46 protein-coding genes and 1 tRNA gene (1 of these 47 running past the window's edge) are annotated in these 57,671 nt (G+C 58.2%); 2 read left to right on the top strand and 45 right to left on the bottom strand.

The genetic code is table 11. The features are described from left to right. From plsX to I4W09_RS03290, 21 genes are all read right to left on the bottom strand, one after another. Nucleotides 1-353, bottom strand: partial view of a phosphate acyltransferase PlsX gene (gene plsX / locus I4W09_RS03390; RefSeq protein WP_196031857.1) — the 5' portion only. Its footprint begins 667 nt before the window's first position; the window shows 353 of its 1,020 coding nt (coding positions 1-353); its start codon is at nucleotides 351-353; its stop codon lies off the left edge, out of view. An 87-nt stretch (nucleotides 354-440) separates the two neighbouring features. Continuing rightward, on the bottom strand, nucleotides 441-620 hold the full coding sequence (gene rpmF / locus I4W09_RS03385) for a 50S ribosomal protein L32 (RefSeq protein ID WP_022094017.1): 180 nt from the start codon (nucleotides 618-620) through the stop codon (nucleotides 441-443). 64 nt (nucleotides 621-684) lie between these two features. Beyond that, the gene (locus I4W09_RS03380; RefSeq protein ID WP_161145464.1) at nucleotides 685-1,239 is read right to left on the bottom strand and encodes a YceD family protein; all 555 of its coding nucleotides are present in this window, start codon (nucleotides 1,237-1,239) and stop codon (nucleotides 685-687) included. Further along, entirely contained in the window at nucleotides 1,239-1,736 is a 498-nt protein-coding gene (locus I4W09_RS03375) for an ATP synthase subunit B family protein (protein WP_040358176.1), read from the bottom strand. Before I4W09_RS03375 ends, I4W09_RS03380 begins: the two co-directional genes overlap by 1 nt. A 68-nt stretch (nucleotides 1,737-1,804) precedes the next feature. After that, the gene (coaD, locus tag I4W09_RS03370) at nucleotides 1,805-2,302 is read right to left on the bottom strand and encodes a pantetheine-phosphate adenylyltransferase (RefSeq protein WP_195503188.1); all 498 of its coding nucleotides are present in this window, start codon (nucleotides 2,300-2,302) and stop codon (nucleotides 1,805-1,807) included. Next, nucleotides 2,295-2,939 (bottom strand): 16S rRNA (guanine(966)-N(2))-methyltransferase RsmD, encoded by a 645-nt coding sequence (gene rsmD, locus I4W09_RS03365; protein WP_196031853.1) that lies wholly within the window; start codon nucleotides 2,937-2,939, stop codon nucleotides 2,295-2,297. Before rsmD ends, coaD begins: the two co-directional genes overlap by 8 nt. Next, a complete protein-coding gene (recG, locus tag I4W09_RS03360; protein WP_196031850.1) occupies nucleotides 2,936-5,113 on the bottom strand; it encodes an ATP-dependent DNA helicase RecG in 2,178 nt (725 codons plus the stop codon). Before recG ends, rsmD begins: the two co-directional genes overlap by 4 nt. Before the next feature lie 10 nt (nucleotides 5,114-5,123). Beyond that, nucleotides 5,124-6,785, bottom strand: a complete 1,662-nt coding sequence (locus tag I4W09_RS03355) for a DAK2 domain-containing protein (RefSeq protein ID WP_055309525.1) — start codon at nucleotides 6,783-6,785, stop codon at nucleotides 5,124-5,126. A gap of 27 nt (nucleotides 6,786-6,812) precedes the next feature. Then, the gene (locus tag I4W09_RS03350) at nucleotides 6,813-7,169 is read right to left on the bottom strand and encodes an Asp23/Gls24 family envelope stress response protein (RefSeq protein ID WP_022093773.1); all 357 of its coding nucleotides are present in this window, start codon (nucleotides 7,167-7,169) and stop codon (nucleotides 6,813-6,815) included. A gap of 195 nt (nucleotides 7,170-7,364) precedes the next feature. Then, nucleotides 7,365-7,439, bottom strand: a tRNA-Asn gene (locus I4W09_RS03345). Nucleotides 7,440-7,627: 188 nt separating this feature from the next. Continuing rightward, a complete protein-coding gene (gene rpoD, locus I4W09_RS03340; RefSeq protein WP_196031847.1) occupies nucleotides 7,628-8,959 on the bottom strand; it encodes an RNA polymerase sigma factor RpoD in 1,332 nt (443 codons plus the stop codon). A gap of 110 nt (nucleotides 8,960-9,069) precedes the next feature. Beyond that, the gene (gene dnaG / locus I4W09_RS03335) at nucleotides 9,070-11,178 is read right to left on the bottom strand and encodes a DNA primase (protein ID WP_148332830.1); all 2,109 of its coding nucleotides are present in this window, start codon (nucleotides 11,176-11,178) and stop codon (nucleotides 9,070-9,072) included. Then, entirely contained in the window at nucleotides 11,171-12,178 is a 1,008-nt protein-coding gene (gene ribF, locus I4W09_RS03330; protein ID WP_230318654.1) for a riboflavin biosynthesis protein RibF, read from the bottom strand. The genes dnaG and ribF overlap by 8 nt, the downstream gene beginning before the upstream one ends. Next, nucleotides 12,175-13,107, bottom strand: a complete 933-nt coding sequence (gene truB / locus I4W09_RS03325; protein ID WP_196031844.1) for a tRNA pseudouridine(55) synthase TruB — start codon at nucleotides 13,105-13,107, stop codon at nucleotides 12,175-12,177. Before truB ends, ribF begins: the two co-directional genes overlap by 4 nt. 15 nt (nucleotides 13,108-13,122) lie before the next feature. Next, a complete protein-coding gene (locus tag I4W09_RS03320) occupies nucleotides 13,123-14,166 on the bottom strand; it encodes a DHH family phosphoesterase (protein ID WP_196031841.1) in 1,044 nt (347 codons plus the stop codon). Continuing rightward, nucleotides 14,159-14,569: a 30S ribosome-binding factor RbfA gene (gene rbfA, locus I4W09_RS03315; RefSeq protein WP_006234038.1), complete on the bottom strand. Its 411-nt coding sequence runs from the start codon at nucleotides 14,567-14,569 to the stop codon at nucleotides 14,159-14,161. Before rbfA ends, I4W09_RS03320 begins: the two co-directional genes overlap by 8 nt. An 11-nt stretch (nucleotides 14,570-14,580) precedes the next feature. Beyond that, the gene (gene infB, locus I4W09_RS03310; protein WP_196031838.1) at nucleotides 14,581-17,292 is read right to left on the bottom strand and encodes a translation initiation factor IF-2; all 2,712 of its coding nucleotides are present in this window, start codon (nucleotides 17,290-17,292) and stop codon (nucleotides 14,581-14,583) included. Nucleotides 17,293-17,382: 90 nt separating this feature from the next. Next, nucleotides 17,383-18,627, bottom strand: a complete 1,245-nt coding sequence (nusA, locus tag I4W09_RS03305; RefSeq protein ID WP_196031835.1) for a transcription termination factor NusA — start codon at nucleotides 18,625-18,627, stop codon at nucleotides 17,383-17,385. 1 nt (nucleotide 18,628) lies between these two features. Further along, a complete protein-coding gene (gene rimP, locus I4W09_RS03300; RefSeq protein ID WP_152068090.1) occupies nucleotides 18,629-19,123 on the bottom strand; it encodes a ribosome maturation factor RimP in 495 nt (164 codons plus the stop codon). A 259-nt stretch (nucleotides 19,124-19,382) separates the two neighbouring features. Then, the gene (gene leuS, locus I4W09_RS03295) at nucleotides 19,383-21,959 is read right to left on the bottom strand and encodes a leucine--tRNA ligase (protein ID WP_196031832.1); all 2,577 of its coding nucleotides are present in this window, start codon (nucleotides 21,957-21,959) and stop codon (nucleotides 19,383-19,385) included. 259 nt (nucleotides 21,960-22,218) lie between these two features. After that, on the bottom strand, nucleotides 22,219-23,730 hold the full coding sequence (locus I4W09_RS03290) for an IMP dehydrogenase (protein ID WP_055251158.1): 1,512 nt from the start codon (nucleotides 23,728-23,730) through the stop codon (nucleotides 22,219-22,221). Between the two features lie 193 nt (nucleotides 23,731-23,923). Here I4W09_RS03290 and I4W09_RS03285 point away from each other — a divergent pair, with 193 nt between their 5' ends. Further along, entirely contained in the window at nucleotides 23,924-24,271 is a 348-nt protein-coding gene (locus I4W09_RS03285; RefSeq protein WP_196031829.1) for a winged helix-turn-helix domain-containing protein, read from the top strand. Here I4W09_RS03285 and I4W09_RS03280 read toward each other — a convergent pair whose 3' ends face one another. From I4W09_RS03280 to I4W09_RS03205, 16 genes are all read right to left on the bottom strand, one after another. Beyond that, on the bottom strand, nucleotides 24,272-25,264 hold the full coding sequence (locus I4W09_RS03280; protein WP_196031826.1) for a PLP-dependent transferase: 993 nt from the start codon (nucleotides 25,262-25,264) through the stop codon (nucleotides 24,272-24,274). It lies immediately after the preceding gene. Nucleotides 25,265-25,360: 96 nt separating this feature from the next. Continuing rightward, nucleotides 25,361-26,902, bottom strand: coding sequence for a glycoside hydrolase family 32 protein (locus tag I4W09_RS03275; RefSeq protein ID WP_196031823.1), 1,542 nt, complete (start codon nucleotides 26,900-26,902; stop codon nucleotides 25,361-25,363). A 106-nt stretch (nucleotides 26,903-27,008) separates the two neighbouring features. Further along, nucleotides 27,009-28,409, bottom strand: a complete 1,401-nt coding sequence (locus tag I4W09_RS03270) for a PTS transporter subunit EIIC (protein ID WP_196031820.1) — start codon at nucleotides 28,407-28,409, stop codon at nucleotides 27,009-27,011. A gap of 184 nt (nucleotides 28,410-28,593) precedes the next feature. Next, nucleotides 28,594-29,565: a LacI family DNA-binding transcriptional regulator gene (locus I4W09_RS03265; protein ID WP_230318657.1), complete on the bottom strand. Its 972-nt coding sequence runs from the start codon at nucleotides 29,563-29,565 to the stop codon at nucleotides 28,594-28,596. A gap of 251 nt (nucleotides 29,566-29,816) precedes the next feature. Then, on the bottom strand, nucleotides 29,817-30,482 hold the full coding sequence (locus I4W09_RS03260) for a DUF4956 domain-containing protein (RefSeq protein ID WP_196031815.1): 666 nt from the start codon (nucleotides 30,480-30,482) through the stop codon (nucleotides 29,817-29,819). 3 nt (nucleotides 30,483-30,485) lie between these two features. Further along, entirely contained in the window at nucleotides 30,486-31,277 is a 792-nt protein-coding gene (locus I4W09_RS03255; protein WP_196031812.1) for a polyphosphate polymerase domain-containing protein, read from the bottom strand. Next, the gene (locus tag I4W09_RS03250; RefSeq protein ID WP_196031809.1) at nucleotides 31,264-33,033 is read right to left on the bottom strand and encodes a CotH kinase family protein; all 1,770 of its coding nucleotides are present in this window, start codon (nucleotides 33,031-33,033) and stop codon (nucleotides 31,264-31,266) included. The genes I4W09_RS03255 and I4W09_RS03250 overlap by 14 nt, the downstream gene beginning before the upstream one ends. Next, complete coding sequence (gene pelG, locus I4W09_RS03245; RefSeq protein WP_196031806.1) at nucleotides 33,023-34,567, bottom strand: exopolysaccharide Pel transporter PelG; 1,545 nt, start codon at nucleotides 34,565-34,567, stop codon at nucleotides 33,023-33,025. The genes I4W09_RS03250 and pelG overlap by 11 nt, the downstream gene beginning before the upstream one ends. Before the next feature lie 3 nt (nucleotides 34,568-34,570). Further along, on the bottom strand, nucleotides 34,571-35,998 hold the full coding sequence (gene pelF, locus I4W09_RS03240) for a GT4 family glycosyltransferase PelF (protein ID WP_196031803.1): 1,428 nt from the start codon (nucleotides 35,996-35,998) through the stop codon (nucleotides 34,571-34,573). Continuing rightward, on the bottom strand, nucleotides 35,995-37,875 hold the full coding sequence (locus I4W09_RS03235) for a DUF2194 domain-containing protein (protein ID WP_196031801.1): 1,881 nt from the start codon (nucleotides 37,873-37,875) through the stop codon (nucleotides 35,995-35,997). The genes pelF and I4W09_RS03235 overlap by 4 nt, the downstream gene beginning before the upstream one ends. After that, entirely contained in the window at nucleotides 37,872-38,777 is a 906-nt protein-coding gene (locus I4W09_RS03230) for a tetratricopeptide repeat protein (protein ID WP_148332849.1), read from the bottom strand. Before I4W09_RS03230 ends, I4W09_RS03235 begins: the two co-directional genes overlap by 4 nt. After that, entirely contained in the window at nucleotides 38,774-40,912 is a 2,139-nt protein-coding gene (locus tag I4W09_RS03225; RefSeq protein ID WP_148332850.1) for a DUF4118 domain-containing protein, read from the bottom strand. Before I4W09_RS03225 ends, I4W09_RS03230 begins: the two co-directional genes overlap by 4 nt. A gap of 344 nt (nucleotides 40,913-41,256) precedes the next feature. Then, nucleotides 41,257-41,925 carry an RloB family protein gene (locus I4W09_RS03220; RefSeq protein WP_148332099.1) on the bottom strand — a complete coding sequence of 223 codons (669 nt, stop codon included), beginning with the start codon at nucleotides 41,923-41,925 and terminating at the stop codon, nucleotides 41,257-41,259. Between the two features lies 1 nt (nucleotide 41,926). Continuing rightward, the gene (locus tag I4W09_RS03215; protein ID WP_196031798.1) at nucleotides 41,927-43,150 is read right to left on the bottom strand and encodes an AAA family ATPase; all 1,224 of its coding nucleotides are present in this window, start codon (nucleotides 43,148-43,150) and stop codon (nucleotides 41,927-41,929) included. 348 nt (nucleotides 43,151-43,498) lie between these two features. After that, nucleotides 43,499-44,398 carry a ComEC/Rec2 family competence protein gene (locus tag I4W09_RS03210; protein WP_196031795.1) on the bottom strand — a complete coding sequence of 300 codons (900 nt, stop codon included), beginning with the start codon at nucleotides 44,396-44,398 and terminating at the stop codon, nucleotides 43,499-43,501. Then, on the bottom strand, nucleotides 44,385-44,897 hold the full coding sequence (locus I4W09_RS03205; RefSeq protein ID WP_117776309.1) for a hypothetical protein: 513 nt from the start codon (nucleotides 44,895-44,897) through the stop codon (nucleotides 44,385-44,387). The genes I4W09_RS03210 and I4W09_RS03205 overlap by 14 nt, the downstream gene beginning before the upstream one ends. A gap of 861 nt (nucleotides 44,898-45,758) precedes the next feature. Between I4W09_RS03205 and I4W09_RS03200 the strand changes: the two genes are divergently transcribed. Continuing rightward, nucleotides 45,759-48,125, top strand: coding sequence for an RICIN domain-containing protein (locus I4W09_RS03200; protein ID WP_230318653.1), 2,367 nt, complete (start codon nucleotides 45,759-45,761; stop codon nucleotides 48,123-48,125). Nucleotides 48,126-48,201: 76 nt separating this feature from the next. Here I4W09_RS03200 and I4W09_RS03195 read toward each other — a convergent pair whose 3' ends face one another. The 8 genes from I4W09_RS03195 to I4W09_RS03160 all read right to left on the bottom strand — a co-directional run. After that, nucleotides 48,202-49,320 carry an IS1249 family transposase gene (locus I4W09_RS03195; RefSeq protein WP_196031789.1) on the bottom strand — a complete coding sequence of 373 codons (1,119 nt, stop codon included), beginning with the start codon at nucleotides 49,318-49,320 and terminating at the stop codon, nucleotides 48,202-48,204. Between the two features lie 365 nt (nucleotides 49,321-49,685). Further along, the gene (locus tag I4W09_RS03190) at nucleotides 49,686-50,927 is read right to left on the bottom strand and encodes a Coenzyme F420 hydrogenase/dehydrogenase, beta subunit C-terminal domain (protein WP_196031786.1); all 1,242 of its coding nucleotides are present in this window, start codon (nucleotides 50,925-50,927) and stop codon (nucleotides 49,686-49,688) included. A 12-nt stretch (nucleotides 50,928-50,939) separates the two neighbouring features. Beyond that, complete coding sequence (locus I4W09_RS03185) at nucleotides 50,940-52,343, bottom strand: lipopolysaccharide biosynthesis protein (RefSeq protein ID WP_195445232.1); 1,404 nt, start codon at nucleotides 52,341-52,343, stop codon at nucleotides 50,940-50,942. Then, a complete protein-coding gene (locus I4W09_RS03180) occupies nucleotides 52,343-53,416 on the bottom strand; it encodes a polysaccharide pyruvyl transferase family protein (protein ID WP_196031773.1) in 1,074 nt (357 codons plus the stop codon). Before I4W09_RS03180 ends, I4W09_RS03185 begins: the two co-directional genes overlap by 1 nt. After that, complete coding sequence (locus tag I4W09_RS03175) at nucleotides 53,413-54,588, bottom strand: glycosyltransferase family 2 protein (RefSeq protein ID WP_196031769.1); 1,176 nt, start codon at nucleotides 54,586-54,588, stop codon at nucleotides 53,413-53,415. Before I4W09_RS03175 ends, I4W09_RS03180 begins: the two co-directional genes overlap by 4 nt. A gap of 14 nt (nucleotides 54,589-54,602) precedes the next feature. Then, nucleotides 54,603-55,664: a glycosyltransferase family 4 protein gene (locus tag I4W09_RS03170; RefSeq protein WP_196031765.1), complete on the bottom strand. Its 1,062-nt coding sequence runs from the start codon at nucleotides 55,662-55,664 to the stop codon at nucleotides 54,603-54,605. A 12-nt stretch (nucleotides 55,665-55,676) separates the two neighbouring features. Next, nucleotides 55,677-56,882, bottom strand: coding sequence for a hypothetical protein (locus I4W09_RS03165; protein ID WP_230318651.1), 1,206 nt, complete (start codon nucleotides 56,880-56,882; stop codon nucleotides 55,677-55,679). Between the two features lie 33 nt (nucleotides 56,883-56,915). Further along, the coding region (locus tag I4W09_RS03160; RefSeq protein WP_196031758.1) for an SDR family oxidoreductase at nucleotides 56,916-57,671 on the bottom strand (756 nt) is incomplete at its 5' end.

Here is a 57,671-nt window from a genome sequence, read left to right as displayed (position 1 = left end):
CTAAACGGCGTGACGTAGGCGGTCGCAGCGGCGGTCATGGCGCCGGTGGAGCCGGCGGAGAAGAACGCATCCGCGTTGCCCTTCTTAATGGCGCGGCACGACAGCACGATCGACGACTTGCGCTTGGTCATCACGGCGCGAATGGGATCGTCATCCATGGCGATAACGTCGGGTGCCTCAAGGGCCTCAACACGTGCGTGGGAAGCGGCAAAGGGGTTGACGATTTCGGCGGGGCCAGCTGCCAAGACATCGATATCGGGATCGGCAGCAAGTGCAGCCTCGATACCATCGAGAACAACCTGAGGTTTCTCGTCTCCGCCCACAACGTCTACACAAACGCGAACGTTACTCATATACATGCTCCTTATACAAAAATGGCCGACTCATTGAGCCGGCCATTGTGGTTCCATTTGGAACGGCATCGCATCCAGAGTATACCGTTACTCGGTAACGATAACCTCGCGGTCCTTGTAGAAACCGCAGCTGGGGCACACGTGGTGCGGAAGCTTGACAGCGCCGCAACGGGGGCACGTGGACTGAGCCGCAGCCGAGATCTTCATGTTGGCGGAACGACGGGTGTGAGTGCGGATACGACCCTGCTTTTGTTTAGGTACGGGCATAGTGACCTTCCTTATGAACTATCCAGTGTGGCGATTACGCGCAAGTAGCGATACTACCACAGTTTTACTCATCGAGCTTGAGATTCTTCAATGCTGCAAATGGATTTTCCGTGGCAGCGGCCCATTCTGCCTCTGCCTGGGCGGCGCAATCGCATTGCTCGACGTTGAGATTGCAACCGCAGGTGGGGCACAGACCACGGCAATCGGGCTTGCAGAGCACCACAAACGGCGTGTCCATAACGACCGCGTCATTGATGGGCTCACCCAGATCGACGATGCGGTCCTCACCCAGGAGCTCGTAGCCGTCCTCGTAGGCCTCGGGATCCTCGGGCTCCTCAAAGAGGTAGAACTCCTCGATCTCTCCGGCGATATCAAACGAGGCGGGCTCCAGGCAACGGTCGCACTCACCGGTGGCGTGCGCGCGGACCATGCCCGTGAGCAAGACACCGGTACCGGCATTGGTAAAGACAACGTCGTAGTCGATGCCGTCCTGTAGCTGGTACTCCTTCTCGCCCACCGTGTAGGTGGCGACATCGACCTTACCGGTCAGCGGAAACGAATCTCCAGGAAACTCGAGCTGCTCGGAAAGATCGACGGTAACGCTCGGGAACTCAGCCATTACCACTGACCATTCTGCTGGGCGGCACCCTCGTTGAGCTGCTGACGGCAACGGGTAACGGTGCCGGTCAGGCTCTTGAGGTTCTCCTCCAGGTGCGTAAAGACCTGCTCTGCGTAGTCCTCGGCAGCATAACGCGTCTCGCGCTCGTACTGCTGGGCACGATCGCGGATGTCGTCGGCCTGCTGCTGCGCAAGGCGGACGATCTCCTGCTCACCGGCAATGGTGAGGGCCTGCTGCTGAGCGTCGGCGATGATGGAATCGGCCTGAGCGGCGGCGGAAGCCATAAGCTCCTCGCGCTCCTTAAGGATACGGCGGGACTTCTGCCACTCCTCGGGATAGCTCATGCGGATCTCGTCGAGGATGTTGAAGAACACGTCGGCGTCGATGACCTTGAACTGAGCGTTCTTGCCGAAAGGCGGCTTGGCTTCCTCGATCAGCCCTTCGAGCTCATCGACCAAGCTGACGATCCTATCGCCAGGAAAATTCTCGCCCGGCATCCGGTCTCCTTTCATAGGTAACATATCATCGTGCTAGTTTACCACATGCCACCAGGCAATAAGAAACGTCACGAAAAGCGATGTTTGAGCGCTTCGACCACGTTGGACGGGACAAACGTCGATACGTCACTGCCGAGCGAGGCGATCTGGCGAACGACCGAGCTCGAGATATAGCCGTACTGCGGCGCACTCATGACAAAGATGGACTCCAGCTCGCTATCCAGGCGATAGTTAAGGTCGGCCTGCTGCAGCTCATACTCAAAGTCGGTCATGGCGCGCAGACCCTTGACCACGGCCCCCGCCCCCTGCTCACGAGCGAAGTCGACCAAGAGGCCGGTAAAGGGCAGGACCTCGACGCCGTCGATATCACCGAGCGCCTCGCGGGCCAGCGCCACGCGCTCATCGAGCATAAACGTGGTGCCCACACCGTTTTTACCCTGCGACTCGGCCACGGCGACGATCACGCTGGGAAAGATGCGGCGGGCGCGGCGGATCACATCGATATGGCCAAACGTGATGGGATCGAAGGTGCCCGGGACGATCACGCGATTAATAGTGTCACTCATGGGCGTCCTCCGGGGATACTGCCTCGTCATTTTCGTTAGCATCAGTGCCGCCGTCCTTGCTATCGCCGACCCAACGGAGCAGGTCGACCGAGGTAATGCCGTAGCGCTTCTCACGTACAGTCTCAAAGCCTGCCGGATGCGCGCCCGCATCGGCGGCGGCATGCTCAAACAGGGCGTAAGCGCCAGACGCAAGCATACCCTGCTGAGCCAGGTCCTGCAGCAGCTCCTCGACCGGCTCGGCACCAAAAGCATAGGGCGGGTCGAGCAGGACCAGATCAAAGGGGCCGCCTGGTACACGACCGCGCGAGGCACTCACCAGCATGTCGCCCGTGACCACGCGCCAACGCGCACGGTCACGGCAGAGCGACTCGATATTCTTGCTAATGAGCCGCGCGGCGTTGCGATCGATCTCAAACGTCGTGAGCGAGCGGGCCCCACGAGAGAGCATCTCTAACCCTAAGGCGCCGGAGCCGCCAAAGGCGTCCAGCACGCGGACCTCGTCCAGATCGAAGTCGAATGCCGACATGACCATAGATGCGCACGCCTCACGCACGCGATCAGTCGTGGGGCGGGTGACATCGCGACCACGGGGCTCCTCGATCTTACGACCGCGCCATTCGCCGCCGATGATTCTCATCCTCCGCTGACCTCCTTAAAAATATGTCGATATCGCATGGCGACCGCATCGCGCAGGGGGCGCGTCGCCACGGAGTCAAGGGTGCAAGCATACCGCAAGAGCTCGACCGCGTCCAAATGGGCCCACTCGATTAGTTCCTCGTCGGCATCCAGGTCGACAAAGCGCAGAGTCACACCGCCATGCTGGCGATAACCCAGGATTTCGCCCTCGTGACGCAGACGCAGGTCCATCTGGGCGAGCGTAAAGCCATCCGCGGTTTTTTCGAGCGATTGCAGGCGATCTTGTGCTGCGGACGCGCCGCCGTTGCCCTTGGAGTGCGTCATGACCAGGCACGTGCCCGACACACTGCCACGGCCCACGCGGCCGCGCAGCTGGTGCAGGGCAGCCAATCCAAAGCGCTCGCCGTTCTCGATGACCATGACGGTGGCGTTAGGCACATCGACGCCCACCTCGACCACCGTAGTCGAGACGAGCACGTCAATCTCGGCACGCTTGAAGGCATCGATAACCTGGTCCTTCTCCCCCGCCGGCATGCGGCCGTGAAGGCGCTCGACGGTAAGCCCCGGCAACGCCAGACGCAGGCGATCGAGCTCGGTCGCCGTATCGTGCAGCGGCACGGGTACGGTTACGCGGCCCTCATCGTCGCGGGCAATACCGGGCACGTCTTCCAGCTCATCGGCCGAGTCACTCGGCTCCACGAGTGGGCAAATCACGTAGGCCTGCTGACCCTTTTCATGCGCCTCGCGGATGACGCCATAGGCGAGGTCACGGCTCGACTCGGTGAGCACGCGTGTCGTCACGCCAGCGCCGGGGACAGGCCGATGACGGATGATACTCGTGTCCAGATCGCCGTAGACCGAAAGCGCCAGCGTACGCGGGATGGGCGTTGCCGTCATAACGAGCAGATCGGCACCGGGGCCCTTCGCGCGCAGGGCGTTGCGTTGGCCGACGCCAAACCGGTGCTGCTCATCGATGACCACGAGCGACAGATGCTTGAACGCAACGTTATCCGAAAGGACCGCGTGGGTTCCAAAGAGGACGTCGAGCTCGCCTGATTCCAGCTGTGCATGGATGCGCTCGCGCTCTGCGGCCGGCGTGGCACCCGTCAGAAGCGCCCAGGACATGCCGGCCTGCGAGAGCAGAGGGCCGGTCTTATCGGCATATTGGCGCGCCAGCACGCCCGTGGGCGCCATAACGCAGGCCTGCGTGCCGCTATCGGCAGCCACAGCTAGCGCGCAGGCGGCAACGGCGGTCTTACCGGTACCGACATCGCCCAGCAGCAGACGGTTCATCACGCGCCCGCCATCGCACATGTCATGCAGGATGTCTTGGAATGCGGCCTCCTGCTCGTCGCTCAGCGAAAACGGAAGGGCCTGTTTAAGCGCGCCCAGATGCTCGCCCGCGGTGTGGGCATAGGGCACCACATCGACCAGGCCACCGTCGTTGCGCAGACGCAGCGCCAGCTGCAGGTAGAGGCACTCCTCGTAGGCAAGACGCCGGCGTGCGATGTCGCGCTCAGCCATGCTCGAGGGAAAGTGGATCGAACGCAACGCGCGGGCATTGCTCATGAGCTTCCGCTTTGCGCGCAGCGGCGCGGGAATCGGATCGAACGGATTGCCGACGACCTCGAGCGCGCCGCTTACGATGCGGCGCATCCACGCCTGGCTCACGCCATCGCTCACGTAATGGACCGGCAGAATGGTGCCTGCGGCGCGCCTGTCCTCGAGCTTTTCAAAGTGGGGCGAGGCCATCTGTTTAAAGCCGTAGGCAAACTCGACCTTGCCCATCACGGCCAGGCGGTCGCCCTGCTTAAGCTGCTGAGCAATCCAGGGCTGGCGGAAAAAGGCGACCTGCAGCACGCCCGTCTCGTCAACAAGTGAGACCTCAGTCACCTGCATGCGCGGACGCGGCTGCTTTTTGACGATACGGTCGACCGTGGCGACGATGGTGCACACGGTACCGATGGGCGCCATCTCGATAGACCAAGAACGGGTAAAGTCGAGGTATCGATGAGGGATATGGAGAAGGAGGTCCCCCACCGTCCGAATTCCCAGACGGCGAAGGGCCTCCTCACGTTTACCCGAAACACATTTGAGTCGCGCGATATCCTCGTCGAGCGCATTGCTCTGGGCAAAGCGCTCCGAGACGCGCGGCACGGAGCACAGCTCGGACATGGGCAGTTGCCTACTCGATCGAGAAGATCACGGGATAGAGCGGCTGCTCGCCACGATGGGCGTCGATCTCCAGATCGGGCTGAGCCTCCTCGATGGCGTCGACGATCTCCTGGAAGGCCTCATCGGACAGCTCCTCGCCGGCCAGAATCGTCAGCGCGTCGCCCTCCTCTTCCTCCTGCATGCGGTTGATGCAGTCGAGCGTGACCTGTTTCACGTCGGAGCCGACCACGTCGATGGAGCCGGCGATGATACCCATGACGTCACCGGAGTGAATCGGCGAGCCATCAGATGCGCTGGAGTCGCGCACGGCGCGGGTGACCTCGCCATCGCGAACCTCGCTGATGGCGTCGACCATGGCGGCGACGGCGTCCTCGAGCTCGGAATCGGGCAGGACCGCGAACAGCGCGGAGAACGCCTGCGGAACGGTCTTGGTGGGAACAACGGCAACCTTCTTGTCCGTGCAGGCAGAAGCGGCAGCCTCGGCAGCCATGCGGATGTTGCCGTTATTGGGCAGGATGATGACCGAGGTCGCGTTGACCTGGTCCACCGCGCCCAGCAGGTCGGCGGTCGAGGGATTCATAGTCTGGCCACCGGAGACGACCACGTCGACGCCAAGGGACTTGAGGATGTCAGCCTCGCCGGAACCGGCGGCAACGGCGACAAAGCCCAGCGCCTTGGCGGGCTCGGCGGCCTTTTCCTGATCCTCGTGGATCTTGGCGGTACGGTCGTGGGCCTCCATCTCCATGTTGTGGATAAAGACCTCATAGATCTGACCGAGCTGCAGCATGTGCTCGAGCACCAGGTTGGGGGTGTTGGAGTGCACATGGATCTTGTAGTCGGGATAGGCGCCCACGAGCAGCTCACAGTCGCCCATGGAGCCTAGGAACTTAAGGCACTCGTCCTCGTCAAACGGGGCGTCGGCCTTAAAGAGGAACTCGTTGCAGTAGCGGAACTCCGAGCCCTCCCAGTCGTCGTTAGCCTCGATCTCAACACGGCCAAGAGCGGCATCGCGGGCAGAGCCGGCGGAGTCAAACGTGGCGGAGAAATCCTCGACAACGGTGCTGCGGCCGAGCGCAGCGGCAACAAAGTTCTCCAGGAAGATGGCAAAGCCAAAGGCGCCGGAGTCGACCACGCCGTTCTCCTTCAGAACGGGCAACAGGTCGGGTGTGCGGGCGACGGACTGGTACGCCTCAACGACGATGGCATCGAGCGCATCCTCAGCCGAGAACTTCTTCTTCTCGCACTCATCGGCCTTGGTCGAGACATCGCGCAGGACCGTGAGGATCGTGCCCTCGATGGGCTTGCGGACAGCCTGGAAGGCAACCTTGACGGCACGACGGAAGGCGAAGGCAATGTTGGCGGACGTAATAGGCTCGTCGGCAGAGACAAGGCCCTCGGCCACGCCGCGCAGAATCTGCGACGTGATAACGCCAGAGTTACCGCGGGCACCCATCAGGGAGCCGTGGGTGATGGCGCCGGCGATGGCCTCCATATCGGCATCGGCAGGAAGGGCGGAGAGCTCCTTGGTCACCGAGGCAAGCGTGAGCGACATGTTGGTACCGGTGTCGCCGTCGGGTACGGGGAAGACGTTGAGCTTGTTGATCTCCTCGGCCTTGTCGGAAACGGCAGCCGCAGCGATCGGAAAACAGGTGCGAATGGTCTTTGCAATCATGGGTATTTGAATCTCCGTTTTCGGATGCTAGTTCAGACGGCTCTTGAGCGCGTCGATATGGATGCCGATCTTAAGGCTGGCGGGATCGATCTGGGCGATCTCCTGCAGGGTGAAGGCAACGGAGCTCGAAAGATTGTGGCAGACGGACTTCATGTTGACGCCGTTCTCGAGCACGACGTGAAGATCGACCGTAAGGCCGTTCTCGTCGGCGGAGACAAGCACGCCCTTGCGGAGGCGCTGACCGGCAAGCAGGCGCACGCTCTCGGCGCCCTGGAGCTGCTCAGCCATACCGACAACGCCATAGCACGTCATCGCGGCATAACCGGCAATATCGGCAATAACGTCGTTCGAGACGCTCAGGCTGCCGTTAATGGTCTCAGACACAAGAATCTCCTTTTCTTGGTGCTCGCGGCACCATGTCGTGGGAGCAATCATTGCATTATTCTACAACGACCGCGCCATGTTGAGGTGGCGGGCCTCGGGATTACATCCTCGACACGAAATGTTGATACGGTAACGTTCGCGAACGGCGATCGCGGCATGAAAAAACCCGCCGCATATGCGACGGGTTTTGTAACCTGGCTCCCCGGGTAGGACTCGAACCTACAACAGCGCGGTTAACAGCCGCGTGCTCTACCATTGAGCTACCGAGGAATAGGTGCGTGCTCTCAAGCAACGAAGTTTATTATACGGACGAATCAGCTTAGGGCAAGAACTTTTTTAAGAAATTTTCCGACCTAGTCGTTGGGGACGTTCTTAAACGACTAGTCATTCAAGAACGTCCCCAACGACTACATGAAAGCGCCCCCAAGCGAATGTGCTTGAGGGCGCCTCTTGCTTGACTAGCTCTCGATATAGTCCTTCAGCTTGCTGCTACGGCTGGGATGGCGGAGCTTGGCCAGGGTCTTGGACTCGATCTGGCGGATGCGCTCGCGCGTGACGCCAAACTCACGACCGACTTCCTCGAGCGTGCGGGGATGTCCGTCGACAAGGCCAAAGCGCAGTTCGATAACCTTGCGCTCACGATCGGCAAGCGAATCGAGCACCTGGGTGAGCTGCTCCTGCAGCATAGAGAAGCTGGCCGCATCGGGCGGAACGATAGCCTGGGAGTCCTCGATGAAGTCGCCCAGCTGGGAATCCTCTTCCTCGCCGATGGGGGTCTCGAGCGACACGGGCTCCTGCGAGATCTTCTGGATCTCGCGGACGCGGTCGGCGCTCATGTCCATCTCGGCACCGATCTCTTCGGGGGTCGGGTCGCGGCCCAGGTCCTGAAGGAGCTGACGCTGCACGCGGACGAGTTTGTTGATAGTCTCGACCATGTGCACGGGAATACGGATGGTACGGGCCTGGTCGGCGATAGCGCGCGTAATGGCCTGACGGATCCACCACGTGGCGTACGTGGAGAACTTAAAGCCCTTCTGGTAGTCGAACTTCTCGACGGCGCGGATCAGACCGAGGTTGCCCTCCTGAATCAGGTCGAGGAACAGCATGCCGCGACCGACATAGCGCTTGGCGATGGAGACGACCAGACGAAGGTTTGCGCTGATGAGCGCCTGCTTGGCTTCGAGGCCCACGTTCTCAATGCGCGTAAGACGACGCATCTCGGCACGCGTGAGTTCGAGCTCACCAGCATCGGCAGCCTCGAGCTTCTCGGTAGCCTCGAGACCGGCCTCGATCTTCATAGCCAGATCGACCTCTTCGGAGGCGGTCAACAGGTCGACCTTGCCGATCTCCTTGAGGTACATACGGACCGGGTCGCCGGTCAGCATCACCGTGGAGGCATCGATGCCACGCACGCGGGAGCGTGAACGGGACGTGCGCACGGTGCGCTTCTTCTTGTTCTTGGAAGAACCCATCTCAGCGTCGGCCTGACGGGCCATCTTGAGCTCGTGCTCGTCGTCGTCATCGAAATCGTCGGTATCGGTATCGGTATCGGTATCGTCATCGTCGACACCCATGGGGGCGTCGTCGTTACCGCTCGCGGAGATAATCTGGATGCCGCTGTTGCGCAGCGCGGAATACACCGCGGTGAGCTGCTCGTCAGAAACATCGATATCCTTCAGGGCGACCTGAATCTCGTCCTCGGTTACCGAAGTCCTGTTTGAGCCGTTGCCCATGAGCTTTGCAACGTAGGATTCCAGCCCAGTACCCGTGCTCTCAGTCTTTTTTGGCACAGATTCTCCCTTCATAGTCCACAGGACTCAATACTTTAGCACACACATTGACGTCTATACCCAAAAAGAAGACTGGATATAGGCGAGAATACGCTGGTTGACCACAACATCTAGGCTTGTTCGGTGCCCGCGGCCTCCAGGCCGATCAAACGGAACGGGTCCGCCACGCCGCCGATCGACTTTTGCAGTTCGCGTTGACGTTGCGAATCCTGCGCGGCCTGCACGGTCAGCGCGCGACGGGCCTCATCATCGAGTGAACGGTCCTGGCGCAGCTTGGCCTGTGCGGCACGCATGCGACGCTTGATGGTGTAGAGCTCAAGCGTATCAAGCATAAACACGATGTTCGTCTCGGTGGGGTGCTTGCTCGTCGCGGAGATGCGCCCGGCACTCACAAGCGTTGCCGCATCGGGACACACTGAGCGCGCCGCATCCATGCAGGCTGCAGGATCGGTTCCCGGCGGCGTTGCCAGAACGGCCCATGCAATGGACTCGTGACGCGGGTCAACCCACTCGATGGAGCAGATGCGGTCGGCATACGTGCGGAACAGGTCGGGGTAGCTCGTGAGCATCGTCAACAGCTCGCGCTCCCCTGCCAAGGACTTGCGTTCAAGATCGGTAAGAACCATCGGCGCCGCCGCAGCCGGTGCGCCCGAACCGTCAGCCACAGGCACAGCGCCCATACCATCAGGCACATCGATCGGCGGCAGGTCGTCGACGACCTCCACGGGCGCGGCGCCGTAGGCATCGAGCGGGACGTAGTCGTACGGCTCTTCTTCGACCGGCGCGGACACCGGCGGCGTCGCGCCCGATGCCCAAGCACCGCGACCGGCATCGCGAGAACCCGACGCCCGACCGCCCGCGCTACCGGACCGCTCAGTCTGTGCCCGTTGGCGCTCATAGTTCTGCTCACGACGTCGTTCCGCATCCTCGCGCTTGGCGACATCGCGAAACACACGACCCGAGCTCGCGCGCACCGTCTCCAGATCCAAACCCAGCAGATCGGCAATCTGGATAAAGTACGTGTCGATCATATAGCTGTTGCGCAACGGATAGATAAGCGTCAGCGCATCTTCCAGCGCCTTAGCGCGACCGCCCGGCGTGGTGATGTCACTCGACTCCTGCAGCGAACGGTAGACAAAGTCCATAAGCGGCTCGGCAGCGTCGATGCGCGTCTGCAGTGCCTCGCCACCATGTGCGGTGATGAACTCCATGGGGTCGTTGCCGTCGGGGAGCACCACGCAGCGCAGGTCCATGGAATCCTGCTCGATAAACTGAATCGCGCGACGGGCGGCCTTCTGGCCCGCTGCATCGCCGTCGAACATATACACGATGCGCTTGGCAAAGCGAGTGAGCGTCTTGACGTGGTGCTCCGTGAGGGCGGTGCCCAGCGTGGCAACAACGTTTTTAATCCCCGCCTCCCAGCAGGCGATGCAATCGGTATAGCCCTCTACCACGATGGCGGTATCCTGCGCGACGATAAACTCCTTGGCCCAATTAAAGCCGTAGAGGTTTCGCTTTTTATGAAACACGCTCGTCTCGGCGGTGTTGAGATACTTAGGCTGGCCGTCGCCCATAATGCGACCGCCAAAGGCAATGTTGTGACCCTGCTCGTCAAAGATGGGGAACATCACGCGGTCGTAAAAGCGGTCGGCAAGCTGCCCGCGCCCGCGACTCACGGCAACGTTGGCGTCGATCATCTCCTGCGGGGTAAAACCCGCCTGGGACAGGTGCGACACCAGCGCGTTACGGCCCGGTGCAAAGCCCAGGCAGTAGCGGCGGCAGACGTCGCCGCCCATGCCGCGGCTGGCAAAGTACTCGCGCGGACGGCCGTCCTTACCGCGCATGAGCATGGTGTGGTAGAACTGGGCGGTCTCGGCGCACAGATCGTAGATGCGGGCACGCTTGGTGCCGCGCTCGCGGCGATCTCCGGTGTCATGCAGCTCAATACCCGCGCGATCGGCCAAGTAACGGATTGACTCGGGAAAGCTCAGGTTCTCGCGCTTCATGATATACGTGAAAACGTCGCCACCCTCGCCGCAACCAAAGCAATGCCACACCTGCGTGGCGGGGATAATGTGGAAGGACGGCGTCTTCTCGCCATGGAAGGGGCAGCATCCCCAAAACTCATGGCCGCGAGGCTTGAGCTCGACCGTTTCCTGCACGATGGCAACCAGGTCAGACGCAGCGCGTACCTGGTCTTTTTCCTCATCGCTAATCACGGATGCTCACCCCCTGATCGCCCAAGTTGTGACGAATATCCTCGATATTACCCTCGACGGTCGCGATCAACTCATCCAGCGAATCGAACACACGCGAGGGACGCAGCCAGCGCGTAAACGCCAGCGAAACGGAAGCGCCGTACAGGTCGCCCGTATAACCAATTAAATTAGCCTCGAGATGCGCAGATGCCGCATCGTCAGCATACGTTGGCGGCAGGCCGACGTTCACAGCAGCGGGCCACGCGGTGTCATCGACCAGCACCAGACCCTCATACACGCCATCGGCTGGCACCTGAATGCCGTCGGGAACCTGCAAGTTTGCCGTGGGAAAGCCCATGCCAGAACCCTCGTGACGGCCGCGAATAACACCGCCACGCACCATATACGGACGGCCGAGTAACCCAGCAGCAAGCTCCACATGGCCCTGTCCCAGCTCATGACGAATGCGGGTGGCGCAAATGGCCTCACCGCCCTCGCAAAGCAGGTCGTGACCATACACGTCAACGCCGTGCTCAGAACCCCAGGAGCGCATCTCGGCAACACCAGAAGCACCGCCACGACCCAGCCTAAAGTCACTGCCAACGCGAATCGATCGAATGTCGACCAGACGCGACACCAGCGAGAGAAAATCAACATGGTCAAGCGCCGCAACCTCAGGCGTAAAGGGAACGGCCACCACCGCATCGACCCCAGTTTGAGCCAGGGCATGCAGACGGTCGGCCGTCGTCATCAATTTTTGAGCGGGCGAAGGGCTCACCACGACGTCCGGGTCGGGATCGAAGGTAACTACGACCGCCTTGCAGCCATGGGCACGGGCATCACGGACAAGCGCCGCAATGAGCTCCTGGTGTCCACGGTGAACGCCGTCGAACACGCCGATGGCAATCGATGCGGCACCCAGGTGCTCACACTTATCAAACACATCGGCAGTAACGATGCGAGCCTCGTCCGACTCGCCCGCGAAAAAGATACGCGCGAGCTCGCGAACGGACAACATCATCGAACACCGCCGATTGCCTGCGGAAACACGTGCTCCATGACAAAGCGGCCGCCCTCAATGCGGGCGAGCGCCTTGAGTCCCCCATCGAGCACCAACGCAAACGGCGCCTTCGAGGCATCGAAATCGGCAAGCGCACGCTCAACGGGAATGCGTCGGCCGCAGAGCAGGTCGTCGGCAAGATTGCCCGGCAAGTCAACACGTGTGGCGCCCAGGGCCGCAATGGGATCCAGGGCAAAGCCAGCCGCGGACTCGGGAGAAAGCTCCTCGACCGCATGACAAGCGCCAATGGAAACAACACCGGAGGCCGTGCGGCGCAGCGCGGAAATGCGCGCGGCGCTCTCGCAGGCGCGGCCCAAGTCGCGAGCGAGCGCACGGATATAGGTGCCCTTGCTTACCGAAAACGCCACGGTCCACACACACGTATCACCCTCGCCGCCCACGGCGATCAGGTCGGCGGCATAGACCTCGACGGGGCGCGGAGGTAGGTCCACCGCATTGCCCTCGCGAGCAGACTTGTAGGCGCGAACGCCATTGACCGAGATAGCCGAAAACGCCGGCGGCACCTGCATCTGCGGACCCAGCATGGCGGCCAAGCGCTCACGCGCATAGGCAGGATCGCGGAGCTCGTCGGCAACAGCCACCGTGCGGACCGCCTCGCCCTCCGCATCATCGGTATTGGTCTCGGAGCCAAACGAAATGTCGGCGACGTAGTTTTTCGTATTGAGCGTGAGCATACCCAGCAAACGGGTGGCCTGACCCACGCCCACAACCATGACACCCGATGCCATGGGGTCGAGCGTACCGGCATGGCCGACGCGCCGCTCATGGAGAGCGCGTCGGCATTGCGAGACCACGTCATGGGACGTGCAGCCCACCGGCTTATCGACGGCGAGCAGCATATTCAATTGAGAAGGCGTACGACGAGCCATGTACCATCCAATAAGTTAGAGCTCGACGGTCACCGAAGCGGGATCCTCCCCCACCAGCTCGGCCAGCATGGGAAGTGCCACGGCGAGCGTCTCGCGAATCGTTCCGTTGTTGGTAAAACCGGCGGCGGCATGATGCCCGCCACCGCCAAAGTTGGCAGCGATCTCGGACACATCGAGGTCACCCTTGGAGCGCAGGTTGCCGCGCACCTTGGTATCGCCGTCAATGCCCTTTAAGAAAAGACAGACCTCGACGCCCATCACCGAACGTACCACATCGACCAGACCGTCACATTCATCCGAGGTGACGCCGCAGGCCTCAAGGTCGCTCTGGAAGGCATAGCTATACGCCACGCGCCCGTGCGCGACCGTCTTAATACGGCCCATGACAATGGACTTGAGGTGCAAAAACTCGACGCGCATGCTCTGATAGACCTCGAGAGCAACACGAGCCGGATCGGCACCATGTGCTACCAGGCGCGAAGCAGCGTGGAACGCGGCAGCATCGGCGTTCTGGTACTGAAAACGACCGGTGTCGGTCACCAAGCCGCACAGCAAGCAAGTCGCAACGCCATCACGGGCGACGATGCCGCAATTATCCAAGAAACGGTCGATGATCATGGCGCAGGCCGCGGCATCGACACGCCTCAGGCTCAGCTCGGTAAACTCCTCGCGCGCCGGATGGTGGTCGAAGCACACCACATGCTTGGAGCGGCGAAGTACCTCGGCCGAGTTGTTGAGGCGCTCGACGACCGGCACATCCACCGAGATAAACAGGTCCGGATTGCCGGTGTACGCAGATGCGGGCACCAAGCGATCGGCGCCCTCCATAAAGCGGTAGATGCGCGGCACCGGGTCATCGTCTGCCAGCAGCAGCGCAATGTCCTTGTTGGGGAAAAACTTCATAAGCGATAAGCCAAGGCCCAGCACGGAGCCCAGGGCGTCACCATCGGGAGACGTATGTCCCGAAATCGCAATGGAGGACGCACCCTCGATGAGCTCGAGGATGCGTCGCGTAATATCTGCAGACTCGCCAGCGGCGAGATCAGCGGAATTAGTCATCTAAAGCTGCCTCCTGGGCGGCATCCGCTATGGGGTAGCCGTCCTCGTCCTTTTCGATCGCCAGCGTGGCCGGAACGTTTTCCAGCGCACGCGTGATGCGCTCGGCCTCATCGGTCGAGCGATCGATGCGAAAATCGAGCTCGGGCGTGACACGCCAATCGAGCGAGCGGGCCAGCAGGCTGCGAATGCGGCCCTTGGCGCTGGCGAGCGCCTCCATGACCTCGTCGTAGCGGCTCGCATCGCACGACACGTACACGCGCGCGAACGAACGGTCCACCGCGACCTCGACCGCAGTCAGGGTGACCAGGTCGAGGCGCGGATCGGAAACCTCAAAGAGCAGGATATAACCGAGCTTCTCGCGAAGCTGCTCGCCCAGTCGGCGGGTTGCCTGCGTTTGCTTCATAGCGCTACCCCCTACTCGGTACGGGCAACCTGGTCGATGCGGTAACCCTCGATCTGATCGCCGGGCTTGATGTCCTGGAAGTTCTCCAGGCCAATGCCGCCCTCGGAACCGCTCTTAAGGCTCTTGGCCTCATCCTTGTAGTGGCGCATCGAGGCGATCTTGCCGTTGAAGACCACGATGCCGTCGCGCACCAGGCGCACGGAATCGGTCGCGGCGATCTGGCCCTCTTCGACGCGGACACCGGCGGCGATGCCGACTTTGGGCACCTTGAAGGTGTCCAGGACGGTCGCGGTACCCGTGGAGACCTCGACCTCGGTAGGCTTGAGCATGCCGATACGGGCAGCGTCGAGCTCCTCGAGGCACTTGTAGATAACGTCGTAGCAACGGATCTCGACGCCCTCGCGCTCGGCAGCTGAGCGGGCCTTGCCGTCGGGACGCACGCCAAAGCCGATGATGATGGCATTGGAGGCGTCTGCCAGGACGACGTCGGTCTCGTTGATGGCACCGACCGCGGAGTGGATCGTGTTGATGCGCACCTCGGACTGATCCATCTTGTCGAGCGAGTCCTGAAGGGCCTCGATAGAACCCTGGACGTCGGCCTTGATGATCAGGTTGAGCTCCTTGACCTCGGCGTCGGCGATGGTCTCGAAGAGGTTCTCGAGCGTGACGTGCTTCACGCGGCTCTGCTCCTCGATACGGGCCTTGAGCGAACGCTCATCAGCCAGGGCGCGAGCCTCGCGCTCGTCCTCGAAAACACGGAACTCGTCGCCGGCGTTGGGCACGGACTGCAGGCCCAGGATCTCGACGGCGTCGGAGGGACCGGCCTCGGTGACGGCGTTGCCCTTGGGGTCGAGCATGGCGCGGACGCGGCCGTAGGTAAGGCCAGCGACCAGCGTATCGCCCACGTGCAGGGTACCGCGGGTCACGAGCACCGTGGCAACCGAACCGCGGCCCTTGTCGAGCTTGGCCTCGAGGACGTTACCGGAGGCAAAGGTGTCGGGGTTGGCCTTGAGCTCGAGCACGTCGGCCTGGAGCAGCACGGTCTCGAGCAGGTCGTCGATACCGATCTTCTGCTTGGCCGAAATGTTGACGAACATGTTCTGTCCGCCCCACTCCTCGGGGATGATGCCGTACTCGGTGAGCTCCTGGCGCACGCGGTCGGGGTTGGCGCCCGGCTTATCGATCTTGTTGACGGCGACGACGATGGGTACGCCGGCGGCCTTGGCGTGGTTGATCGACTCGATGGTCTGAGGCATGACGCCGTCGTCGGCAGCCACGATCAGAATGACGATGTCGGTCACCTTGGCGCCGCGAGCACGCATGGCCGTAAAGGTCGCGTGACCGGGGGTATCGATGAAGGTGATCTTGCGGTCGTTGATCATGACCTGCGAAGCGCCGATAGCCTGCGTAATGCCGCCCGCCTCGCCGGCAGCGACGCCGGTGTGACGGATGGCGTCGAGCAGCGACGTCTTGCCGTGGTCGACGTGACCCATGACGGTGACGACCGGGGCGCGCGGCTTAAGGTCGGCGGGATCGTCGTAGAACGAGAAGGTGTTCTCCTCCTCGGGGGTGATGATCTTGATCTGACGGCCCAGGTCGTCGGCAACCAGCTCGACGAGGTCGTCGGACATGGACTGCGTCATGGTGAGCGGCGTGCCCAGCAGGAACAGGCGTTTGATGATGTCGTTGGCCGGAACGTCGAGCGCCTCGGCGAGCTCCTGGACCGTAACGCCCTGGGAGACCTTGATGGCATCGAGCTCCTCGGGGTTCACGCCCTGGGCCAATGCCTCCTCTATCTTGCGCTCCTCCTGAGCCTTTGCAGCCTCGCGCTCGCGCTTCTCCTTGCGCTTCTTACGACGACCGGTGGACTCGCGAGAGGCCTCCTCGACGGCGGCACGAGCCTCCTCGAGCACCTTCTCGCGACTGTACTCCTCGGCCTCGCGAGCCATGCGGCTGTAGTGGTCCTCTTCGTTGTTGTGGCCACCCTTGCGCTTTTTGCCCTTGCCCTGCTTATCGGGGTTGGGGAAGTCCATGCCGGCAGCGACATTGTTGCTGGCGTTGGTGCGATGGCTATGCGGACGGCTCTCAGAGGCGTTGCGCTCGGAATTGTTATCGGAGGCATTGCGGTCATTACGACGACCACCACGACGATCGTTATTGCCGCGACGGTTACCGCGCTCGGCGGCGCGCTCGGCCTTGGCCTTGTTCTCGGCGTCCTTCTTCTCCTTGAGCACGGTCTCCTGCGCGGCGATCTGGTCGAGCAGCGAGCGGAAACGCGACCCGGAGTCAGAAGCGGGGACGGCGCGACGCTGGGCCTCGCGGGCAGCCTCTTCCTTTTCGCGGGCAAGGCGCTCCTGCTCGACCTTCTTCTTGGCCTCGGCCTCGGCGCGGGCGGCCTCCTCGGCAGCCTGGGCAGCGGCGAACTGGCGGCGCTCCTCCTCGCGTGCCTTCTCGGCAGCGATGCGCTCGCGCTCGGCCTCGGCGGCACGCGCGGCCTCCTCGGCGGCGGCAGCCTGCTCCTCGGCCTGCTTGGCGGCCTCGACTTCCTGGGCGCGGGCCTCGATCACCGGGGCGAGCTGCTTGCGGACCATGGCGACGTAGGCGTCCTCCAGGGCGGAGGAAGCGGACTTAGCGGGAATCTTCATATCGGCGAGATGACCCATCAGTTCCTTGGAGGTCATGCCGAACTCTTTGGCCAGGGTGGACACACGGACTTTTGCCATATGACTTCACCTACCCTTTCTGGCACCTTGGTGCCTAAAGACTGAACGAGCGTGGGAGATGCGCCGAAACCTGTCCGGCGCGACCGCGCGCTAGATCAGGTCCTCCGCATCATCGAAGGCGTCGGTGTCGTGGACACCGCAGAAACGGGAGCCGGGACGGGCCTGGTTGCGGCACTGGATGCCGTCCTCGGACACGAACTCGCAGCGACGGACGTCGTCCTCCTCGTCACCGATCAGGTCGGCGGCGGGCTCCTCATGAACGGGGACGTTCTTGAGGATGTCGGCGGCAAGGGTCTCGGACTTGATATCGATGTGCCAGCCGGTCAGGCGAGCGGCGAGGCGGGCGTTCTGGCCCTCCTTGCCAATGGCGAGGGACAGCTGGTCGTCGGGCACGATGACGCCGGCGTAGGCCTTCTCCTCGTCGATGAGGACGCGGGTGACCTTGGCAGGCGACAGAGCATTGGCGACATAGACGGCCGGGTCGGCATCCCACAGGATGACGTCGACGCGCTCGCCGCGAAGCTCGCCCACGACGGCGCGAACGCGGCTGCCCTTGGGGCCGACGCAGGCGCCAACGGGATCCAGGCGGTCGTCGAGCGAATGGACGGCGACCTTGGAGCGCTGGCCGGGCTCGCGGGCGATCGACTTGATCTGAACGGTGCCCTCATAGATCTCGGGCACCTCCTGCTCAAACAGACGACGCATGAGCTCGGGGTGGGTACGGGAGATGACAATCGGCGGACGGCTGTGCTCGCCACGAACCGGCTGCAGGTTGGAGTTGGGGTCGCGAACGTCGATGATCACGGCCTTGATGTGCTGGTTGTGCAGGTAGCGCTCGCCCATCGGACGCTCGTTGCGCTCGTTCTCGTAACGGCGCTGGTCGAAGTGCGGCAGCTCGGCCTCGACGCCCTCGCGAATCTTGACGATCGTGAAGTCGGGCGTGGACTGCAGCACGGTACCGCTGATGAGGTCACCGATGCGGCCAGAGAACTCCTCGTAGATCTGCTCGCGGGCGGAGTTGCGCACGATGGCGTTGATCTCGGCCTTGGCGTGCTGGGCGGCGATGCGGCTCGTGTTCTTGGGGGTGACGTCGATCTCCTCGAACTCGGTGAAATTGCCCTCCTCGTCCATGGAATCGTCGATCGGCTCCAGGCGGTAGACGTAGATCTTGCCGGTGGTGCGGTCGATGGTCACCTTGGCGCCCCACTCAAGATGCAGGATCTCGGCATAGCTCTTGGCGAGCGACTGCTCCAGGCGGTCGATCAGGTAGAGCTGGTCGATGTGCTTCTCCTGGCAAAGCTCCATCAGGGCGGACATCATGTCGGATGCTGCCATCTTACTTTCCTTCCTTCGCGGGCTTGAAGTCGTAGGTGGGCTTCAACTTGCACTTTTTAACATCAGAGAAATCGAGGGTGACGGACTCGCCGTCCTCGAGCTCGAGGGTCACGTTCGTCTCGGTGGCGGCGGCAATCTTGCCGGCGTACTTGCGACGGCCCTCGGTGGCGGTGGAGGTAAGCTCACAGTTCTCGCCCACAAAGCGGGCAAAGTCGCACGGGCGGCGCAGCGGGCGCGCCATACCCGGGCTCGACACCTCGAGCGTATAGCTCGAAGAGATGGGGTCGAGCTCCTCAATCACATCGCCGACCCACTTGGTGTTGGCCGTGACGTCGTTGAGCGACAGGCTCTGACCCTCGGCACCCTCGATACGCACGCGCACGCAGGGGGCCTTGGTGGCACCCACGAGCTCGACGTCGACGATGTCGATATCGTGCTGGGGAGCGACGGCCTCGAGCGCGTCGATGATCGCCTGCTCGGTCTTGGTCTTGACCATTGCGGCACCTCCATCCATACAAAAAAGAAGCGGGGCCGAAACCCCACTTCTTTCAATTACAACTTCATTTGCAAGCAAACTATACCAATACCTGCACAAACGTGCAACCACAACACAAACCCGCAGGTCAGCGTGAGCACAGGTTCTCCACAAGAAATGGATAATTGGGTGTTGTCGCAAGTATACATAACCAAAAAGGGGGCGACTCCATACGGAATCGTCCCCCCTCGCCTTTTCATGTCAGCTAGGCGCGCAATGCTTACTTGACCACCAGGTTGACCAGCTTGCCGGGCACGCAGATGGCCTTGACGACCGTCTTGCCGTCGAGCCACTTGGCGACGGCGGCCTCGGCGGCAGCCTGCATATCCTCATTGGAGGCATCGCGGGCAACGTCGACGCGGCCGCGGACCTTGCCGAGCACCTGGACCACGATCTGCACCGTGTCCTCAACGGACTCGGCCAGGTCGAAATCGGGCCAGGCGGCGGTGTAGGCGTTGCCCTCGCAGCCGAGCGCCTCGTGCCACAGCTCGTCGGCCCAGAACGGGCAGATGGGGGCAAGGACGCTCACGATGTCCTTGGCCACGCCGTAGCACAGCGCCTTGTCGCGGGCGGTACCCTCGGTGGCGTTGAGGTAGGCGCTCGCCGCGTTGACGAGCTCCATGACGGCCGAGATCGCGGTGTTGAACTGGCCGCGGTCGAAGTCCTCAGTGCACTTGGCGATGGTGCGGTGACGCTCGCGATAGAGCTTCATCGCAACCTCGTCGAGCGCGGACTTGTCGAAGGCCACGTTGGCGTCACCGGACTGGACGAGCTGCCAAACGATACGCCAGGCGCGCTTGATAAAGCGGTTGGCGCCCTCGACGGCCTTGGGATCCCAGTCGAAGTCCTTCTCGGGCGGGGCGATAAACAGGATCGCCAAACGCATGGTGTCGGCACCGTAGGGCTCGATGACCGAGCTCGGGGGCACGACATTGCCCTTGGACTTGGACATGGTGTCGCCGTTCTCGTCCTTGACCATGCCCTGGCACAGCAGGTTGGTGAAGGGCTCGTCCACGCTCAGCAGGCCCAGGTCGCGCAGGGCCTTGGTAAAGAAGCGGCTGTAGAGCAGGTGCAGAATAGCGTGCTCGATGCCGCCGATGTAGTTATCGACGGGCATCCAACGGTCTGCCGCCTCGCGGGAGAAGGGCAGCTCGGTGTTGTGCGGGTCGGTATAGCGCAGGTAATACCAGCTGGAGCAGGTAAAGGTATCCATGGTATCGGTCTCGCGCTTGGCCGGGCGGCCGCAGACCGGGCAGGTGGTCTCGTAGAAGTCCTTGCACTCGGCAAGGGTTTCGCCGGCGCCCAGGTCCAGGTTCTCGGGCAGCGTCACCGGCAGCTGATCCTCGGGCACGGGCACGATACCGCAGTGCTCGCAGTGGATGGCCGGGATGGGGTTGCCCCAATAGCGCTGACGGGAAATGAGCCAGTCGCGCAGACGGAACTCGACCTTGCGACGACCGCAGCCCATGGCCTCGAGGTCGGCCACGATCGCAGCCTCGCCCTCGGAGTGCTTACCGCCGCGCATGCCGGTGTACTTGCCGGACTGGACGAGCGTGCCCTCGGCAGCGTGGGCGCAATCCCAGTCGACGGTCTCGGCATGGAAGGTATCGATGGTCTCGCCGCTGGCCTCGACGGCAGCGCGATCGTCATCGTCCAGGATGATCGGTACGATCGGCAGGTCGTACTTGCGGGCGAACTCAAAATCGCGCTGGTCGCCGCAGGGAACGGCCATGACGGCACCGGTGCCGTAGTCGGCAACGACATAATCGGCAACCCACACGGGGACCTTCTCGCCGTTGACGGGATTTACCACATAGCGGCCCGTGAAGGCACCGTGCTTCTCGAGGGTGCCTTGGGCACGCTCGACGGCAGAGATATGCTTGGAGTCCTCGACGATCTTGGTGACGGCCTCCTCGTACTCCGTACCCTCGACGAGCTCGTGCAGGCCGGCGTACTCGGGAGCCAGGACAAAGAAGGAGACGCCAAAAAGGGTATCGGCACGCGTGGTGAAGACGGTGATCTTGCCCTCATCGCCCTCGATGGGCTCGCCATCCTGGTCGCAAAGGGTAAAGTCGACCTCGGCGCCCTCGGAGCGACCGATCCAGTTGGCCTGCATCTGCTTGACGCGCTCGGGCCAGCCGGGGAGCTTCTCCAGGTCGTCGAGCAGCTCCTGGGAGTACTCGGTGATCTTGAAGTACCACTGCTCCAGGTCGCGCTTCTCGGGCTCGGTGCCGCAGCGCCAGCACTTACCCTCGGTGACCTGCTCGTTGGCCAGAACGGTCTTGCAGTTAGGACACCAGTTGACCGGGTTCTTCTTGCGGTAGACCAGGCCCTTTTCCCACAGCTTCTCAAAGATCCACTGACCCCAGCGGTAGTAGTCGGGGCTGCAGGTCTTGACCATGCGATCCAGATCGTAGGAGAAGCCCATGCGCTTCATCGTAGCGAGCGCCTGGTCCATGTTCTTATACGTCCAGGCAGCAGCCTGCGTGTTGTGCTTGATAGCGGCGTTCTCGGCAGGCAGGCCAAAGGCGTCAAAGCCGATGGGGTGCAGCACGTCGTAGCCGCGCATGCGGGCCTGACGGGCCATGGCATCGCCGATGGTATAGTTGCGCGCGTGGCCCATATGCAGGTCGCCCGACGGATACGGGAACATCTCGAGCACGTACTTCTTGGGCTTGCTGTCGTCGGTGTCGACGGCAAAGAGGTTGGAATCCTCCCAGGCCTTCATCCACTTGGACTCAATGGCCTGCGCGTCGTAGGCAGGGATCTCGTCCTTATGATCTGTGCAATCGCACATATCAGCTCCTTTAATCTTAGCTGGGGTCGGGTGGCTTGGCTTTATTTGCTACTGCGGACAGTCCTGCGCAAGACGAAGAGCACATTAAGTGCTCTTCTTTGCGTGCGGAACTTGTAGCGAACAAAGCCAAGCCACCCGACCCTAAGGTTAACTTGACTGATGATAGCAAATACGACAAGCGAGATGCCTGCGACTTGCGGGCATCTCGCTTTATCTAAATAACGTGGTTGAAACTCAACCTTTATGTGAGGCTCTTACCTTATCGATAAGATACGGACTGCTGAGAATCCTTCACGACTACATCATGGGCGCCGCCTTCGACGATCGAGGTCGAGCTGACCAGCGTTAGGCGTGCCTTTTCCTGGAGCTCGGGGATCGAGAGGGCGCCGCAGTTGCACATCGTTGACTTGACCTTGTAGAGCGTGCCGCCCACGCCGTCCTTGAGGGAACCGGCGTAGGGAACGTAGGAGTCGACGCCCTCGACGAAGCTGAGCTTCGCGGCGCCACCCAGATCGTAGCGCTGCCAGTTGCGGGCACGCGCGGAACCCTCGCCCCAGTACTCCTTCATGTACTGGCCGTTGACGTTGACGCGCTCGGTCGGGCTCTCGTCGAAGCGGGCGAAGTAGCGACCCAGCATCATAAAGTCAGCACCCATGGCCAGGGCGAGCGTCATGTGGTAATCGTAGACGATACCGCCGTCGGAGCACACGGGCACGTAGACGCCGGTCTCCTCGTAGTACTCGTCGCGAGCGCGGCAGACGTCGATCAACGCAGTGGCCTGGCCACGGCCGATACCCTTGGTCTCACGGGTGATGCAGATGGAACCGCCGCCGATACCGACCTTGATGAAATCGGCACCACAGTCAGCCAGGAAGCGGAAGCCCTCGGCGTCGACGACGTTGCCGGCACCGACCTTGACGTCCTCGCCGTAGTTGGCGCGGATCCACTCGATGGTGCGCTTCTGCCACTCGCTGAAGCCCTCGGAAGAGTCGATGCACAGGACATCGGCACCGGCCTCGATGAGCAGCGGCACGCGCTCGGCATAGTCGCGGGTGTTGATACCGGCACCGACCATGTAGCGCTTGTCGCCGTCGAGCAGCTCGTTGGGGTTGGTCTTGTGGCTGTCGTAGTCCTTGCGAAAGACGATGCCCATGAGGTGATCGTTGTCGTCGACGATGGGCAGGGCGTTAAGCTTGTTGTCCCAGATGACGTCGTTGGCAACCTTGAGGCTGATGTTCTTGTCGCCCACGATGAGCTGCTCACGCGGGGTCATGAACTCGGAGACCTTCGTCTGGTGGTCATCGCGACTGGGGCGATAGTCACGGCTGGTGACGATGCCCAGGAGCTTACCCTTGGGAGTGCCGTCGTCGGTAACCGGCATGGTGGAGTGACCGGTCTTCTCCTTGAGCTCGATGACCTGCTCCATGGTCATGTCGGGGGTCAGCGTGGAATCGGACTGAACGAAACCGGCCTTGTGATCCTTGACGGCCTTGACCATAGCGGCCTCGGACTCGGCGCTCTGCGAACCGTAAATGAAGGACAGGCCACCCTCGGTAGCGAGCGCGACACCCATATCGACGCCCGAGACGGACTGCATGATGGCGGAAACCATGGGGATGTTCAGGGTGATTGCCGGCTTCTCACCGCGCTTAAAGCGGGTTAGCGGCGTCTTAAGAGAGACGTTGTTGGGGATGCACTGCGAGGACGAGTAACCAGGGACAAGCAGATACTCCGAAAACGTGTGGGACTCACCGGGAAAGAACGTAGCCATGTTTCTCCTTTTTCCATGCGACCGGTCGGCTGCAGGCCTCGTAGGACCCAGCCCAACCTTGGGCGCCCAATACTGGGGAAGTATCTTAACGCACTTTGACTGCTACAATGCATGATATAAGAAGAGCACACGAGGGTTTGACGCAGGCTTTGCGTTTGCCCAGCAAACACTTTAGCGGGGAGACGTGGAGCGCATGGAGTACAAGACGACGGCAAAGTTGGTCATTCAAGCGTGCGACAAAGATCTGCCGGGCGTGTTCGGCCACGGCTGCGTCTTACTGCTGCAGGGCATCGCCCGCGAGCACTCGCTCAACCGTGCCGCCAAGAGCATGGGCATGGCGTATTCCAAGGCTTGGCGCATTGTGAACGAAGCCGAAGGCCAGCTGGGCTGCAAACTCATCGAGCGCGACGGAGCCCGCGGGTCCACCCTCACCCCCGCCGGCAAGCGAGCCATAGCGGTCTACGAGGAGCTGCAGGCCGACATCAACAACGTCATTGCCAACAAAGCAAACGAACTCATCGCCAGCATCACCAAAAAGTAGCTACTTACGGAGGGCGTTGTCTAGGGTGGCGGCCACGATCAAGGGGTCGTCGGTGCCGGCGAAGAGGCGGACGGTGCTCCCCTGTTTGCCACGTGGGGTCGAAAGACGCGTCGTTGCGCCGCCAGCGGGCGATGTGCGAAACTCCCCCGGCAAAGCATCGAACAGCACCCCCGCGCTGCGCTCGATAAGGTCAAATTCAACTGTCGGGCCAAAGCCGTGCTCGAGGATTCCCGTTGCAGCCGCATGGTCGGGATGCGAGCTCAGCCCGGGATAGCGCACGTTGCGCACCATCTCATTGGCGGCCAGATACTCGGCCAGCGCACGTGCGCGGTCGAAATGCGCCTGCATGCGGGCATCGAGCGTGTCCAGCCCGCGCTCCAGCACACCGGCCTCGTCAGCAGTCATATCAAGCTTGGCCAAGCCACAGCCCTCAAGCAGGGCATGCGCGCACTCAGCCGCGGCATCCACGCGATGGCGCTTGAGCTGCGAGCGCGCGACCGATACGGCAACCAATTTGTGCGGAGCATCACCGGCACATACACGATCGAGCGCCTCGAACGACAGCGCAGCACCCAGCCGCAGCGGATTGCAGCCAAAAGCCGACGCCACGGTGTTGTCCACAACCAGCAGCGCGTGGACCTCACGAGCCGCGCGGCCCAGAGCGCGAAGGCCGGGCACACGAAGACCAAACCCGCCGATAGAGTTAACGAACCACCACAGGTGCGGCCCCTCGGCATCAAACGAAACATCAAAGCCCTCGGACGCAGCAGCAAACGCCGCAACCGACGGCTCGCCCACCATAGCCACGTCGCAGGCATCAAAGCCGCGCGCAAACGCATCGGCAAAGTCGTCCGCAAAGGCCACCAGGCGGTCACCGGGGCGCACAATCCCCAGCTGCGACAGCGCTACCGGCACATGCGGGGCCGCAAACAACCGCGTCTCACGCGCATCGGTCCTCAAAGCCCAGGCCTCTTCTAGCTGCTGTACGCCCATACGGCAACCTCCCTTCATTAACAAAAACCCACGATGCGGGTGTTCCCCGCATCGTGGGCAACGGCTGCAGTATAGCGCCGATATGCGACGAAACGCCTAGATGTTGAGCGCGTGATAGGTCACGTTAGCACCCGGAGCGTCAACGGTCACGCCATAGGCCTCAGGATAGATGCGCGTCGAAAACACGAGCGCGCCATCATTCACGAACACCTCGACCGACGAGACATCGCCAACAATACGCACGTTGCGCACCTCATCGACGGGCTCCCAGCGCACGGTACGACCGCAGCCGGCAGAAGCGCGACCCTCATCGGTAAATCGCATCTCAAAGCGCGAGGGCATTTCGTCCCCAGCGGGCACAAACGCCAGCTTCAGCTCGCCAACAACGGTCGCGGTAAACGCGCCGTCGATACCGTCGACAACAACGTCAAAGCAGGTATCGCCAGCAACCTCCAACGAGCCCTCCCCCACACGCACCGAGGCATAATGGAGCTCAATCTCGCGCGCCGGCTGCTGCAGCACTACGCCGCCGGCACCGACTGTAAGCTCACGCGGCACCGTCATGCAGTGCTGCCAGCCGCACGCCACGGTAGGCGCGTTGCCATAGGTCGGCTCATCGGGCATGCCCATCCAGCCGATTAGAATATGGCGACCGTCCTCGGCCGTGAACTCCTGCGGAGCATAGAAGTCAAAACCAGCGTCCCACAGGCGGAACTCGCCCAGTTCATAGGCACCGTCACCACCGGTGATGTCGCCCGTTACAGGCATGTAGCCAGCAGCGTATACGTTGCCGCGGTTCCAACGACCGCCCTCGAGCCCCTGGGGAGAGAAAGACAGAAACCTTGCCGGTACACCGCCATCCGCCTCGAGCTCAAGGTATCCCGGGCACTCCCACATAAAGCCAAAACGCTCGGGCGTAGACACGCGGCTCTCGAGCTCCCAACTCAGCATATCGGCCGAGCCATACACCAGGATCTCACCCACATCGCGCCCGGCACCCTCGCCGTGCATGACGCAAAATCGACTATCGACATGCGGCCCGTCCACGCGACGACGCGCGCCCAGCACCATGTGGTAACGCCCATCATCATCGCGCCACACCTTGGGGTCACGCACGTGGCAGGTCAAATCCTCAGGATAATCCTCGGAAGCCAGCACCACGCGCTTTTGGCTGAACTCCCGACCGGCAAGGCCATCAACGCTCTCGACATAAACAGTATCGGCGCGGCGGCCGGTATTGACGTAGTCGTACGTGCCGTCCGCATCGGAAAGCTTAACGTTGCCCGTATAGAGCACGCGAATGCGACCGTCCTCGGCAAGCGCGGAGCCCGAATACACACCGTGGCAATCGAACGGCTCGTCGGGCAGCAGCGGAGCGCCAACATAGTCCCACGTCATAAGATCGCGGCTCGTCGCATGGCCCCAGGCCTTAACGCCGCCCTCGACATCAAACGGCGCATATTGAAAATAGGCATGGAACACGCCGCCCGCTTGGCAAAGACCATTGGGGTCGTTGAGCCAACCCGCCGGCGGCATAATATGGAAGCGTTGGCCATACGCGCCATGACCGCACTCAGAGGCGGCGGCGTCAACAGCGGCGACCAGCTTTGCAAGGTCGCGACCAAGTGCATTAGACATATCAAAGTCCTAACGGATCGAAAGTTACAAGGCGCCAAAGATAGGCACCAGATACGGGAAACGCCCGCGAGCATAAAACCCGCGGGCACCCCTCAATCAAAAGCTCTTAGGCCTGCTCGGAAGCCTTGGGCTCGTCCTTGTACAGGACAAACGAGACGGCAAAGGAAACCAGCGCGGCGACCGCAAACATGATCGCGTACTGCACGGGCTGGGCCAGGCACAGCAGGATACCGAAGATACCCGTAACGCCCGTGCCGGAGGCGGCCAGCGAAGTGAGCGCGCAGACCAGGGCACCGCAACCGCCGCCGATGCAGCCGGCGATGAAGGGCTTAAAGAAACGCAGGTTCACACCAAAGATGGCAGGCTCGGTAATGCCCATGAAGGCGGACAGGGCCGAAGGAAGCGCCAGGCCCTTGATCTTGGCATCGCGGGTCTTAAAGGCGACGGCAAGTGCGGCACCACCCTGGGCGATGTTGGCGGCGCTAGCAATGGGCAGCCAGTAGGTCACGCCGTACTGGGCGAGCTGGCCCAGGTCGATGGCGGTGTACATCTGGTGGATACCGGTAACGACCGTGGGGGCATAGAACAGGCCGACGATAAAGGAACCGATGCCGAAGGGCAGGGTCAGAAGGGCCTGGATCAGACCGAGGATGGCGTTCTCGGCCCAGACAAAGATGGGGCCGACGGCAACGAGCGTCACGAGCACGGTCACGAACACCGAGACGAGCGGGGTCACAAAGAGGTCGAACATCTCGGGAACGATCTTGTGCAGGCGCTTCTCGAGGAAGGCCAGAATGGCGCAGGCGATGACGATGGGGATCACGTGGCCCTGATAACCGACCCACTCAAAGCTGTAGACGCCGGGGATGACGGTGACCATGGTCTGAACGCCCTCGGAGGCAACCGTGTAGGCGCTCTGCAGCGAGGAGTTGATGAACGCACCTCCGACGACGGCACCCAGGTACGGGTTGGCGCCAAAGGCCTTAGCGGCGGAGTAACCGATCAGGATCTGCAGAATACCAAAGGACGTGCCCGAGACCAGGTCGGCAATCTTGTAGATAAAGTTATTGGTGTCGAGCGCGATAAAGCCGTTGGAGGCCATAAAGTTGAGGGCGCTCATGATTCCCAGCAGCAGGCCCGAGGCCACGATGGCGGGGATGATGGGGACAAAGACATCGCCGAGCACCTTAATGGCACGCATAAAGATGTTCTGCTGCTGCGCCGCGGCCTCCTTGACCTCGGCCTTGGTGGCAGCCTCGACGCCGCCGAGCGCGATGAACTCTTCGTAGACCTTGTTGACGGTGCCGGTACCAAAAATAATCTGGAGCTGGCCCTGGGCCTCAAAGACGCCCTTGGCGCCGTCGATATTCTCGAGGGCTCCCTTGTCGACCTTGGCGTTATCGGCAATCACCAGGCGCAGACGCGTGGCGCAGTGTGCGGCCGAAACAACGTTGCCGGCGCCACCGATGTTGTCGAGCACCTCTTGGGCTGATTTGCGGTAGTCCATGACTTCCCTTTCCTCCAACGGGCGCATTTGCACCCGGCCATCTTTGACACTTAAACTGTAATCGTTTTCAGTTTCATATGTCTGTAATCGTTTTCACAGTAGGGTGAACGGTAGGAAAAAGCCGGCGAAAGGTAGTTTTAAAGCAAAAAGAGGCGGCTCAGAGGCAGGCAGACGTGCCCAAAGCCTAGACATTCATAAGCTGATGGCCGAGCTTGAGCGTCTTTAGACCACTCTCCCCCTCCACGCCATCGAGCGTGTTGAGCAACATATTGGTCGCCTCGACGCCACTGGTCAGGTAGCCATAATGCACAGTGGGAATGCCGCCCGTCAGCGCGCGCAAAAACGCGTTGTCGCCAAAACCGCTCACGCGGTGTATGCCCTCGCCCATACCGCGAACCTCATCGATGGCACGCAGCGCGCCCGCCGCCATGGTGTCAGTCGCGCAGGCGATAAACGAAACATCGGGATCGACGGAGAGCAGTTCGCGCGCAGCGCGATAGCCCGAGTCGAGCGTAAAGGACCCCTGGCGAATCAGGCTCGGATCAAGCACAACGCCCGCGGCGCCCACGCCGGCCTCAAAACCGCGACGGCGGTCATAGCCGGCCGCGCGGTCCTCTTCGGTAACTCCGATGTAGGCGATCTTGCCATCAACGCGACCCGCAAGCGCACGGCCGAGCTCAAAGGCAGCCTCGTAATCGTCGTGATAGACGCACGCCGTACCCTCGACATGTTGGCCGATCAGCACAATGGGCACGCGGCACGACCCAATCGCGCGACGGTGCTCGTCGGTGATCATGGTTGCCACCAGCACAATGCCATCGACCGGGTGGTTTTGGAATAAATCGAGGTATTCGAGCTCGCGATTGGCCGCGTTATCGGTATTGGCAAGCAGCATCTGGTAGCCACGGCGACCGAGCACCTGGCCAATACCGGCGGTAATGCGGCTTACGGATTCCGAGTTAATCTTAGGCACGATGACGCCGATGAGCTTGGTGGAACCGGTGCGCAGCGCGCGAGCCTGGCTGGATCGCACGTATCCGGTCAGCTCGATTGCATGCTTAATGCGCTCGGCCTTGTCCGCCGAGATATATCCACCGTTGAGGTAGCGCGAGACGGCGGCGCTCGAAACGCCCGCCAACTCGGCCACATCTTTCATCTTTACCACGAGCACCCCTGTCATTGAAATCGCTTTCACCATGATACCTGTTCGTTCCGGCGTTCTAACGAACGCCGGACCGCTCGACGCTGCGCGGACATCTGCCGGGCGATCTGCCGCTCAAACCGTCGCTCGCGTACATGAAGTACGCGTCGCTCCTCTTTCGTGGCACCTCGCCACGGCAGCTGCCCGCTCGCTAACGTACGCTCGACCAGGAGGGCCCCTCTTTGCGCAATTTGCTCGCTAGGGTTCTAGCCGTGGTATTCACCGTTGTATTGGATCAACGTTAGATCTTCAACGCCGTCGAGCGCGCGAATGGCGTCAGCATAGGGCATATCCACACCATCCGAGAACACCTCGGCGGCCATTTCGACCTTGTCGCCGCGCATAGTCTTGGACTTAACGGTGAACTTGGTGCGCCCAAATGCACGCACGATATCGTCGCCGGTGGTCTGGCCCGTGTAGTGGATAACCATCATGTACACGCGCGCCTTGTCCTGGTGGCTCGCAAAGCCGGCGATCATCACCACGATCACCACCGCCGTGAGCGCCACGAGCGCATACATGCCGGCTCCCGCCGTAATGCCCGTGGTAATGGCCCAAAACAGATACAGCAGGTCGAGTGGGTCCTTGACCGCCGTACGGTAGCGGACGATGGACAGAGCACCGACCATACCGAGCGAGATGACCACGTTCGTCGAGATCGCGAGCGTGACCATGCAGGTGAGCACGCACATGCCCACAAGCGTCACGGCAAAGCTACGCGAATACACCACGCCGGTAAAAAAGCGCTTATAGACGTAATAGATCAGGATGCCCATGGCGAGCGCCACGAGCAGCGACAGGCCAATCTTGGCAGGGTCGACCTGGCCAAACGCCTCCAAAACGGAGTTCTTAAAAAAGTCCCTGGTGCTCATGGTCTAAATATCCCCTCGGTTCTCAAAATCCGATTCCCAGTAATTAAATCCGCGCAGGTAGGCGGTCTTTTCGTAACACAGGCAGTACTTGGAGACCGCCGTAAGCTCGGCCGCGCCCGGCGGCACCAAATCGCGCACCAGCTGCGGGCAAAACTCCGTAAACTTGACCTCCATCACCAGCTTGCCGGGCTCCAGGACCGGCAGCACGGGCAACGTCACGTCAAAGATATCGAAGCTTCCCACCACGGCACGCACGTTCATGTCAAACGTAACGCGCACGGTGCCCTCGTCCATCACCCACGGCTCACGCTCGTAGTCCACGATGGTCCGCGGGCGCATCACGTTGCAGATGCACTCGATGTAGAACTCGCGGCAGAGTTGGTGCGGACTCCTCAGCAAAAAGTCGTAGTCGCCAGCAAGAATCAGCTCAAACTCGCCACGCGTGAGCGGTGCGTCCTCCTTGTAGATCCAGCTACCGTACTTCTTTTTGCGCTCGAGCTTAATCACCTTGTCGCCGCCGTTATAGATGCGCACGCGATACTTTTTGCGCATGAAAATGCCGGCGTCTTTTTCCTCGTAGGCCGAGTTGCAGTAGTCGTCAAAATACAGGCTGCGAATGGTGTAACCACCCGCCCGCGCATGCTTGTCCAGATTAAAAACCGGCGCCATGCGACAGGCAAGCGCGGCGTGCTCACCCTCGTTAATGAGATATTTGAGCTCGTGGCGGTAACGCTCCTGCGTGGTACGCGCAGGCGGAGCCGCCAAGCGCTCAAGCAGCGCGCTAGCCCTCCTCATACGTGTCCTCCACGACCTTACCGCCGTCCTGCACGTAAAAACACTTCATGCCGTAGTGCTTGCCGTCGTCGGTCACATAGTAGTCAAACGCATCTTGCGTAAAGTCGTCGGAGTTGGTGGCACGCACGCGCACAAAATACTGGCCGGTATCGGGCGCATCACAGGTCACCTCGGGAAGCAGCACGTCCTCGGCCTTAAAGACCACATCGCTTATGGCATAGTCGCGCGCAAGCTCTACGGTGTAGCGAATGTCGCGCGCCTCAAAGTCGTAGGACGCATCCCAGTTAATGCGCAGCTTACCGTTATCGATCTGCGGCACGCCGATGTAGAACGGCATGGGTTTTTTAAAGCTCTCGCGGTAGCTCTTATAGTTCTCCTCGATCTCGGAGGGAATCGCCGCGGCGATCTGCTCGTATTCGTCCTTGGTCACGGGCAGATGCTCCAGGTCGGGCGCAGCAAAGACAAGCGGCTCCGTGACCTCGCGATAATGCTCGATCATCTTGCTCAGGCGCTCCTTGGTTAAATACGAGCGCAAGTCCTTGACGGCACGGTCGAGTTCGCTGCGGAACGACTTGCTGCGCAACGCGCGGTTAAACAGCACGTTGCCCCAGTAGTTGCTTACGCCGCGCTCCCAGCTCGCGTAGTCCGAAAACCCGGTAAGAGAAAGCTCCAGCTTACGCAGCATGCCGTCGTTATCCCAATCCAGGATATACCAGACCTTGGAGTTAAGCGGGCTATACAGATAGCAGTTACGGTTCTGCGTATCGCAGTTGCCCGTCAGGATCTGAAACGCCAACCAATAGACCAGGTTCTCGGTATCAAAGTAGGTGTCGAACACGTCATCGATCTTTTGCGATTCGTCGTTGAGCGCATCGAGCATCTCGATGAGCTTGGTGTGGTCCGAATCGCCCTTAATCTCGAGCATGCCCTCAAAGCTTGCCTGGTTGTAGTCGGGATCGTCGGCAAGCTTAATGGTGTCCTCGTAGCGATGGAAATCGAAGCTGTTCACCTTGTACAGGTGCCCGTTCTTATCCAAGCCGTGCACCTTAAGCGCCGTCTTGTTGAGCTGCTCCACCTGCGTAAACAGGCCGTAGTCCTCAAAGGTATCGTTGGACTTTTCGGTCTGGTCGCACACCCACAGATGCACAAACTGCGTGCGAAGGCCCATCATCTGGGGAATCCCGCGGATAAGATCGTAGGCCATCTTGTTGCGAAAACGCATACCCTCGCCCATGTGCTTGTTGAGCGCAATCGCGCGCTGCTGACGCCAGGTACCTTTTCCTTTTTTGAGCTCCACCTTGTAATTCTTTTGCGTGTAGGAGCTCGACGTCTGGCCACGCACCTGCACGGTAGCATTGGGCGCTTCCTCGCCATAGCCAACCTCGCCGGCCACCGGGCCGTCTTCGTCGCCCGGCTGCAGCAGGCCCATAACCTGATAGCGCATCACGCCCATGTCGGCATAGTCATACACCGAGTACGTGTTGATCTCGGCCCAACTGTGGTCGGTGTTCTCGGAGCTGTTACCGCGCGAGACCGTCAGGTACATGGTCACAATACCCGAGTCGTCGTAGACCTCGTACAGCTCGTCCTTATCGCGCAGGTGCTTGGACTGGTCGGAGGCCTCGGCCTTTTTTATCTTGTCCTGCTTTTTGACCTTGTTGGTCGAGGAGTCTTCCTGCACCGAGCAGCCCGAAAGCAACAGCGCACCGGAGGCCGCCTCAAACAGGCGACGACGAGACATCATCCTATCGGTCATCAGAACCTCCCCAATGCTTGCGATACACGTGAACTACTGCGCGCTCAAACGCGCCATGTGGCTCACCCTTATGGCGACCTTCCTCATAGCGCTGTTCGGCACGGTCGAGCAAGCGGCCCAGCTGTGTAAACCAGCCCGTTTTGACGGTCGCCACAATGGGCTGCTGGCTCAGGATACGATACGGCAAATTGGCGGTATAGGTATCGAGCCGCAGCAGCGCCACGATAAAAAACACCGCTGCACCCAACAAAAAGCCAAAGCCGTAAAACTGCTGCGGCAAGAGCAGAGAAACGGCAGTCGCCAGCCCGGCCACACCGGCAAACAGTCGCGAAGCCAGCACGGCCCCCTTGTAGTCGGTAAAGTACAGCAAGATCAGCAGGATCGTGTTGCCCACGGCATACAGGCCATAGCCCACGCATAACGTGCGGAAATACCCGTGCATCAGGTTGTTAAAGCCCAACGGTAGGGCCGACAGCACCGTGGTCTCGAGCGAGATGACCGCCGCCGTCACAAACAGTTGCTTGAGCGCACAAAAACGCAGTTCTCGGTTGAGCGTGGCAAGCATTTCCTCCTCGGCCACCACAATGTCGCCCACCACGCCACCGTCGTTGAACAGGCTGTAGTAGTCGCGGTAGCGCGGATAAAAGTTGACCTCGACCGAGACCACAAAGTTGACGGACGTGACCAGGATCGTCAAAAACGCGATGAGCGCCGGCACATCGTGGTAGGGCGCACCATAAAACAAGCCCTTGACCTGCACACCAATGGGACCGGCCCATATTATCACCAAGTGCGCAAAGAGGCCCAGGTTGGTAAACAAGCCCGTGAGCGCCAGCGGCATAAACTGATCAAGCCACCGTAAATAGAGCCAGGGGCTGCGATCGCTCTGCGGAAAATACCGGTACAGCAGCACCACGTCCCAGGCGAGCATGACGCCGTAGCCCAGAGCAATTGATGCCAACAGGCCCTCGACCGGCGGCAGTCCCAGCGCCAGCGCGGCCAGGGCGCACAGGCACGCCACGCCAATGGCAGCCGCAAAGCTGCACAGGATACCGCGGTAATCCTTGATGGCCGTGAGGTAACTCATGCCGTTCCAGTTGACGATCATAATGTTGAACAGCCACAGGCACAGCAGCCCCTGCAGCAGCGTGGCGCCCGAGAACAGCAAAAAGACGCCGTAGAGCACCGTGCCCGCAACGAGCATAATGGCGTTGGAGCCCCAAAACGAAGGTAGGATCTCATCCTCGCGCTCGGCAAAAAGCATATCGGCCAAAAAGCGCGTGACCGGCATAGAGAAAAAACTCGTGAGCGTGAGCGACGCCAGCAGCGTATAGGTCACCATGCACACCAGCAGATCTTGGTTGGCACGGCCCACACCCCACAGACCGCACAGCACCAAGATACCCACCTGGAGCAGCACGCCCAGCAGCATGGGGCCCGTACACACAATGCCGGCGTAGCCATAGGCGCGCATCGTGGCAAACAGACCCTTACGCCTAAACAGGCGCTTGAGCTCAAAACCGATTCCGGCCACCGGCTACTCCCCCTCTCTGGGCAGGTTAAACGCACACGCCGTCTCGTCGTACAGTGCGCGATAGTTGGTGAGCATCTGCTCGTGCAAAAAGTACGTGGCAACGCGGCGCTGGCCGCGCTCCCCCATCTCGATACGGCGGGCGCGGCTTGTGCACATGCGTTCCATGGCATCGGCCAAGCCCTTGCGATACATAGGCGGCGTCACAAAACCCGCCACGTCAAAGTCGTCGCCCGGGGCGCCTTCGAGTAGCTCGCGGCAGCAGCCCACCTCGGTCGTCACGCAGGGACGGCGCGCTGCAAGCGACTCCAGCACGCTGAGCGGCTGGCCCTCGGAGATGCTCGTCAAAATGGTAAAGTCGAGCTTTTCCATGTACTCGACCACGTTGACGCGACCGGTAAAGATCAGGTCGCGCACGCCCAGGGTATCGACCAGCGCGTGGCACTCGGCGCCGTACTCTTCGTCGTCCACGCCGCCCATGATGTGCAGGCGCACCTTAGGCAGGCGCTCGTGCAGCTCAAAGAAGGCATAGATCATGGTCTTGACGTCCTTGATGGGCGCCAAGCGCACCACTGCGCCAATATCCACCCAGCCATCATCGGGCTTTAAGGGAATATCCTTAAAGCGATCGAACTGGATGCCGTTGGGGATAACCAGGCATTTGTCCGCATCACAGCCCATATCAATCTGCGTCTTGCGGGCGTTATGGAACAAACTCGTCACGCGGAAGGCGCGGCGGTAGATCTCCTCCGAAAGCAGGTAGAAAAAGCGAATCCAGCGGTCCTTAAATGACGGCACCACCCAATCGGCGCGAATGATCTCTTCCTCGCGCTCGCGGGTATAGATGCCGTGCTCGGTGAGCAGCACCGGCGCATGGTGAACGCTTGAGCCCAGACAGGCGAGCAGGCCGCCGTAGCCGGTCGAGATAGCGTGGTACACATCGGCAACCGGCACCTCGCTGCCCAGCAGGTAGAGCACCGGCAACAGCATAGAGCGCATGGTGTGGAATGCGTCGGCAAAGGGCGTGTAGGGGTACTCGGCAAGGCACACGTCGCGGAAGATGTCCATAAACGTTCGGCTCTGCAAAAACGAGAGCGGATGCACGCGACGGCGCTGAAAGATATCGAACAGCACGTCCCAGTCCGGATTGGAGAGCGACACCAGACGGCGTAGCGCCTCGCGCTCGCGGTCGTTAAAACTGGCTTCGTGCTGCTCGCCCGAAAGCCGCAGGGCATCGTCCAGGAACACCTCGTGCACCTCGACCACGTTGCCGGGCAGCTCGTAGACAAACTTGCCACGGTCGGCAGCATGCGCGCCGATCACCCACAGCACAAACTCGTGCTCGGGCATAGCCGTAATGTAGCCGTGCATCCAGGTAGACACGCCGCCGTGCACATAGGGGTAGCAACCCTCGAGTACCAAGCAGATTCTCATTTGTCGCTACCCTCCTTGCGCGCAATGGTCACCGTCTTGTCCGTGGCTTTGACCAGGCACAGGTCGCCCGTCAGATGCGTAATATCGCCACCCGAGACTGCACCCGCCTCGCCGTTGTTGGCACGGAACATGAGCCACGCTTCGTCGTAGAAATTGCCCAGACTAAGCGTCCAGGCATCCGCGCTGGTATCCACGCTCACCGTCACGGACGAAAAGCGCTGGATAGCACCAGAGCATTCCGAGCCGGTCTGGCGACGCAGGTCGGGCGCAGACCTGGTAAGCCAGTCCAGGTAGTCGGTCAGGCCGCCCTTGTAGACCTCCCAGCCTTGCCTGGCGCCGCGATCGGGATCGAGCAGATCGTCCGGGTGCATAAAGTGCGTGCTCACGTAGTGCATGTTGAGCTCGGACACGGCTGCCAGGCGCATATAGGAATCGTCGACCATGCCGCCCGAAACAATACGTGGCTGCTCCACAATGCCATCGCTCGCCACGCCAAACTCCTGCACATACGGCAGGTCGGTGCCATCCTCAAAATACGTACTGGCAATGGTCTTAATGCGCGGAACATCGGTACCGATAAGCTTGCGCGCGCGGGCCGAAAGGATATTTGACGGCGGCACGTAAACCGAGCCATGAGCGTTGGGCAGGACCTCGTCTTGAAACGCGATAAGTTCGTTAAGCGAAGCGACAAGCGTCTCCTCGTTCTTCCACGTCTTGTAGTCGTACAGCGTGCCATAGTCGGTGTCCCAGAGCGCCAGAGGCTGATGGTTGTAGCCATGAAAGCCCAGCTCTCCGCCCATCTGCAGCAGCATGCCGCCAAAATAGCGGAACTGCGTGGTATCGGGTTGGCGCGCGGGCTCAGTCTGGTTGACCGCGTCCTCGTAGTTTTCGATCATCACGCCGGTATAGCGAATGCCGTATTTTTGCGCGAGCTTTTGCAGATCGGGCCACCAGACCTTGGTGTAAAAATCGGCAATGGAAAGGCCGTAATCACGCTTGATATAAGTACCATCACCCGAGGGCACGGGGCTAGGAAAGTCGTCCAAATAGAACACGGCGCTGTTGATGACCGGATAGGCCGTGGCATCACCCAGCAGGCTGATCGCCGCGGCGTAAAAGCCACGCATGACCTTGTCGTAGATACCAATGTTGCATACCACGGTGCGCCCGCTACCGCAGTCATTCGACCAAATGAGCGGGACACCCGCATCGCCGGTCTTAGCCCACACACGAGCCGTCTCGCGCAGCGAAACCGAAAGCGACGAATCAAAGGGGTCCGAGAGCTCGTAGCGCTCTCCCCCGCCCAGCATAAAGTCCTCGCTCGGCACGATGCTTTCGGCTGTCGCATAGTCATATCCGGCCGATTCGATCCCAAGCTTGGAGGCAATCACTTGCAGATAGCTCGAGTTATCCGGCGGCATCGCGAGCATAAGCGAACCGCCGGCACTCATCCAACTCATAATGTCGCTCAGGTGCGTACCGAGCCCATCGAGCGACGGCATGAGCAAAATCACGCGATCGAAGGACGTCAGCGAGGGAATGGCATCCGCGCCGTCCAGGGCAAGATCCACGTCGCGGTGCGCGATCTTCATGTCAAGCAGGATCTGGTCGAACTGCTCCTTTACGTCCTCGACGCCAGCTTGATCGGAATCGGAAATGACCAGGCACGTGGGCTTTTGACCAAACATCGCCGAGGAGGCCGGCACCGCATCGTTGGCGGCAAGCATCCCCAGCTTATGCTGGCCCGCACCGTACTGCACGCCGGCACGCTCCACCAGCAGCACGGCGGCCATGACAATAAAGACCGCCCACACCACGAGGAGTCCCATCCAACGAAAGCGCCCTGCACGGTCGCGGATATGTTGCGCCACGCTCATCTGGCCTCCTCCCCGTCGCGCCAAAACGCCAACTTTTCGCGGTTGTCGGCGCTCAAATATACATGTTGCTTGTCAATCGCATCGATCACACGGTGGACCTCGTCACCATCGCGGCGCATCACGGCCAGGCGCAGGCAAAGCATCCAAACCTCCTGCTCCTCGGGCACGTCGAGCACCAGCTGGTCGATCACGGCCTGCGCCTCGTCAATCTGTCCGACATCGGCCAGCGCCGTCGCATATCGAATGCGCAGCTCAAAGGTGTCCTCGCGCTCGCAGCGACGCGCAAGCAGGCGCGCGTACTGTTGGCGCTGAATCTGAGCCACGCGCCCCTCGGCCAAGCCCGAGCCCAAGTATTCACCAAGAAAATCGCAGTATTCGTTGAGGTTTTGCGAGCTCGGGTCCGTCTTAAAGGCGCGCTCCAGCTGCTGCAGTTTAAGGTCGGACTCCTTGGAGATCTGCGCCACCGCCGTCGCGGCATAGTGCGCCACCTCAACGTCGTCGTTAAGCTTAGCCGCCTGCAGCTGCGCCAGGTACGCGTCGGGCTCCTCGGTGAGCATGGAGAGCATTAGGCGGCGCCGGCATGCCGGATCGTTGACGATGAGCGCCTCCTCGAGCGGCACTACGCCTGCATCGGCGTCACGGTCGTGCACCAGGATGCTGCGATGTAGGTCGTCGTTGAAGCGCAGCGACTCCAGCGCAGACTCTTTCAGCCCCTCGCCAAACACCGCGCTGCGGGCCGATAGCAGAACCACCAGCAACGGGCCCCACAGCGGCACCAGCACTATCACAGCCAACATGTGCCCGCGCACCGGCAGCAGGCCCAGCTTCATGAGCGTCCACAGCATCAGGCAAACCAGCGCATGAATCAGCAGCAAGACGGCAGCAACGACAAGCGAGATCAAGCGGCACCCCCCTCACCGTCACCGGTGTAAGAGATGTGCTGCAACAGCGCCACGATGTCCTCGCCATCGACGGGCTCCACCGCAATCTGCTTTGCGCTCAGGCGCTCGCGGATAATGGGCAGATCGCACGCCTTTGCCTGGCGCATAAGCAGGTAGAGCACGTCGCCGTCGACCAAGCCCGCCGCGTCGCTCTCGCGGATTGCCGACCCGATTGCGCCCACCAGCTCGCCGACAGGCTCCATGCCCGGTACCACGCGCAGGAGCAAAAAACTCCCCATCTTGCTATCTGCCAGCGCCTGCTCCGCCGCGAGCTCTTGGCCAAAGGCCACCTGCTTGAGCACGCAAGTGCCGTCAACGCAGCGTTTATCCTGCGCCACCGCCTCATAATCAAAGGCACGGCCCAGCGCGCTTTCGACCAGCCCGCACAAGATGCGAAACAGGTTTTGATAATAGAGGGTCATTTGGTTTTCGGCCGCACGACGCACAAAGATCAACACGGCGGGTGCCCCGTCGCGCTCGATCGTGTATCCAAACATGGGAAGCCCCGGCGTCAGCTCGCGGTTCACCCACAGGTTCGAACGACCCCCGTCACCCAAAAGAGGTGCAAGCTGCTCAAGCGTGAGTGAGCGTGCGGCATCTTCGGCAATCGCAGGACTTGCTGCCACCAGGCGTGCAAATGCCCCGCCCGAAACATGGTAGATCGCCACCGAATCGTTCTCGAGGATCTCGCCCAGAAGCTCGCAGCACTTGCGATAGATGTCGCGAGGGTTGAGTACGTCGAGCTCCTGCGTCACGGCAAAGATCTTGCCAAAGCTGTCGTGGCGACCCACGATCTGGCGCCTGTACGCGCGCTTGTCCTCGATCGCGTCGTGGTAGAGCTGCGTAAGGAACGTATTGCGGTTGCGCACGAGCTCGTTTTGATCGCGCTCCGCCCTAATGGCTTCGCTGTTGCGCAGCTGCACATAGCCGCACACGGCACCCACCACAAAGTACGCAATAAACGGTAGCCAGTTGGACGGCTCGTAGAACAGACCCTGGAAGGTATAGCCGTACTGAGTAAAGTAGCTGGCTGCCAAACCCACCGACGCCAGCAGCGCCGCAACCAGGCCAAAGTCCAAGCCATACAGCGTGCCGATCAGCACCACGTAGAGCAGGCGATAATCGAGCACGTTGAGCTGGACCGATTGTGAGAACAGATGCTCCAGTACCTCGAACAGAACCCAGGCAACGCCCGTCTCTAGGCATTTAATAGGCAGCGTGCGCATCTGGATGCGGTCGATGGCGGCGCGCAAGGGGTTGACCTTCTTTGCGCGGCCAGCATCCCAACGCGCTTGAATGGTCGAGAGATCGCGCAGCAAGTCATAGCGCTGAAACCAGCCATAGCGCACGCGAGCGACGTCGCTGGCGGGCAGGGCGTAGCCGGCAGAATCGCCATAGGCAACGGCAAGGCCGGGGAACAGCGCCTTGAGGGCGTCGCCCACCTCACCCGCCGTGTGATGGAAGGTATCGGCTACGTCGAGCGTCTCAAAGTTACCATCCCAGCTATCGAAGATACGGCGTACCAGCACCGCAAGCTCCTCGGCACACAGCAGGGGAAACGCCGCATCCTGCGCGCCCTGCAGAGCGACCGATCCGGTTGAGCACGCGTCGAACAACGGCACCAAAAACGGGTCCTCCAGCGCGGCAGACGCGGTATACAGGAACGGCACGCGCAGAATCTTGGTCTGAACGCCCTCGCGAGCAGCGTAGTAGCGGCACAGGTCGTTGGCTGCGTGCGCGATAATGCCCTTGCCCGTTCGCCCCGCGGCATCGGCGGCGCCCTCGGCACCCGCGGGCCCCGCTACATACAGCAGTTGGACCCGGCGACCCATGCACGCGCGAAAGACCGAACGCAGCAGCTCGATATCGCCCACGGTATCGGTATGCGGGGTAAGGTAATTGGATAGGTAGACCACGCGGTCGAACTCGTAGGCCTGATCCAGGTGTTGCAGAAGCTCTTTCCACGAGGCATGGGGCGATGACTCGTCGCGGCGCGCTTCCGCGGCAGCGACGACCTGGACATGGTCCCCGGGGAACGCCTTGGCACAAAAGTCATCGTCAACATATGCGGTGTTGCCAACAACCAGCACCTCCATGGCGCACTCCCCCCCTAAAATCCACTTTAGACATAGTCAAACATGCGTATTTTACGCTGTCAACGCGAGCTGAAACGTCTTTAAGGCTGTTTTAAGAACTTTTTTAGGGAATGTGGGGACATCGAGGGTGCTAAATGCGCACCCAATCGGGGGTACGGTGAAAAACCGAGATCTGTCAAACAGTCCCCTGTTTTGGGCATCCGCGACCTGCAGTTTTGTTGGCAAAAATCGATGTGCGCTCGGCGAGTTTCGATTTTCCCCGCACTTCTCCTACGCACCGGACTCGCAATAGCGCAGTACAATCCGCCAATCGCACTAACCGGAAAGCCAATCCAGCGACTCGCCTAGCCAACCAGATACGGCCCGATTACATCGAAAATTTCGCCCACCTTGGTTGCGGGATTTTGCAAAGAGGGCTTGAGGTTACCCAGCTCCCTATGGTGCGTATCGAGGCGCCCAGCACGCTGAAGTGCCTCGCCCCGTTTATCGTCCACTGCTTCGAACAGCCCGCCCAAGTTCTTGCGGTACTCGATGCCCAAGTCCTTAGACATCGCCTGAGCAAGGGCGCGCTGACACTCCGCGGCCGACATGGGGGCAGACGTATAACGAAAGTGCAAAAGCGGCCACAGCTCGAAGCAGGGGTTCGACCACAACGCGTGGAAGGTCCTCGATTCATCGGAGAGCTCGGTGCATTTGCGCTCCATCGCGTCAAAGTCGGACGCAGGGAAGTCATCCTTGTCATACACGAGCCACACATGGTCGAACGTCTCGGGCGCATAGCGACAGTGTTCGACGGCGAAGTCAAGCAGGTCAAGCGTGTGTTTGCCGGTTCCCTTAACGACAATGGCAACCTTACGCTCGTTAGCCGCGCCCAACGCCGCACGCATACCCTCAAAGTAGCGAGGCTCGGTCTCCTTGCCCTCGCTCACTACAAGATGACGCGTCATCTGAACCATGCGCGAGCGGCCCCCTCGCTTGCCGCTACGCCAGCCCTTCGGCTTCTTCGCCACCATGCTAATCCCACTCCTCGATGCGGGTGAGATACGGATCGGCGCCGTAGCGACCGGACAGGTATTGCTTGTCGAAAGCCGCGTTCTTGCTTACCAGATTACCGTTTGCCTCGTGGATGTCGGCGAGAGACCACAGTTGGCTCGCCTCCCCCTCGCCGCGCGCAGCGAACCATATCTCGTCACGGCGGAACACATCGTTTCGCATGGTTGACACATCCTGGGACGAGAAGATGAGCTGCGCGCCATTCTTGTTGACCTCAGGATCCTTAAACAACAGAATCACATAGCGAAGAAGCTTCGGGTGCAGTTTGGCGTCGAGCTCGTCTACCACAACGGTGCCACCACGTTCAAGCGCTGTCATCAGATACGCAGCCAACCCCATAAGCTTCTGGGTTCCGGCAGATTCCTCGGATAAACGCAGCTCGTATGACTTGCCGCCCACCTCGTGCCTCACGAAGACGCGCTGGCCGCGCCACTCCGGCGCCCTTTCCACTCTGAAGCCATCAATACGCACATCAACGGCGCGCAAAAAACGCGTGACCTCGCGCGAGTCGCCCTCGTCGAGCATTTGCTCGAGCATCCGCTCCAGGTAGGAACTGTTGTAGTTGAGAAACACAGTGTCGAGAAACCAGTTGGCCGCCTCCTGGACCACCGGAGCATCGAAGTTGATGCAAAGGAACGATAGGTACGGCAGGCTCGGGTTGAACCTCGCAGCCGTCACAAGCTTACGCAGTGTGGGGCCGAGTTCAACCTTTGTATCCTCGCGCTCGAACAGCATCGCCGTGCGCGACGCTCCCAATTTACGCCGCCACAGCCCTTCGGACACGATCTCATCGGCGTGTACAGACAAAACATAGCGGTACTCATGCTCGCCCGCGCGGTAATAGAGCTCGAACTCGGTGGGCTCGGCAGCAGACACGTCATCGAACTCAAACGCCGAACAACGGGCTATCAAAGGGCGATCACCCTCTGGTGTATCAGCGCTGGCAGACAGCAATCTAATTGGTCTGGCTACCGCCGAACGAACGTAGTCAAGAGCCTCGAGCAGATTAGACTTGCCGCCAGCGTTGGGCCCGTACACCGCAGCCACCGGAAGGAAACTCTGCCCGTCGGAACACTCTATGAGGGAACGCTCAAACTCCTTCATCGGCGTCGCCTGCATGGAAAGCTCCGCCTCATCGCGATAGGATCTATAGTTCCTGAAGGTGAACTGGCAAAGCATCGTCATCAACATTCCTTTCATTATTTTGAAAAGATATATCAGAGTTTTTCTTTGATTATAGACTTTAAGTAGTCTTAATCAAGTGCTTACTACACCAATGACAGCAGGCGTAAGGTGCCAAACCGACCATACTCGACCATCCCATTGCCGGAATGGCGTTTAGCTAGCACGTCGCACATTACATGCATGAAAAAAGGGCAACACTCTCTAACAGAAAGCGTCACCCTTAAAGCTCCGCAGAGCTTTTGTATTACAGGACAATATCCTACACCATCTCAATGAAATGAAAGGACGCATCTAGGCCTGTCCGGTAAAAGCGTGGGCAGGCCACGAATGAACGAGACGACAGCAGGACTAACGGTCACCGCAATCAAAAGAGCCCAAATAATACAGCGAACCCTTCACAACCGATGCATTAGGGTCTCGGTCTAAAAAATTGACACTGTAAGAAGGAGATCCAACGTAAACGTGAGTCTTACCGGCCTCGCAACAGAACAAAATATCGCCAGCGCTGTTCTGTGTCAGAGTGTTGTAATTCGAGTAATACTCAAGCTCGTCTGACGGAGCTTTTCCCACAACGATCAACCGAGGGTCCAGCTTATCCAACCATGTCTTAGGAACGCGACCGGACTTCCGTCCATGATGCGGCGCAAAAAGAATGTCCACAGGCGAAAGCGCAATGTCATCTTCGATCGCCTCCATGTAGTCATTCTCCATGTCACCAAGCCAAAGCGCACGGACCCCTTCATCAAGAGAGTAGACAATCGCAGGACTAATATTATTGGGTTTATCAGAGCTTTCGGCATCCCGCAAAGCATCCCGGAAGGTCTCATTATTCACATCGGGCCAGAGGACGCTAATCCCAGCAGAACCGCGCTCACCATCAGAAACGTTCATCCATTTGCGCTTACACCCCTTGTATATTTTGTAAGCGCACGACGACTCCTTCAGATCTTTATACTTTTTGAAACTCTCAGTCTCCGTGGACTTGGAGACATTATTGTCAACGTAATAGAAATTCTTAATAAGCCCGAGCTCATCAAGATACTCAATACCCTGAATATGATCTTGGTCCGGATGCGTACTGATAAAACGAACGACGCCCTTTTTCCCTGCAAGGTTTTTGACCTCATCAAGGATTTCCGACTTACGCTCATCGGTAATATTACAGTCAATCATGCTGAAGTTATCAGTATTGTGATTGATATAAAACATGTCGCCGTTATCAACGGACAGAGACTTAATCTCGCTCATGGTTATCACACTCCTCAAGATTGAAGTTGATTCGTTTTTCTACATACCGTTCCTGCTTGATCCAGGAGGCAACAAATAAGGCGATAAAAGAGCACAGCGCCGCTGGAAGCCGATGAGATTCCGGCAACAATGATGCAAGCAGAATAATTACGAGCAGGACACCGGCCCCCGCCAGGCTGCGATACATATTTGAAATCATTAAGAGCTGCTCGACCTTTGGATCGCGTTTCTGAGCATATGCAAAGGCAGAATAGTCCCGCTTTCCGGTCGGTTGTAGTTTGCGGACCAACGGTTCAATGCAAAGAGAGCCAATCCGCGACGCAATAAGACCGAGAACATAACTCATCACAAATAGTGCCAGCCAGTTAGAGCAGTCGATACAACTGCCCAACGGCATCTGACTGACGGAATATGTTACGAGTGCACCCGGTAAGAGCACATTGAACAGATCGTAAGCAGAGATTTTTCCAAGCAAATCATCTAGATAGTTATTGGCCAATAATTACGCACCTCCAAGAATCCAAAAGCCATCCTTCGCATTTTTTACAAACTAACCCACCCCGCCACGCAAGTGTCAGGTTCTTGAAGAAGAGCTATTTGGAAATGATTTGAACAAACGGGGGGGCATACTGCTGTTGACCAATAAGCGCACACGCCCCTAAAGAAATTTAATGGACCATCAATATGGCCTCGATTTTGACAACTATTCCATCCGACTCCTTCCGAACAATTAGGTTGTAATGGGGAAACGACGCTTCTCGTTGTTTCAATTGTAGCCCTTCGCCAGTTCCATATCCTGTATTCTTTTTTGATGATGAGCACAAGATGTTGTGTTTTAACAGGTAAACGCAGCTAAAATAATGCGGAACTTATTCACGCGAAATTACGAGTCAGCTCATCCCCTTGTAGACAGCACCCTTGACCTGCATGAAAACATAATTAGACTCAATCGCTTTCGCCCGGTACAAAGTCATCCACATCGAATACCTGTTCGAAATTAACAAAAGATTTTGCTTGACCAACATGTTGAGACGCCCGCTTATTGCCCGGTCGTAAGCCGCAATAAACTAGACAGCAGCCTCGCAGACTTTTCCTGGAAGGCCTCAGTGCCGAGCCTCGAAGAGGCGCAAGACGGCCTCATGTTGAAGATTCAGCATCGCGTATAGCCAACCCAGCACAGGTCAGAACGCCGCCGGGGACTAAAGCGAGCCCGCTCCCTCTCCCCCACCCCAACATTCCCCCAGAAAGTTCGCTGATGTTGACTGGTGTTCCCGTAAAATAATCCCCAACAAAATATGTGCGGAGTGCTGGCCTGGAGCTGCCTTCGGACCCTATTGGCTGCTCACCGAGAGGCTCCGCTATGAAACGACCCCTTTACTACCTGCTCTGTGCGATCGCGTGCACGTCCATGTTCAGCGCGACGATGCCCATGGCGGCCATCGCGGAAGCCATCCAGCCTCAGGCAACAGCCGAGCAGCAGGCACAAGCCGACGCCACGAACGGCGACACAGGCAAGACTGAAGACGGCACCAACACAAATGCGACAACAGGTACCGCAGAGGACAGCACCGCAACATTCATCGACACCAGCGCAGCCAACACGGAAAGCGCTGACGGCAACGCCACCGCAACAGGCACCACCGCCGCAACCGGCACCCCCACCCCATCCCTCCGAGCCCAAGCCAACCCCACCCCCACTGCCATCTCCACCACGTCACAAACCACCTACGCCCACTCCGCCACCGCAACCCAAAACGGCGTCACCTTTACCGTCTCGTGGAACGACGCCCCCGCGGGCACCGCGACGACCTTCCACGTAACCCAAACCAACGGCTCGTCCCAGGCCAAGGCGCGCATGGACGTGCCCACCTACTGGGACGGCGGTAGCCATGAAAGCGTCTGCGACCCGTCGCGCCCAGCATGGGCCAGCTACTGCAGCCTGGGCACCGCGGGCCACGACTTTACCTTTGACTTCACGGCATCGGGCACGTACCGCATCTACTTCTACTTTATGGACAACGACAGATACGACCCCCAAAACGACAAGGGGATCTACTACCTGCGCACCACGGCGGAGGTAACAGTAAACGACGCCGCCCGCCCAAGCGTCACGCAGATCGTCAACGACGCCGCGGACCTGTGCAGGCAGCAGACAAACGGCTCGGAATACGACATGGCGCTGTGGCTCCACGACTGGACGCTCGACCAGCTGGAGTACGACCACAGCCTCAACTGGTGCTCGGCCGAAAGCGGCCTCACGCGCCACCAGGGCACCTGCGAGAGCTACCAGCGCATCTACTCCAAGCTCCTTGACGCAGCGGGCATCGCCAACGGCCGCATCACCGGCAACGGCCACACCTGGAACGCCGTAAAGATCGACGGCAAATGGTGCCAGATGGACCTAACCTGGGACGATACCAGCGACAACTGGTACGGAGACCTGGACCAGCGCCATCTTTACTTTGGCCTGACCGACGAGCTCATGGCAATCGCCCACTCCGATCACACGGCAAATTACCAGATGGACGACTACGCCTACCGCTCGACCGACCTATCCAACAATTACTTTGTGCGAAATGGCAAGGCAGACGAATGGGCAGGGAAGTATGCCGACCGAATTCAGGAGCATCTGGATGCCAAGGAAGAGAGCTTTTCCATCGATGCTGACAACCAGTCGTTCCCGCCGAGCATCTCGGGGATTCAGAACGGGATTGTTGCGTACGCGATGAATCTGAGAGAGTGGAAGACCGAAATTGAACAGGCAGAGCTAAAAGCGGCATCAATAGTCACTACACAAACCAGCACTACTTGGATTGCTACGTTCAAATTCACGGCAAAGTTCTTGCAAATCAAACCAGCCGCTACACCGGTTTTGCCCAACGGAATGTATTCCATATACTCATGCCTCGACCAATCAAAAGCCCTAGACGTTCGCATGGAGTCGAAGAACGATAGGGCGAATGTACAGCTCTGGCAAGATCATGGCGGCAGACAACAAAAGGTCAACCTCCAATTCCAAAATGACGGCACCTATCTTATTACGTTCGTTCATTCAGGAAAAGCGATGTCTGCTGAATCAAATCGTGATGGATCGAATGTTAGTCAGTCAAGTTTAGATGGTTCCGATCTACAGAGATGGGTTGTCGAACGAATGGGGGCAGGATATACAATAAAAAATAAAGCAGGGAACCAGTGGCTAAATGTTAGAAGAGCCGACACAAGAAACGGCACAAATATTCAAACTTGGTCAAATGGCGGTGTGTCCGAAACAATCTTTAATCTTATTCCAACTGAACTCGATGCACTTCCAAACGGTAGGTACGCCATAAAAACCAAACTTGACACGACAAAAACAATCGACATTCGCTTGGCGTCCCAAGATGATTTTGCAAATGCTCAAATTTGGACTGACTACAATTCCCCAAATCAATCAGTTGATCTTAGAAGACAGGGAGACGGAACATACACATTTATTTTTGTACACTCCAAAAAGGCGCTAACAGCAGAAGCTGTCAAGGACGGCGCAAACGTTTCGCAGGCAACATATACCGGTTCAAATCTTCAGCATTGGAAGCTATCAAAACATAAAAATGGATTCACCGTACAACTAGCTGAAGCAAATGAATACTTAAACGTTAGACTTGCAATGGCAAGAGATGGAGCAAATGTTCAAACATGGTCAAACGGCGGAACAATAGAGACATTATTTATGTTTGAAATGAGATAGATATTTCATTACTACAAGACATATTTAGGCTTATAGGACAAAATGTGTGTCCCGATAGAACATCCGTTTCCATCCATTAATCCAGCCAGAACGGGTACGGGTCCCTGTGGTGGAGGTCCTCCCACACGGCCCTGTCGCCCCACTCCGGCCCTCCGGCCTCGCGCGACGGCAAGGCGGAGCAGACGCTGAACAGGAAGTCGATGTCCGCGTCGGTCGGCATCGCGGCGGGCTTCCCGCGGGCCGCCCTCGCGTCCCCCGAGTGCGCGTGGCACCACCAGAGCACCGCCTTCACGCGCTTGACCGACGTCAGCCCCCGGTGGTTGCGCAGGACGGCCCCCGGCTGCGAGTTCACCCCTCCCTCGATCATGTTGTTGGTCGACGGCAGCGGGCCGGCCTTGGCCAGGGCGGGGTCGAGGTAGGTGAACAGCGTCCCCGCCGACACCAGCGACGACAGCGACGAGCGCGCCCGCCTCAGCCTCTCGTGGGTGTAGACCCTCCTGCCGTCCACCACGGTCCTGTCCTCCAGGAAGTCGGCCCAGAACCCGCACCAGTCGAGGTAGCGCTCGACCCAGAGCTCGGCCTGGTGCAGCGCCTCGATGCCCATGAGGTCGCGCGCGATGAGGTAGAGCTCGCGCCCCGCCTGGAGCTTCGGCCGCGTCGTCGTGTAGCGCTTGACCTGCGAGAAGGCGTGGAAGGTGCACCTCTGGACCCTGGTGCGCGGCCAGGTCTCGCGCACGGCCTTGGCGAACCCGCTCCCGCCGTCGGTGACGACCACCTCGGGCGCCGGGATCGGCGCCATGAGGGCCGACCACGCCCTCGAGCTCTCCGACCTCGCCATGTACCAGGAGACCACCCTCTCGCCGCTGCAGCATATGAGCACCACGAGGTCGCGCGCGACCCAGATCCCGTCGACGTAGAGCACGCGGTGCAGCTCGCCGTCGGGGACGGGCATGGGCCAGACCTCCCAGAACTCGGCCGTCCTGCGCCTGAAGGACCGTCCGCCGCCCGGCATCGCCGCCTGGGAGTCCTTGGAGAGGAGCCACCCGAGGAACTCGTCCAGCCTTGCCGCCGTGTCGTCGTACCTCACCGTCGTCGACGCGCCGCAGGCCGTGCACCTCCACCGCTGGGACCCCGATGAGGTCCTGCCGTTGCGCTTGGTCCGACCGCCGCAGTAGGGGCAATAAACGGCCTTCATGGGCACCTCTTCCGAAAGGGTATTTAACGGTTCCGGAAAAGGTTATCTACCTGCGGGAACGATAGGCAACCGGACACACATTCTGTCCGAGCGGTTAAAAGCGGGCACGGAATTTAAACGGCTGAAAAAGGGGCATCGACCTGCGCCGATGCCCCCAACGTGGACACACATTTTGTCCTATAAGCCCATATTTACAAGTGATACACACATGATATGACCCGCCGCGACGCAAATCGTGGCGGGTCATATTTCAACAATTCAGAAGGCGCAAATTAAAGCAAACTCAATTGAAAAATAAAGTGCAAATGACATTCACGTAGCATCAATCGAATCACAAGAACAGCAATAATAGAAAAGCAACGCTACTAAGAGGACAGCCCCCGAGACCTAAAGCTTTTAGCAAAAGAAATAAATGGGGCAGGGAGCAATACTTTAAGCATTCTCTTTGAATGAAATTTTAGTCCTCGCTCGCGCCTCAAATACAATTTGTAGATTGACTTCCAACCGCCCTTCGTAAAAGCATCAATATACAGTTCTCTGTCGTTGGGAAGATCACTAGGATGACGGAGCTGGTCGTTGCCCTTGGCTATATCGTCGAACTCAACAGGGCACAAGTCCAGAGCGTTGCTGGACTCAATGAATTCCCTTCCGCGGTCGTTATTAACCAGCAGGCAGGAGACGCCCTTCATCTGATTGAACTTCTCAGAATCCTTTAGAACGTCGGGCCTATTAACGTCGACACCCCAAAAATCGCCGATGGTAAGATCACCGGCACGTAATCTCCCTGCATAGGGGCACCTATAACAGCTGTCGCGAAGCGTCTTAAGGTTCAAGAACATGTCGTAGAAGGGAGATTTCGCCGCAGGAATGGTAACCTCTCTTCCGTCCTCAAGAAGAAGAAGAAGAAGGGAGTGTCCCCACCCCTCGCGCTTGCACCTAAACCGGAAATCAACCACGGGAGATCCAAACTGCTTGCCATAGTCCTCCACGCAATCCGCGAACATGCGAGCGGAAGGGACGCCATGGCAAATCAAGTCAATAGTTGTCAGGCCCTCATGATCGCGCCTGAGGAAACCCCTAAGGCCAGCAACCTGGCAAGGCGTTCCGCAAAATAAGACCCGCCTTCCCTCGCATAGATCCGCCTTGATGTCGGCAAAGCAAGATCCGGCGTCACTCTGGACATATTTAGAGTTGAGAAGCGGGCGGAGCTCATCAACGCTCACTGCACGACGATGTCGCACACGAAGCGTATTCCCCTCACGCTCATAGGCAGCACCGTATGCAACCCCACCAGAGGAAATGTGCTCACGTGCAACGGCACCGAAAACTCCGCCGGAAGCGGACTCCGAGACATCGTCCCTACCAGCAGCGGCAAAGAACGGTCCGACGGAATTAGAGCCTATCCCCCGGTTGAGGCCGCACGCCCTCGTGCACGTGCCACAACCGATACAGAGTTCGCTGTTAATTACAGGAAGAACAAACCCGCTCTTGCCCTCAGACATGGTGATGGCGCCTTTCGGGCAAGCGGCGGCACACGCCCCGCATCCACAGCAATGCGACGGCGACTCAAACAGTGTGGGGACTTCGCCCCTTTTCACGATAGACATTCAGTTATCCCCCTACTTGCGGGCCGAGATAAGATTGCGCAGAATATCGGCATTCATATAAACGGAAAAAGCCAGCGCAATTGCCAGGCAGGCGATCGCGCACAAAAAGCCCGCACCGTAGGCGGACAGATAATAAAAAACGAACACGCCGACAATCGAAACCAAAGTCAGAACTTGTTCAAAACGGTCTTCGACAAGCTTCGTAAACTTAGCGACCTTGATTCTACGGTACTCATTCACCACGATCATCGCCAAGAGTGTTGCAACAGATGCGCCATAAAGACCGAAGTGCGGAATCAGCAGGACACACAGCGCGGCGCAAAGAGCAGCAGACACCGCAGTGGTGGTACCCATAATTCCAGTCTCCTTATGCGCGGTAAAGATACCGCCGTAAAAGCCGGAAATGTTGCTGAAATATGTGGCCAAGAGCAATATCGGCACATACAACAGGCCCTCGCCGAATGAGCCCTTGATCAGGATGCCATACACGAGAGGCATAAGCGCAGACATAAGCAGAACAACACTCATCATGAAACGCCTTAGCGCGCGATACACAGAGTTGTAGAAAGCCGACTCATCCTCATCAGAGTTAAGAGCACGCGCCGAGCTCTCCTTCCAGGACTGATAGAAGAATCCGTACACCTGGTCCATAACGCCTGGGAACTTGTAGGACACGGCGTACACGCCGGCGGAGGAAGCCCCGAGCGTGTTCATGATGATTAACCTGTCCAGCAGGTTGTTAATAGTCCAGGAAACCTTGTTGGGAATGAGCGGAAATGAATACCGCAAAAGGTCTCGAGCATAAATAATGGAGAAAGACGACGGATCGATATAACGCCAGAGTTTTCGCATGACCATGAAAGAAAGGGCAACAACGCCCTGTGCAATGACCGTGGCAGAAAGCATGCCCACAACGCCCCAACGCAACACGGCGATAAACAGAACGTTGAGCACGATAGTTAGGACACTCGCGGTAAAGTTCATGACGGAATATCCCACAGTATCTCCGAAGCCACGCAAGACCGCAGAAGCCATTTGCAGAAGCGCCCCTGCAACAACAAGCCCAACGACCCAGCCAAGATTTTCAGGCTTAAATAACAGCCAGACCAGAATCGCTAAAACCGTAAAGCACACGCAACCAGCAAGAAGAACAGCACAAGACGCCGTCACGGTTTTAGCTCGATCTTCATCGGTGCGGCAATCGATGAGGAACCGAAACAGCGCTTCATCCATAAGCAAGGAAACGGCAGGGACGCAAAACAGAGCAATAGTGTTGATGTAATCGACGGTACCATAATCGCCAGTGGAAAGAACTGAAGTATAGAGCGGCAAAAGAAGAAATGAAACGAGCTTAGTTGCCATTCCACCCACTGCGATAATACCAGTGTTTTTAATAAGTCGGCGCGTCTCCCCCATTACGAAAGCGCCTTTCTAAGATAGGACCAGGAATGCTCCCGCAGAGAATCCAGATGAGAATCCACATCGTCCCAATCGCAGGGAACAATATCGTCGACACATATAGCATTAGCGCAACGTGAAGAAAGCCCAATATTTCCCAACAAGTCGCGCATGCGAGCGCCAGATTTATCCGTAGCAAATACACGGAAAGGTTTATGGAAGATGACTGAGAATACAGTTGCATGAAAAGAATTGGTGAGAACAAGGCCCGCATGCGCAATAAGTGAAACAAACTCCTCCGGACCAACGCCGAACAGGTTAACCGAATTTGGAATATCCAAGTTATTTTCAGATATATAGGCGACCTTCCTGCCTGTTGCAGTTGCCATTGAGACGGTACTCTCGACGAGCTCAGGACATTCACGCAGCAGATACATGAATATATATCCGTCTTCCAGGAGCTTCCTTGAAGTCATCACAGCGTAGTCATCAGCGTTCAGGAGGAGAGTGGGATCGAGCACCACCTCAATAGGCTTATCAACAAGAGGCTGAAAGAGCGATACCGTCTCTTCCTCACGCACAGAAAGATAATCGAATTTTGAAAGAAGTGCAGAGACTCTTCTTTTATCAAAATTCTCAGGTTTGAACGACGTGTGAGCCAAGCTGGGTGCGTAGGCTACACGACGTCTATCTCCAGCAAACGAGAGAAAAAACGGTTTAATTATGCCATTCGTGCAATCAAGATTCCAAATCTGATCGCTGCCGCAGACAAAACAATCAAACTCAGAGGCAAGCTCATCCATACGATGTCTAGTTTTGTCATTATATTTATTTGTCAGATTAAAAAATCGTTTCCAGAAAGAATGGAACGCATTTCGACGTTTCAAATATGACGCAGGACGCATGCAGAATCTAATAAAGGATTTAGGGTGTTTAAATTGCACCAACCTATACTGGTCAAAATCTTTGCTTCTGTAATCAATCAAAGACGCAACATGACCCAGTCTTTGCACTGCTGCCTGCATTGCAAACGATTGCAGAGCAGAACCAAAATTATAGGAACAATGGAAAGTTATAATTCCAACATTCATTTACCCAATAACCTTTCAATGAATTTACAAAATCGTTTAAATAAAGAATTAAACGTTGTCATAGCGCCATAAACTGCAAACGCCAAACTCAAATGACCCATAGGCAGTAACGCTGCAGCAACACGCCATTCGCCCCGCTTTCCAAGACAATCAACTGGGAAATTCAATAAATGGTTTCTAAGCCATTGCCTATCAAATGAAGTCAGCCACGAGGACTTTACTAAGTTATTTTGGGAGCCCGCAAAAACAGCTCTCTTGAATTGCTCCATGAATTCACGTCCAACGATTAGATGCTCATCTTTGGCTGAAAAGACAGAAGCATTCTTAAGCCGTTCGACAATGTTGGCAAAAAGAATAAGAGAGTCTGTGTCACGAGGACGAACGTTTGCACATGTTGAGGAACTATCAAGGTCCCAATAATATAAACAAAATGGTACAAAACCAACACGACCATCGTGAAGCTGCCAAAGATACTCTAAATTAAATAATCTATCCTCGGAAAACCTCAGTCCTATAGGGAAGGGTGCCAAATCATCACCCAATCGATCAACAAGCTGCCTAATATGGGCACTTCGATACAAACGGGCCCATGAGGCATTTAATTCGTATAACGACCTATCAATAGTTTCACTATATAAACCATCTATCATTGCATCCAAGAGAGCCCCGCTGTGCACAACCTTCATATCAGAAACTGCCTGACATACATCGGAAGAGCTGCTATTTACAATATTCGGCTGAAGATAGGAGCAGACAACTAAATCAAGGTCTTTTTTTTCAGCAGCCAAAATTAATTCTTTATAGTCGCCTGGAAATAGATAGTCATCAGCATCAAGGAACATCACCCAGTCACTGCATGAAGCTGCAAAGCCAACATTTCGCGCGATAGATCTACCACAATTGTCTTGAGTTATAACAAGAAGTCGAGAATCATCTTTCGATAACTGCTCAAGCAAATTGCGGGTCCCATCTGAGGAGCCATCATTAACAACAATTACTTTAGAGAGAACGGGACCAATTGCAAGAGCGCTTCGAACGCTTCGCACAATGGTATCCTTAGCGTTATACGCAGGAATAATAATTGTTAAGAATGTATCTTGAGTGTCAGAACTGGAATCAAAATTGCATATTCGCATATCGCTGCTACATGTCGCATGACCATTGATACGCATAAGCGATTCCTCCTCTATTTCAGACAAAACTCTTCTTCAAGCGCATTAAACGACTTTCGCATTGAACACTGAGACATAGCGTAAGCCTTGCCCTTAGCAGCTAAGGTCAACGCGTAATCGGGATTTAAAAGCAACTTGCAAATATTATCTGCTAGCGCGGAATAGTCACCAACCGGAGAAATAAGTGCGCAATTGGTATTCGCGTATTCATGAACGCCCAAAAAATCGGTTGAGCATAGAGCACAGCCGCAAAACATACTCTCAGCTAATGTCAGACCAAATCCTTCATTAATTGTTGCGCAAGCATATACAAGCGAGGAACTGTAAATCTTCCTCAGCTCGCTCTGGGTTGCGTTTTGCGTATATACAACCCACTCGGGAAACCACGAAGGTCTGGCAGGTGTGCCAAAAGCATTAACAACTAATTCAGGATTCTTTTCATGAACCATTGTTAAAGCTTTCCATAAATCATCGAATCCTTTATGTGACCCTTCGTGATAAAGGACTGCGACCGCATTGTTATTTCTTTTTATTGACTCTTCATAGAATACAGTCGCGTCAATTGGGTTCTTGATAAGAGTGGGCTTTACACCGGATTCCTTTTGCACGAGATCAAAAAGCCAATCAGAAACTACAATATTTGACATTCCAAATCTAAAAGATGCTCTCACATCTTTCTCAGAAATGCCCCATTTTTCAAAATCTTGGATAAAGTAGTGCTTCTTGCCCTTGCTATTGCTGAGACTAGAAACGCCATAAGCAGTTTCAGCTGCCGTTGCAACAACATGGTCAGAATCAGGAACCTCAGAATCCTTTATACCAAAAATGCACTGTTTTTTTATCGAAGGATTTAGGGGGTACCATCTTGGCTCAACAGAAACAGCCAACCGGCACAACAACCGCCTAATAGGCTCGAAAACTAAACCTCTATTCATCGTATTTAAACAATCGAAACAAATAGTAACTAGGCAGCCATGATCTGAAAGATAGTTCGCATACATGAAGACCATTTTAGCTCCGCCCCAAGGCACGCGAGAAAAGCTGTGGAATATAAAAGTAATCCTATTAGTTTTCATATTAGAAATCCTCTATTCACCAATGCTCTTGTCGCGCGGATAAAACATTGAACCTCCGATGGTCAAATGATTGCCAAGCACAATAGGAGCCATTGCAATCAAAAAATAATTTGAATCGACCATAATTCCGACTGTCTCGGAACATGAATAAAAAACCATTAAAAGCAAACCGAGACAAATACCGTCAATACGATTAGAAAGAATGGCATGAATAATCAACGCGATTACTCCAGCAAGCAATAAAGCAGTAGGAATAATTCCTTCTCTTAAAAATAAATGGCACCATGCATTGTCAACGGTGAAAGTCAAAGGAAGACCGAAGAAGGCTAACGAAGAAAAGTCACGACCAAAAAGGGTAAATGGGGCCACTTCTGCATACTTGTTTGCCAATGCCAGTCTGTCGCTAAGAAGTAAATTAAGATGATTATGCAATGGAGCCTGGACGTTGTAACAGATCATAAAATAGAAGCTAGCAATTATTAAAATTAAAGCACCGACAAAAAGCACTTTAAGAGTCACTAACTTCAGCTCAATATTTTGAACACGCGAAAAAAATACAAGTAAAATGGCTTGAAACACCAATAATAAAACCGCTGTACGTGAGCCAGTCACCGTCTGAGCTATAAACGCACATGAAAGAGCCATTGCAAGATTAGCAAATATGGAGCCATTATAATGTGAAACTAAATAGGAAATAGAAGCGACTACAAGATACCTTGCCAATGTATTTGGATGGACAAAACCAAGGGAATGACGGACACCATTTGTTCCATAAATCAACACATCGCGAACAAGCCCGACATTCAACAAAGCGCATACAAAAATAATTGCCGAAACTGAAACAAACAATGAAATTCGCGCAAGCGCCTCGATATCAACGCCGATACCACAAAGCACGAACAATGCAAGCCATAGAAAGTAGTTCTCCCCAGAGCATCTCCATGAAATAAAACCGATCGCAACGATCAGAAAGAAAGAAAGCCAAGAGAAGCCATTCATTTTTTGAAAAAGGATTTTTAATAACAAGCAGCACAGAGCAAATAATTGGAGTGACATAATTAATGCACTTATGGGCAGTCCGACCAATGACTCAGCAGTCGTAAAACCGAAGACACAAGAATACGAATAAGCTATAAATGCGATATAATAAATCATATCTTCAAACTTGGTATTTAATAGCTGTGCATAACCTATTTTTCCTGAAGAATATGAAATCAATTGTCACTCCAAATTAAGACTAGATATAACGAGCTAAATAAATAAAACAGCCAGCTCTTCCTCCCAGTCGGGCATGTGGAAGCCGACCGACTCGAGCCTGGAAAGGTCGAGCGCGGAGTGGACCGGGCGCGGGGCGACGGGGCCCGCGGCGTTCGCGTAGTAGTCGGCGGTCGAAACCGGCAAGACCTTGTCCCCGTTGCCGTTGGCGGCCTCGAAGACGGCGCGGGCGATGTCGGCCCAGCTCTTCACGGCGCCGGAGCCCGTGCAGTTATAGGTGCCGTAGGGGGCGTGCGTCCCCAGCACGTGGAAGATGGCCTCGGCCATGTCGCGCGTGAAGGTCAGGCGGCCCAGCTGGTCGTCCACGACCGTGACCTGCTCCAACTTGTCCTCCGGGTCGGCGACGCGGTCGGAGAGCGCCCTCATGGTCTTGACGAAGTTGTGCCCCTCGCCGATGACCCAGGAGCTGCGCATGATGTAGTGGCGCGGGCACCCGGCCACGGCGATGTCGCCGGCGGCCTTGGTCTGGCCGTAGACGGAAAGCGGGCTGAGGGGCTCGTCCTCGGTATGGACCTCGGCGGTGCCGTCGAAGACGTAGTCGCTGGACACGTGCACGAGCGTGATCCCGTGCCCGGCGCAGGTGCGGGCGAGAAGGGCCGGACCGGTCGCGTTGGCCTTCCAGGCGATGACACGGCCCTCGGGGGTCTCCGCCCTGTCCACGGCGGTGTAGGCGCCGCAGTTGATCACGGTGCCGTAGAGCGACCAGTCGTACTTGGAGTAGGCCGCCGGGTC

It is taken from the genome of Collinsella aerofaciens, from assembly GCF_015670795.1.
In the GTDB taxonomy this organism is placed as follows: Bacteria; Actinomycetota; Coriobacteriia; order Coriobacteriales; family Coriobacteriaceae; genus Collinsella; species Collinsella aerofaciens_Q.
The sequence above is the reverse complement of the archived record's forward strand: the minus strand, read 5'-3'. Positions and strand labels throughout refer to the sequence as shown.

Coding starts and splice junctions, on each gene's coding strand:
- rpmF (WP_022094017.1), bottom strand. CDS start 620: ATGCCCGTACCTAAACAAAAGCAGGGTCGTATCCGCACTCACACCCGT.
- I4W09_RS03380 (WP_161145464.1), bottom strand. CDS start 1,239: ATGGCTGAGTTCCCGAGCGTTACCGTCGATCTTTCCGAGCAGCTCGAG.
- I4W09_RS03375 (WP_040358176.1), bottom strand. CDS start 1,736: ATGCCGGGCGAGAATTTTCCTGGCGATAGGATCGTCAGCTTGGTCGAT.
- coaD (WP_195503188.1), bottom strand. CDS start 2,302: ATGAGTGACACTATTAATCGCGTGATCGTCCCGGGCACCTTCGATCCC.
- rsmD (WP_196031853.1), bottom strand. CDS start 2,939: ATGAGAATCATCGGCGGCGAATGGCGCGGTCGTAAGATCGAGGAGCCC.
- recG (WP_196031850.1), bottom strand. CDS start 5,113: ATGTCCGAGCTGTGCTCCGTGCCGCGCGTCTCGGAGCGCTTTGCCCAG.
- I4W09_RS03355 (WP_055309525.1), bottom strand. CDS start 6,785: ATGATTGCAAAGACCATTCGCACCTGTTTTCCGATCGCTGCGGCTGCC.
- ribF (WP_230318654.1), bottom strand. CDS start 12,178: ATGATGTTGTCCGTTCGCGAGCTCGCGCGTATCTTTTTCGCGGGCGAG.
- truB (WP_196031844.1), bottom strand. CDS start 13,107: ATGGCTCGTCGTACGCCTTCTCAATTGAATATGCTGCTCGCCGTCGAT.
- I4W09_RS03320 (WP_196031841.1), bottom strand. CDS start 14,166: ATGACTAATTCCGCTGATCTCGCCGCTGGCGAGTCTGCAGATATTACG.
- rbfA (WP_006234038.1), bottom strand. CDS start 14,569: ATGAAGCAAACGCAGGCAACCCGCCGACTGGGCGAGCAGCTTCGCGAG.
- infB (WP_196031838.1), bottom strand. CDS start 17,292: ATGGCAAAAGTCCGTGTGTCCACCCTGGCCAAAGAGTTCGGCATGACC.
- nusA (WP_196031835.1), bottom strand. CDS start 18,627: ATGGCAGCATCCGACATGATGTCCGCCCTGATGGAGCTTTGCCAGGAG.
- rimP (WP_152068090.1), bottom strand. CDS start 19,123: ATGGTCAAGACCAAGACCGAGCAGGCGATCATCGACGCGCTCGAGGCC.
- leuS (WP_196031832.1), bottom strand. CDS start 21,959: ATGTGCGATTGCACAGATCATAAGGACGAGATCCCTGCCTACGACGCG.
- I4W09_RS03290 (WP_055251158.1), bottom strand. CDS start 23,730: ATGGCTACGTTCTTTCCCGGTGAGTCCCACACGTTTTCGGAGTATCTG.
- I4W09_RS03285 (WP_196031829.1), top strand. CDS start 23,924: ATGGAGTACAAGACGACGGCAAAGTTGGTCATTCAAGCGTGCGACAAA.
- I4W09_RS03280 (WP_196031826.1), bottom strand. CDS start 25,264: ATGGGCGTACAGCAGCTAGAAGAGGCCTGGGCTTTGAGGACCGATGCG.
- I4W09_RS03275 (WP_196031823.1), bottom strand. CDS start 26,902: ATGTCTAATGCACTTGGTCGCGACCTTGCAAAGCTGGTCGCCGCTGTT.
- I4W09_RS03270 (WP_196031820.1), bottom strand. CDS start 28,409: ATGGACTACCGCAAATCAGCCCAAGAGGTGCTCGACAACATCGGTGGC.
- I4W09_RS03265 (WP_230318657.1), bottom strand. CDS start 29,565: ATGAAAGATGTGGCCGAGTTGGCGGGCGTTTCGAGCGCCGCCGTCTCG.
- I4W09_RS03260 (WP_196031815.1), bottom strand. CDS start 30,482: ATGAGCACCAGGGACTTTTTTAAGAACTCCGTTTTGGAGGCGTTTGGC.
- I4W09_RS03255 (WP_196031812.1), bottom strand. CDS start 31,277: ATGAGGAGGGCTAGCGCGCTGCTTGAGCGCTTGGCGGCTCCGCCTGCG.
- I4W09_RS03250 (WP_196031809.1), bottom strand. CDS start 33,033: ATGACCGATAGGATGATGTCTCGTCGTCGCCTGTTTGAGGCGGCCTCC.
- pelF (WP_196031803.1), bottom strand. CDS start 35,998: ATGAGAATCTGCTTGGTACTCGAGGGTTGCTACCCCTATGTGCACGGC.
- I4W09_RS03235 (WP_196031801.1), bottom strand. CDS start 37,875: ATGAGCGTGGCGCAACATATCCGCGACCGTGCAGGGCGCTTTCGTTGG.
- I4W09_RS03225 (WP_148332850.1), bottom strand. CDS start 40,912: ATGGAGGTGCTGGTTGTTGGCAACACCGCATATGTTGACGATGACTTT.
- I4W09_RS03220 (WP_148332099.1), bottom strand. CDS start 41,925: ATGGTGGCGAAGAAGCCGAAGGGCTGGCGTAGCGGCAAGCGAGGGGGC.
- I4W09_RS03215 (WP_196031798.1), bottom strand. CDS start 43,150: ATGACGATGCTTTGCCAGTTCACCTTCAGGAACTATAGATCCTATCGC.
- I4W09_RS03210 (WP_196031795.1), bottom strand. CDS start 44,398: ATGAGCGAGATTAAGTCTCTGTCCGTTGATAACGGCGACATGTTTTAT.
- I4W09_RS03200 (WP_230318653.1), top strand. CDS start 45,759: ATGAAACGACCCCTTTACTACCTGCTCTGTGCGATCGCGTGCACGTCC.
- I4W09_RS03195 (WP_196031789.1), bottom strand. CDS start 49,320: ATGAAGGCCGTTTATTGCCCCTACTGCGGCGGTCGGACCAAGCGCAAC.
- I4W09_RS03190 (WP_196031786.1), bottom strand. CDS start 50,927: ATGTCTATCGTGAAAAGGGGCGAAGTCCCCACACTGTTTGAGTCGCCG.
- I4W09_RS03185 (WP_195445232.1), bottom strand. CDS start 52,343: ATGGGGGAGACGCGCCGACTTATTAAAAACACTGGTATTATCGCAGTG.
- I4W09_RS03180 (WP_196031773.1), bottom strand. CDS start 53,416: ATGAATGTTGGAATTATAACTTTCCATTGTTCCTATAATTTTGGTTCT.
- I4W09_RS03175 (WP_196031769.1), bottom strand. CDS start 54,588: ATGCGTATCAATGGTCATGCGACATGTAGCAGCGATATGCGAATATGC.
- I4W09_RS03170 (WP_196031765.1), bottom strand. CDS start 55,664: ATGAAAACTAATAGGATTACTTTTATATTCCACAGCTTTTCTCGCGTG.